Source organism: Pseudoflavonifractor gallinarum (genome assembly GCF_014982855.1).
Classification (GTDB): domain Bacteria; phylum Bacillota; class Clostridia; order Oscillospirales; family Oscillospiraceae; genus Pseudoflavonifractor_A; species Pseudoflavonifractor_A gallinarum.
Genome location: NZ_JADCKF010000001.1, coordinates 340509 through 396296 on the forward strand (window position 1 = coordinate 340509; position 55788 = coordinate 396296).

General features: G+C 61.1%; 60 protein-coding genes and 1 pseudogene (2 of these 61 running past the window's edge). 39 read left to right on the forward strand and 22 right to left on the reverse strand.

All coding sequences use genetic code 11. The annotated features are described in order from the left end of the window. The 3 genes in view from INF37_RS01640 to INF37_RS01650 are tightly spaced (at most 10 nt apart) and all read right to left on the reverse strand, a layout consistent with a single transcriptional unit that may run on beyond the window. A protein-coding gene (locus INF37_RS01640) for a transglutaminase-like domain-containing protein (protein WP_193535976.1) crosses the window boundary here: on the reverse strand, positions 1-492 show its 5' portion. It extends 1803 nt beyond the left edge of the window; 492 of the gene's 2295 nt are visible here — the first part of the coding sequence; the start codon lies at positions 490-492; its stop codon lies off the left edge, out of view. Continuing rightward, complete coding sequence (locus tag INF37_RS01645) at positions 489-1496, reverse strand: DUF58 domain-containing protein (RefSeq protein ID WP_193535978.1); 1008 nt, start codon at positions 1494-1496, stop codon at positions 489-491. Before INF37_RS01645 ends, INF37_RS01640 begins: the two co-directional genes overlap by 4 nt. 10 nt (positions 1497-1506) lie before the next feature. After that, positions 1507-2439, reverse strand: a complete 933-nt coding sequence (locus tag INF37_RS01650) for an AAA family ATPase (protein WP_193535980.1) — start codon at positions 2437-2439, stop codon at positions 1507-1509. A 370-nt stretch (positions 2440-2809) separates the two neighbouring features. Here INF37_RS01650 and INF37_RS01655 point away from each other — a divergent pair, with 370 nt between their 5' ends. The 10 genes from INF37_RS01655 to INF37_RS01700 all read left to right on the forward strand — a co-directional run bounded on the left by INF37_RS01655 (position 2810) and on the right by INF37_RS01700 (position 12416). Further along, positions 2810-3265, forward strand: a complete 456-nt coding sequence (locus INF37_RS01655; protein WP_193535982.1) for a ribosome maturation factor RimP — start codon at positions 2810-2812, stop codon at positions 3263-3265. 14 nt (positions 3266-3279) lie between these two features. Then, entirely contained in the window at positions 3280-4467 is a 1188-nt protein-coding gene (nusA, locus tag INF37_RS01660; RefSeq protein ID WP_186963068.1) for a transcription termination factor NusA, read from the forward strand. Between the two features lie 57 nt (positions 4468-4524). Further along, positions 4525-4800, forward strand: coding sequence for an RNase P modulator RnpM (gene rnpM, locus INF37_RS01665; protein ID WP_101692269.1), 276 nt, complete (start codon positions 4525-4527; stop codon positions 4798-4800). Continuing rightward, positions 4793-5314 carry a L7Ae/L30e/S12e/Gadd45 family ribosomal protein gene (locus INF37_RS01670; protein ID WP_101692268.1) on the forward strand — a complete coding sequence of 174 codons (522 nt, stop codon included), beginning with the start codon at positions 4793-4795 and terminating at the stop codon, positions 5312-5314. Before rnpM ends, INF37_RS01670 begins: the two co-directional genes overlap by 8 nt. A 115-nt stretch (positions 5315-5429) precedes the next feature. Continuing rightward, positions 5430-7814 carry a translation initiation factor IF-2 gene (gene infB / locus INF37_RS01675; RefSeq protein ID WP_346727987.1) on the forward strand — a complete coding sequence of 795 codons (2385 nt, stop codon included), beginning with the start codon at positions 5430-5432 and terminating at the stop codon, positions 7812-7814. Positions 7815-7926: 112 nt separating this feature from the next. Next, positions 7927-8322 carry a 30S ribosome-binding factor RbfA gene (rbfA, locus tag INF37_RS01680; RefSeq protein ID WP_101692266.1) on the forward strand — a complete coding sequence of 132 codons (396 nt, stop codon included), beginning with the start codon at positions 7927-7929 and terminating at the stop codon, positions 8320-8322. 5 nt (positions 8323-8327) lie between these two features. Then, on the forward strand, positions 8328-9278 hold the full coding sequence (locus tag INF37_RS01685; protein ID WP_193535984.1) for a DHH family phosphoesterase: 951 nt from the start codon (positions 8328-8330) through the stop codon (positions 9276-9278). After that, positions 9271-10146, forward strand: a complete 876-nt coding sequence (gene truB / locus INF37_RS01690; RefSeq protein ID WP_193535986.1) for a tRNA pseudouridine(55) synthase TruB — start codon at positions 9271-9273, stop codon at positions 10144-10146. Before INF37_RS01685 ends, truB begins: the two co-directional genes overlap by 8 nt. Before the next feature lie 5 nt (positions 10147-10151). Continuing rightward, positions 10152-11075 (forward strand): riboflavin biosynthesis protein RibF, encoded by a 924-nt coding sequence (gene ribF, locus INF37_RS01695; protein WP_193535988.1) that lies wholly within the window; start codon positions 10152-10154, stop codon positions 11073-11075. Beyond that, positions 11076-12416 (forward strand): DUF1576 domain-containing protein, encoded by a 1341-nt coding sequence (locus INF37_RS01700; protein WP_193535990.1) that lies wholly within the window; start codon positions 11076-11078, stop codon positions 12414-12416. An 83-nt stretch (positions 12417-12499) separates the two neighbouring features. On the opposite strand, the gene INF37_RS01705 is transcribed toward INF37_RS01700, so the two are convergent. The 7 genes from INF37_RS01705 to dusB all read right to left on the reverse strand — a co-directional run bounded on the left by INF37_RS01705 (position 12500) and on the right by dusB (position 20300). Then, positions 12500-13162: a YczE/YyaS/YitT family protein gene (locus INF37_RS01705; RefSeq protein WP_193535992.1), complete on the reverse strand. Its 663-nt coding sequence runs from the start codon at positions 13160-13162 to the stop codon at positions 12500-12502. A 5-nt stretch (positions 13163-13167) separates the two neighbouring features. Beyond that, on the reverse strand, positions 13168-13593 hold the full coding sequence (locus tag INF37_RS01710) for a MarR family winged helix-turn-helix transcriptional regulator (RefSeq protein WP_390451843.1): 426 nt from the start codon (positions 13591-13593) through the stop codon (positions 13168-13170). A 145-nt stretch (positions 13594-13738) separates the two neighbouring features. After that, complete coding sequence (locus tag INF37_RS01715) at positions 13739-15082, reverse strand: butyryl-CoA:acetate CoA-transferase (RefSeq protein WP_193535994.1); 1344 nt, start codon at positions 15080-15082, stop codon at positions 13739-13741. Between the two features lie 170 nt (positions 15083-15252). After that, on the reverse strand, positions 15253-17331 hold the full coding sequence (locus tag INF37_RS01720) for an elongation factor G (RefSeq protein WP_193535996.1): 2079 nt from the start codon (positions 17329-17331) through the stop codon (positions 15253-15255). 201 nt (positions 17332-17532) lie between these two features. Beyond that, positions 17533-18642, reverse strand: a complete 1110-nt coding sequence (locus INF37_RS01725) for an anti-sigma factor (protein ID WP_193535998.1) — start codon at positions 18640-18642, stop codon at positions 17533-17535. Positions 18643-18689: 47 nt separating this feature from the next. Continuing rightward, positions 18690-19286: an RNA polymerase sigma factor gene (locus tag INF37_RS01730; protein ID WP_193536131.1), complete on the reverse strand. Its 597-nt coding sequence runs from the start codon at positions 19284-19286 to the stop codon at positions 18690-18692. A 42-nt stretch (positions 19287-19328) separates the two neighbouring features. Next, positions 19329-20300 carry a tRNA dihydrouridine synthase DusB gene (gene dusB, locus INF37_RS01735; RefSeq protein ID WP_101692257.1) on the reverse strand — a complete coding sequence of 324 codons (972 nt, stop codon included), beginning with the start codon at positions 20298-20300 and terminating at the stop codon, positions 19329-19331. 156 nt (positions 20301-20456) lie between these two features. Between dusB and INF37_RS01740 the strand changes: the two genes are divergently transcribed. From INF37_RS01740 to INF37_RS01765, 6 genes are all read left to right on the forward strand, one after another. Next, positions 20457-20633 (forward strand): rubredoxin, encoded by a 177-nt coding sequence (locus tag INF37_RS01740; protein WP_408004138.1) that lies wholly within the window; start codon positions 20457-20459, stop codon positions 20631-20633. 231 nt (positions 20634-20864) lie between these two features. Beyond that, positions 20865-23222, forward strand: a complete 2358-nt coding sequence (locus INF37_RS01745; RefSeq protein WP_193536000.1) for a SpoIIE family protein phosphatase — start codon at positions 20865-20867, stop codon at positions 23220-23222. 94 nt (positions 23223-23316) lie between these two features. Further along, positions 23317-23520: a 4Fe-4S dicluster domain-containing protein gene (locus INF37_RS01750; RefSeq protein WP_193536003.1), complete on the forward strand. Its 204-nt coding sequence runs from the start codon at positions 23317-23319 to the stop codon at positions 23518-23520. Next, positions 23517-24173, forward strand: a complete 657-nt coding sequence (locus INF37_RS01755; protein WP_193536005.1) for a 4Fe-4S binding protein — start codon at positions 23517-23519, stop codon at positions 24171-24173. Before INF37_RS01750 ends, INF37_RS01755 begins: the two co-directional genes overlap by 4 nt. Then, positions 24173-24466: an ArsR/SmtB family transcription factor gene (locus tag INF37_RS01760; protein WP_235964128.1), complete on the forward strand. Its 294-nt coding sequence runs from the start codon at positions 24173-24175 to the stop codon at positions 24464-24466. The genes INF37_RS01755 and INF37_RS01760 overlap by 1 nt, the downstream gene beginning before the upstream one ends. A 153-nt stretch (positions 24467-24619) precedes the next feature. Beyond that, positions 24620-27271, forward strand: coding sequence for a translation factor GTPase family protein (locus INF37_RS01765; RefSeq protein WP_193536007.1), 2652 nt, complete (start codon positions 24620-24622; stop codon positions 27269-27271). A gap of 234 nt (positions 27272-27505) precedes the next feature. Here INF37_RS01765 and INF37_RS01770 read toward each other — a convergent pair whose 3' ends face one another. Beyond that, positions 27506-28561, reverse strand: a complete 1056-nt coding sequence (locus tag INF37_RS01770) for a nucleoside hydrolase (protein WP_186963060.1) — start codon at positions 28559-28561, stop codon at positions 27506-27508. 14 nt (positions 28562-28575) lie between these two features. Next, positions 28576-29493 carry a ribokinase gene (locus tag INF37_RS01775; protein WP_193536009.1) on the reverse strand — a complete coding sequence of 306 codons (918 nt, stop codon included), beginning with the start codon at positions 29491-29493 and terminating at the stop codon, positions 28576-28578. 108 nt (positions 29494-29601) lie between these two features. Between INF37_RS01775 and INF37_RS01780 the strand changes: the two genes are divergently transcribed. Then, positions 29602-30636 (forward strand): LacI family DNA-binding transcriptional regulator, encoded by a 1035-nt coding sequence (locus INF37_RS01780; protein WP_193536011.1) that lies wholly within the window; start codon positions 29602-29604, stop codon positions 30634-30636. Between the two features lie 42 nt (positions 30637-30678). On the opposite strand, the gene INF37_RS01785 is transcribed toward INF37_RS01780, so the two are convergent. The 5 genes from INF37_RS01785 to INF37_RS01805 form a co-directional block, all read right to left on the reverse strand. Beyond that, on the reverse strand, positions 30679-31638 hold the full coding sequence (locus tag INF37_RS01785; RefSeq protein ID WP_101692249.1) for an ABC transporter permease: 960 nt from the start codon (positions 31636-31638) through the stop codon (positions 30679-30681). After that, a complete protein-coding gene (locus tag INF37_RS01790; protein ID WP_101692248.1) occupies positions 31622-32677 on the reverse strand; it encodes an ABC transporter permease in 1056 nt (351 codons plus the stop codon). The genes INF37_RS01785 and INF37_RS01790 overlap by 17 nt, the downstream gene beginning before the upstream one ends. Continuing rightward, a complete protein-coding gene (locus INF37_RS01795; RefSeq protein ID WP_328821002.1) occupies positions 32674-34230 on the reverse strand; it encodes an ABC transporter ATP-binding protein in 1557 nt (518 codons plus the stop codon). The genes INF37_RS01790 and INF37_RS01795 overlap by 4 nt, the downstream gene beginning before the upstream one ends. A gap of 85 nt (positions 34231-34315) precedes the next feature. Further along, a complete protein-coding gene (locus INF37_RS01800) occupies positions 34316-35476 on the reverse strand; it encodes a BMP family ABC transporter substrate-binding protein (protein WP_186963058.1) in 1161 nt (386 codons plus the stop codon). Between the two features lie 71 nt (positions 35477-35547). Next, positions 35548-36885 (reverse strand): ADP-ribosylglycohydrolase family protein, encoded by a 1338-nt coding sequence (locus tag INF37_RS01805; protein WP_186963057.1) that lies wholly within the window; start codon positions 36883-36885, stop codon positions 35548-35550. Positions 36886-37351: 466 nt separating this feature from the next. On the opposite strand from INF37_RS01805, the pseudogene INF37_RS15965 reads away from it, so the two are divergent. The 7 genes and pseudogenes from INF37_RS15965 to INF37_RS01840 form a co-directional block, all read left to right on the forward strand. Continuing rightward, positions 37352-37465: pseudogene (locus tag INF37_RS15965) on the forward strand (LacI family DNA-binding transcriptional regulator); the annotation flags it as partial. A 3-nt stretch (positions 37466-37468) separates the two neighbouring features. Further along, entirely contained in the window at positions 37469-38317 is an 849-nt protein-coding gene (locus INF37_RS01815) for a LacI family DNA-binding transcriptional regulator (RefSeq protein ID WP_180956799.1), read from the forward strand. A gap of 87 nt (positions 38318-38404) precedes the next feature. Then, positions 38405-40138: an adenine deaminase C-terminal domain-containing protein gene (locus tag INF37_RS01820; protein ID WP_193536013.1), complete on the forward strand. Its 1734-nt coding sequence runs from the start codon at positions 38405-38407 to the stop codon at positions 40136-40138. A 43-nt stretch (positions 40139-40181) separates the two neighbouring features. Beyond that, on the forward strand, positions 40182-41705 hold the full coding sequence (locus INF37_RS01825; RefSeq protein WP_328821003.1) for an ABC transporter ATP-binding protein: 1524 nt from the start codon (positions 40182-40184) through the stop codon (positions 41703-41705). A 68-nt stretch (positions 41706-41773) separates the two neighbouring features. Beyond that, a complete protein-coding gene (locus INF37_RS01830) occupies positions 41774-42787 on the forward strand; it encodes a BMP family protein (RefSeq protein ID WP_193536015.1) in 1014 nt (337 codons plus the stop codon). Between the two features lie 136 nt (positions 42788-42923). Further along, positions 42924-44084 carry an ABC transporter permease gene (locus INF37_RS01835; protein WP_193536018.1) on the forward strand — a complete coding sequence of 387 codons (1161 nt, stop codon included), beginning with the start codon at positions 42924-42926 and terminating at the stop codon, positions 44082-44084. Between the two features lie 12 nt (positions 44085-44096). Continuing rightward, on the forward strand, positions 44097-45026 hold the full coding sequence (locus INF37_RS01840) for an ABC transporter permease (protein ID WP_193536020.1): 930 nt from the start codon (positions 44097-44099) through the stop codon (positions 45024-45026). A 207-nt stretch (positions 45027-45233) separates the two neighbouring features. On the opposite strand, the gene INF37_RS01845 is transcribed toward INF37_RS01840, so the two are convergent. From INF37_RS01845 to INF37_RS01865, 5 genes are all read right to left on the reverse strand, one after another. Further along, complete coding sequence (locus INF37_RS01845) at positions 45234-45449, reverse strand: hypothetical protein (protein ID WP_101692240.1); 216 nt, start codon at positions 45447-45449, stop codon at positions 45234-45236. A 259-nt stretch (positions 45450-45708) separates the two neighbouring features. Then, on the reverse strand, positions 45709-46770 hold the full coding sequence (locus INF37_RS01850; RefSeq protein ID WP_193536022.1) for a tyrosine-type recombinase/integrase: 1062 nt from the start codon (positions 46768-46770) through the stop codon (positions 45709-45711). Between the two features lie 89 nt (positions 46771-46859). Next, positions 46860-47387 carry a hypothetical protein gene (locus INF37_RS01855; protein WP_193536024.1) on the reverse strand — a complete coding sequence of 176 codons (528 nt, stop codon included), beginning with the start codon at positions 47385-47387 and terminating at the stop codon, positions 46860-46862. A 3-nt stretch (positions 47388-47390) separates the two neighbouring features. Then, the gene (locus tag INF37_RS01860; RefSeq protein WP_193536026.1) at positions 47391-48350 is read right to left on the reverse strand and encodes an exonuclease domain-containing protein; all 960 of its coding nucleotides are present in this window, start codon (positions 48348-48350) and stop codon (positions 47391-47393) included. Between the two features lie 192 nt (positions 48351-48542). Then, a complete protein-coding gene (locus INF37_RS01865) occupies positions 48543-48872 on the reverse strand; it encodes a helix-turn-helix domain-containing protein (protein WP_193536028.1) in 330 nt (109 codons plus the stop codon). Between the two features lie 173 nt (positions 48873-49045). Between INF37_RS01865 and INF37_RS01870 the strand changes: the two genes are divergently transcribed. The 15 genes from INF37_RS01870 to INF37_RS01940 form a co-directional block, all read left to right on the forward strand. Next, positions 49046-49237 (forward strand): hypothetical protein, encoded by a 192-nt coding sequence (locus tag INF37_RS01870; protein WP_193536030.1) that lies wholly within the window; start codon positions 49046-49048, stop codon positions 49235-49237. Between the two features lie 85 nt (positions 49238-49322). Next, positions 49323-49529, forward strand: a complete 207-nt coding sequence (locus tag INF37_RS01875) for a helix-turn-helix transcriptional regulator (protein WP_193536032.1) — start codon at positions 49323-49325, stop codon at positions 49527-49529. Positions 49530-49546: 17 nt separating this feature from the next. Further along, positions 49547-49723 carry a hypothetical protein gene (locus tag INF37_RS01880; RefSeq protein ID WP_193536034.1) on the forward strand — a complete coding sequence of 59 codons (177 nt, stop codon included), beginning with the start codon at positions 49547-49549 and terminating at the stop codon, positions 49721-49723. A gap of 271 nt (positions 49724-49994) precedes the next feature. Continuing rightward, positions 49995-50183: a hypothetical protein gene (locus INF37_RS01885; RefSeq protein ID WP_193536036.1), complete on the forward strand. Its 189-nt coding sequence runs from the start codon at positions 49995-49997 to the stop codon at positions 50181-50183. Between the two features lie 37 nt (positions 50184-50220). Then, a complete protein-coding gene (locus INF37_RS01890) occupies positions 50221-50673 on the forward strand; it encodes a helix-turn-helix transcriptional regulator (RefSeq protein WP_193536038.1) in 453 nt (150 codons plus the stop codon). Beyond that, on the forward strand, positions 50673-50936 hold the full coding sequence (locus INF37_RS01895) for a hypothetical protein (RefSeq protein WP_193536040.1): 264 nt from the start codon (positions 50673-50675) through the stop codon (positions 50934-50936). The genes INF37_RS01890 and INF37_RS01895 overlap by 1 nt, the downstream gene beginning before the upstream one ends. Then, the gene (locus INF37_RS01900; RefSeq protein ID WP_193536042.1) at positions 50927-51145 is read left to right on the forward strand and encodes a hypothetical protein; all 219 of its coding nucleotides are present in this window, start codon (positions 50927-50929) and stop codon (positions 51143-51145) included. Before INF37_RS01895 ends, INF37_RS01900 begins: the two co-directional genes overlap by 10 nt. A 6-nt stretch (positions 51146-51151) precedes the next feature. Next, a complete protein-coding gene (locus INF37_RS01905; protein ID WP_193536044.1) occupies positions 51152-51361 on the forward strand; it encodes a hypothetical protein in 210 nt (69 codons plus the stop codon). 40 nt (positions 51362-51401) lie between these two features. Continuing rightward, positions 51402-52196, forward strand: coding sequence for a helix-turn-helix domain-containing protein (locus tag INF37_RS01910; RefSeq protein WP_193536046.1), 795 nt, complete (start codon positions 51402-51404; stop codon positions 52194-52196). Continuing rightward, positions 52186-53523: a replicative DNA helicase gene (locus tag INF37_RS01915; protein WP_193536047.1), complete on the forward strand. Its 1338-nt coding sequence runs from the start codon at positions 52186-52188 to the stop codon at positions 53521-53523. Before INF37_RS01910 ends, INF37_RS01915 begins: the two co-directional genes overlap by 11 nt. Further along, positions 53505-53666 carry a hypothetical protein gene (locus INF37_RS01920; RefSeq protein WP_193536049.1) on the forward strand — a complete coding sequence of 54 codons (162 nt, stop codon included), beginning with the start codon at positions 53505-53507 and terminating at the stop codon, positions 53664-53666. Before INF37_RS01915 ends, INF37_RS01920 begins: the two co-directional genes overlap by 19 nt. Continuing rightward, positions 53653-53856, forward strand: coding sequence for a hypothetical protein (locus INF37_RS01925; protein WP_193536051.1), 204 nt, complete (start codon positions 53653-53655; stop codon positions 53854-53856). Before INF37_RS01920 ends, INF37_RS01925 begins: the two co-directional genes overlap by 14 nt. A 14-nt stretch (positions 53857-53870) precedes the next feature. Next, positions 53871-54656: a ParA family protein gene (locus INF37_RS01930; protein WP_193536053.1), complete on the forward strand. Its 786-nt coding sequence runs from the start codon at positions 53871-53873 to the stop codon at positions 54654-54656. Beyond that, complete coding sequence (locus INF37_RS01935; protein ID WP_193536055.1) at positions 54643-55596, forward strand: DUF3102 domain-containing protein; 954 nt, start codon at positions 54643-54645, stop codon at positions 55594-55596. The genes INF37_RS01930 and INF37_RS01935 overlap by 14 nt, the downstream gene beginning before the upstream one ends. Beyond that, a protein-coding gene (locus INF37_RS01940) for a hypothetical protein (protein ID WP_193536057.1) crosses the window boundary here: on the forward strand, positions 55593-55788 show its 5' portion. 137 nt of this gene lie beyond the right edge of the window; only the first 196 of its 333 coding nucleotides appear in the window; its start codon is at positions 55593-55595; the stop codon falls past the right edge of the window. Before INF37_RS01935 ends, INF37_RS01940 begins: the two co-directional genes overlap by 4 nt.

Genomic DNA, 55788 nt, shown 5'->3' on the forward strand with positions numbered 1-55788 from the left:
CGGGACCAGAACCGCCAGTCCGCTGACCCAACAGGAGCGCAGGCGCACCACCAGAAGGCCCAGCAAGACGGCATAGACCGCGGCAGCGGCCAGTACGGTGAGGGTCACCGCCCAGCTCCACTGCTCGGGGGTGCGCTCCATCACCGGGACCAGGCGGGAGAGACCGGGGAAGTGCTCAGAATAGGTATTGACCACGGCGCACTGGATGGCCGCCTGTCCGGCGAAGAGGTCCTCCCAAATCCGCCAGACCAGCTGCCCCCAGAGCAGGGAGGAGAGAAACAAAAGGGGCATCCCAAAGCGCAGGGGGAGGGAGAATATAGTGAGAGAGAGTAAGGTCAGCAGGGTAAGTCCCCCGTACAGGAGGAGCGGGTCCACCGGCAGGGAAAAGGCGGTGCAGAACCAGCCCACCGGCGCCCACAAAAGCAGACCCAGCAGCAGCCCATCGGCCAGCAGGCGCAGAGCAGAGGGGCGAGGGGAAGAAGAACGGTTCACAGCCATCCCCCTTCCTGCCAGAGCGTCGGGGTCACATGGAGCCGGCGGGGCGGCCCATCCCCGGCGGGCGGCGGGGCCGCCGCGTCCAGAATGGAGTGCCCCTGGAGGGGGGCGGGCTGGATCAGGATGCGCTGGAAGGCGTCCATGAGGGAGGCGGCATCGGTGACCGGGCAGCTCTCCACCGCGCCGCTCACCGGATGGGCCCACTGGATGACGTGCGGGGTATTTTGCTCCAGCAGCAGGCGGGAGATGGCCAGCAGGCGATCCAGAACGGCGTCCAGCTCCTCCGGCGTGCCGAAGTGGTCAAAGGTGAGCAGCAGCGTGGGGCGGCAGGGCTCCAGCATCTCCTTGACCACCAACTCCTCCCGCTTGGAGGAGAGCTTCCAGTGGACCAGGCGCATGGGGTCACCGGGGCGGTACTCCCGCAGATCATAGTCCTCGGTATTCCCGCCGCCGGGGCGGACCTTCCATTGGACGGAGTGTCCGCCCTCCCCGATGAGCTGGGGGACGGGACCGGCCTCCATGGGTGCGGGGAGCACATACCGGGTATCCGGTTTGGGCACGGAGAGGGGCAGGGAGAAGAGCCCCAAAAAGTCACACAGGCGGGGCCGGTACACCGTGCAGGTCCAGGCGCCGCAGTGTTCGGCGGGGATATCCTGCTCCCAGGTTCCGGCGCCTTCCCGGATGTCCACCTGCCGGATGAGGCGCTGGGTGGAAAAGGGATCCTCCAGCACCACCCGGGCCCGAAAGCGGGTGAGCGGGAAGGGGGAGCGGCTGGAACAGGAGAGGATCCATCCGGCCGACTCGCCGCGGGTGAGCAAAGGGGACGCGCAGGTCAGAACCAGGGTACCGCCCAGAGCGGCGGGCAGGCTCAGCGCCAGGGAGAGGAGCGGGAGGATGAGGAGGAACAGCAGGAAGAAGAGAGCGGCATACCCAGTGGAGCACAGCAGGAACAGCAGTGCCAGAAGCAGGGCGGCCCCATAGGCGATTCGTCGGTGCAGCATGGGGGCGGCCTCACTGGATGGCAGGGGGCTGGACCCCTTTGAGGATGGCCTCCACTGGGCTGCCGACCTCGCCGGACTCGCCCCGGGGGGAGAGGAGAAGCCGGTGAGAAATGGTATCGGCAAAGACCAGGCGCACATCGTCGGGTGTCACGTAGTCCCGGCCCCGGACGAAGGCGGCGGCCCGGCTCATGGCGGCCACCGCCAGAGTAGCCCGGGGGCTGGCTCCCTGAACGATGAGCGGGTGCTCCCGGGTCGCGCCGATGAGACGGACGATGTACTCGCACACCGCATCGCTCAGATAGACCCGGTCCACAGCGGCGCGCATGGCCTCCAGCTCTTCCAGAGTGGCCACCCGCTCCACCTGGGAAAGGGGATTTCCGCTCTGCTTGCGCCGCAGGAGCTCGGTCTCATCGGCCGCAGAGGGATAGCCCAGGGAGAGCTTGACCATGAAGCGGTCCAGCTGGGAGTCGGGGAGCAGCTGGGTTCCGGAGGCCCCCGCCGGGTTCTGGGTGGCGATGACCAGAAAGGGCTGGGGGACCGGATGGGTCACGCCGTCCACGGTGACCTGCCCCTCCTCCATGGCCTCCAGCAGGGCCGACTGGGTGCGGCTGGTGGCCCGGTTGAGCTCGTCGGCCAGAAAGAGATTGCACAGCACCGCCCCTGGCTGGTACTCCATCTGCCCGGTGGCCTTGTTGAACATGGTAAAGCCCGTCAGGTCCGAGGGCATGACGTCCGGGGTAAACTGGACCCGGTGATACCGGAGGGAAAGAGCCCGGGAAAACGCCAGGGCCATGGTGGTCTTGCCCACGCCGGGGATGTCCTCCAGCAGAATATGGCCCCGGGCCAGGATGGCCAGCAGGGCTTTGGAAAGCACCGCGTCCTTTCCAACCACGGCCTTGCGGACCTCCAGGATCACGTCCGCGGCCAGCTTGCGTTCGGTCATAGGTGCGCCTCCTCCAATCAAAAATTCAGATCAAATCCCAAGGGGATAAACTTCCCATTCTACCCCATTCTATCAAACATCCTCATTATGTCAACAAAAAAAGGTTACAAAGAGGCAAGAGGATGTCCGAAGGCGAAAAAAGTTTGTTTTCCACCCCGCCAGAGCCTAAAAACGGCGGTTCTGCGCCAAAAGAAGCGGCAAAAGATGAGGCAAAGCACTTGCACCGCCGCCCCCGCTGTGGTATAATCGCTATGATAGTAAGAGTAGGTTATGGTTAGAGTGGGGTCCGCCCCGCTCTTCTTTTTGAGAAAAATTCGGTATGTAAAATTTTGGAACCTACTGTTGAGGGCATTGAACTGGAGGTGCGCGCATGGCAAAGGTAACGGATCTGGTGGCCGAACTGGCCGCCCCCATCGCCCAGGCGCAGGGGTGTACCCTGTGGGATGTGGAATATGTGAAGGAGGCCGGTTCCTGGTACCTCCGGGTGTATATTGATAAGGAGGGTGGCGTCTCCATTGACGACTGTGAGGCCGTGTCCCGGCCCCTCTCCGACGCGCTGGACGAGGCCGACCCCATCGAGGGGAGCTATACCCTGGAGGTGGGCTCGGCCGGCATCGACCGGGTGCTGCGCAAGAGCGAGCACTTTGCGGCCTATCTGGGCAGCGAGGTAGAGGTCAAGCTCTACCGGGCCCGGGAGGGGAAAAAGGAATATGTGGGCCTGCTCCGGGGGTATGCCGACGGCAATGTCACCCTGGAGGAGGGCGACGGCACCGTCACATTTGAAAAGAAAGACATCGCACAGGTCCGCCTGTATGTGCGTTTTTAAAGGAGTAAAGAACAATGGCGACGAGAAAGAACGCAAAAGCACAGAAGAGCAACGAGCTGGACGCGACGGAATTTTTCGCCGCGATCCGTATGATCGAAGAGGAGAAGGGCATCCCCAAGGCCTATATGATCGAGAAGATCACCCAGGCTCTGGTCTCGGCCTATAAGCGGGACCACGAGGGCGTGGGCGATAACGTGACCGTGGATGCCAACGAAGAGCTGGGCACCGTGCGCATGTTCGTCAAGAAGGACGTGGTGGAAGAGGTGGATAACCCCTGCACCGAGATGAGCCTGGAGGAGGCCCGGGCCGCGCTGCCCCGGGCGCAGCTGGGCGACGTGCTGCGCATCGAGATCAAGCCCCGCAACTTTGGCCGGATCGCCGCCCAGACCGCCCGTCAGGTCATCATCCAGGGCATGCGTGAGGCCGAGCGCGGCATGATCTATGACGAGTTCAACTCCAAGGAGCATGAGATCCTCACCGGTCTCGTCACCCGCATCGATCCCCGCTCCGGCGCGGCCAGCCTGCGCATCGGCTCCGGCAACGAGAGCACCGAGGCCTATCTGGCGGTCAGCGAGCAGGTCAAGGGCGAGCCCCTCACCGAGGGCATGCGCCTGCGCGTCTATGTGGTGGAAGTGCGCCGCTCCACCAAGGGGCCCCAGGTCCTCCTCTCCCGGACCCATCCCGGTCTGGTCAAGCGCCTCTTTGAGATGGAAGTGCCCGAGATCTATGACGGCACGGTGGAGGTCAAGTCCATCGCCCGCGAGGCTGGCTCCCGCACGAAGCTGGCGGTCTGGTCTGCCGACCCCAACGTGGACGCCATCGGCGCCTGCGTGGGTCCCCGCGGTCAGCGCGTAAACAACATCGTGGAAGAGCTGGGCGGCGAAAAGGTGGACATCATCAAGTACAGCGAGGATCCCGCCGAGTACATCGCCGCGGCCCTCTCCCCCGCCGACGTCATCAGCGTCACCACGCTGGAGGAGGGGAAGAGCTGCCGGGTGGTTGTACCCGACGATCAGCTCTCCCTGGCCATCGGCAAGGAGGGTCAGAACGCCCGTCTGGCCGCCAAGCTGACTGGCTATAAGATCGACATCAAGCCCCAGAGCGCCCCCGTGGAGGAGGAACTGCCTCAGGATGAGGAGGACTTCCTGGCCGACGAGGAAGTGCTGGAGAACGAGAGCGCCGAGAGCGACAGCGAGGAATAAGCGCGGCGGGCGGGGAGAGCTCTCCCCGCCCACGCCCAGAGAAAGGGGGCAATCCCTATGCCGAAGAAGATCCCCATGCGCCAGTGTCTGGGCTGCCGGGAGATGAAACCCAAGCGGGAGCTGATCCGGGTGGTCAAATCCCCGGAGAATGAGATCTCCCTGGATTTTAAGGGGAAGAAACCCGGACGGGGGGCCTATCTCTGTCCGGACAGCGCCTGTCTGGCCCGGGCCCGTAAGTCCAGAGCGCTGGAGCGGGCCTTTTCCACCCAGATCCCGGATGAGGTCTATGCCGGCCTGGAGGAGCAGATGCAGGAAGGGGCAAAGGATGAATAGCGTACTGCACCTGATCGGTCTGGCCCGGAAGGCGGGCCGCCTGGCCGTGGGGGAGGACCCGGTAGGCGAGGCGGTCAAGAGCCGGGAGGGCAAGCTCCTGCTGGTGGCCTGCGATGCGGCGGAGAATACCATACGCCGGGCCGGACACATGGCCGAGAGCGGCACCGCGCCCTGCCTCACCGTCCCCTTCACCAAGGCGGAGCTGGGGCATACCGTGGGGCGCTCCAGCTGTGCGCTGCTGGCCTTCACGGATGTGGGGCTGGCCTGTGCCGCGGCGGAGAAGCTGGCCGCAGAGGACCCGGAGCAATACGGCGCTGCGGCCGAGCTGCTGCGTACCCGGGCCCGCCGGGCGCTGGAGCGGCAGAAGGAGCGGCGTACCCGGGAAAAGGAACGCCAGGCGGCCCGCAGCAAGCCCTGGGCCGCGCCGCCCAGAAAGAAAGAAGGATCGGCCGCCGGGAAGAAGTCCCGCAAGAGATCCGGCCCCAAGGGGGCCCCGCGCCGCCATGAGACATAAGCGCGGCATGAGAACGTATCAAACAACAACCGGACTTGTTCCAATCAGAAAGCATAGCGGTGTGCGCTGTGTTTTCTCGTTGGTACAAGTCCCACAGTGGAGGTGGCTTTATTTGCTGAACAACAAGTATCGTGTCCATGAGGTGGCCAAGGATTTTGGCAAGAATTCCAAAGAGATCGCTGATATCCTCACCGATTACGCCACCGCCCCCAAGAACCATATGCAGGTTCTGGAGGACGGTGAGCTGTCCGTTATTTTCGACTATCTGACCCAGCACAACCAGGTGGAGAGCGTGGAGTCCATCTACGCCGACGTCTACCATGAGCCCAAGGCGGCCGCCAAGCCGGCCCAGGCGGCTCCCCAGGGTGGTCAGAAGAGCGCGCAGAGCGCTCCCCGGCCCCAGAATAACCAGAAGCCCCAGAATACCGGCAGCCAGCAGCAGGCCCGTCCTGCCCAGCAGCAGCCTGCCCAGAAGAGCGGCCAGACCCAGCAGCCCGCCGCCCGTCCCGCCAGCCGCGTCCCCGAGAAGAAGATCGTGGACACCCGCAAGGGCGGCGATGTGAACCTGGATAAGTACGACGAGCGCCTGGAGGACCTGGCCGCCGGTAAGACCAAGCAGATGCAGGCCGGCAAGCAGAAGTTCCAGGGCCGCAACCAGCGCAAGGGCGGCTTCCAGGGCGGCAACAAGCGCCGCCAGGAGGAGCAGGAGAAGATGCGCCGGCTCCAGCTGGAGATTGCCAAGAAGACCCCGCTCACCGTCAAGATCCCCGATGAGATCGGCGTGGGCGAGCTGGCTTCCCGCATGAAGAAGACCGGCGCCGAGGTGGTCAAGACCCTGATGAAGAACGGCGTCATGGCCTCCCTGAGCGACGTCATCGACTTCGACACCGCCGCCATCATCGCCGAGGAGATGGGCTGCAAGGTGGAGAAGGAGGTCATCGTCACCATTGAGGAGCGCCTCATCGATACCGCTGAGGACAAGGAAGAGGATCTGCTCCCCCGCGCCCCCGTGGTGGTGGTCATGGGTCACGTCGACCACGGCAAGACCTCCCTGCTGGACTATATCCGCAACGCCAATGTGGCCTCCGGCGAGGCCGGCGGCATCACCCAGCACATCGGCGCTTACCAGGTCCAGGTGAACGGCCAGACCATCACCTTCCTGGATACCCCCGGCCACGAGGCCTTTACCGCCATGCGTGCCCGCGGCGCCATGGTCACGGACATCGCCATCCTGGTGGTGGCCGCCGACGACGGTATCATGCCCCAGACCGTGGAGTCCATCAACCACGCCAAGGCCGCCAAGATTCCCATCATCGTGGCCATCAACAAGATGGATAAGCCCGAGGCCAACCCCGACCGCATCAAGCAGCAGCTCACCGAGTATGAGCTGGTGCCCGAGGAGTGGGGCGGCGACACCATCATCTGCCCCATCTCCGCCAAGACCGGCGAGGGCATCGACAACCTGCTGGAGATGGTCAACCTGACCGCCGAGATGCAGGAGCTCAAGGCCAACCCCAACCGTTCCGCCCACGGCGCCGTCATCGAGGCCCGTCTGGACAAGGGCCGCGGCCCTGTGGCCACGCTGCTGGTCCAGAACGGTACCCTGAAGCAGGGTGACGTCATCATCGCCGGCACCGCGGTGGGCCGTGTCCGCGCCATGACCAACGCCCGCGGCCAGAAGCTGACCGAGGCCGGCCCCTCCGTGCCTGTGGAGATCATCGGTATGGGCGAAGTGCCCGGCGCCGGCGACGACTTCCACGCCGTGGCCGACGAGCGCATGGCCCGCGAGCTGGTGGAGCAGCGCAAGCATGAGCAGAAGATGGCCGCCTCCGGCCCGGTGGGCCACAAGGTCTCCCTGGAGGATCTGTTCAGCCAGATCAAGCAGGGCGAGATGAAGGAGCTGCCCATCATCGTCAAGGCCGACGTGCAGGGCTCTGCCGAGGCCGTCAAGGCCAGCCTGGAGAAGATCTCCAACGACGAGGTCCGCGTCCGGGTCATCCACTGCGCGGTGGGCGCCATCAACGAGAGCGACGTCATGCTGGCCACCACTTCCGGGGCCATCATCGTGGGCTTCAACGTCCGCCCCGACGCCAACGCCAAGGATACCGCCGGCCGCAACGGCGTGGATATGCGGATGTACCGCGTGATCTACGACGCCATCGACGAGATCGAGGCCGCCATGAAGGGCATGCTGGCGCCCAAGTTCAAGGAAGTGGCGCTGGGCCAGGCCGAGGTCCGCGAGGTCTACAAGATCACCGGCGCGGGCATCGTGGCCGGCTGCTATGTCACCGAGGGCAAGGTGGAGCGCAAGGCCCAGATCCGTCTGGTCCGCGACGGCATCGTGGTCCACGAGGGCGCCATTGCCTCCCTCAAGCGCTTCAAGGACGACGCCAAGGAAGTGGCCCAGGGCTACGAGTGTGGTATTACCATCGAGAAGTACCAGGACATCAAGCAGGGCGACATCATCGAGTGCTTCCTGATGGAGCAGATCGAGGTATAAGATCCAGATAGAGCTAAGGCGCTGTCCCATTCGGAACCAAATCAAACAGACCCGTTCCATCCCCAAGTCATTTGAGGAGGGGCGGGTCTGTATTACGTGATAGGAGAATCATATGGCAAGTAATCGCATCGGACGCATCAACGAGGAGATCCAGCGGGAGCTGGCGACCCTCATCCGCACGGTCAAGGACCCCCGGGTCCACGGGCTGGTGTCCATCACTGCGGTGGAGACCACCCCCGACCTGCGCTTTTCCAAGATCTACGTGAGCGTGCTGGACAAGAGCGACGTGAAGGAGGTCGTCAAGGGCCTCAAGTCGGCGGCCGGGTACCTGCGGCGGGAGCTGGGCTCCGCCCTCAAGCTGCGCTATACCCCGGAGCTCCAGTTCGTGGAGGACGACTCCATCGGACAGGGCGCCCATATCCTGAGCATGCTGCGCAATCCGGAGGTGGTCAAGCCGGCCAATCCGGCCAATGCCCACATTGACCTGGATGCCGAGGATGAGGAGTGAGCGCCATGACCTATCAGGAAGCGGCTGCCTGGCTGCGGCAGCATGACCGCTATCTCATCCTCACCCACAAGCGGCCGGACGGGGATACCATCGGCTGTGCCGCCGCCCTGTGCGCGGGGCTGCGCCGCCTGGGAAAGACCGCACACATCTGCCCCGGTACCGGGGAGACGCACCTCTTCACCCCCTATCTGGAGGGATACCTGGCCCCGGAGGACTATGAGGCGGAGACCGTAGTCTCCACCGACATTGCCGCCCGCAGCCTCTTCACCAGGGAAGGGGAGCGGTGGCTGGAGCGGGGGATCGACCTAGCCATCGACCACCACCCCTCTCAGGAGTTCTTCGCCCGGGAGACCTGCCTGGACGCCGGGCGGGCCGCCTGCGGCGAGCTCATCTACGACATCCTGCGGGAACTGGGCGAGATCACGCCGGAGATGGCGGTCCCCCTCTATGTGGCGGTTTCCACCGACACCGGCTGCTTCCAGTATGGAAACACCACCGCCGACACCCACCGGGTGGCGGCCGCCCTGATGGAGACCGGGATCGACGTCTTTGCCCTCAACAAGCGCCATTTCCGCACCAAGAGCTGGGCTCGGCTCCAGGTGGAGCGGCTCATCGTGGAGCGGATGCACCGGTACAAGGAGGGGCGCATCGCCGTGGCGCTCATCTCCCGCTCCCTGCTGGACGAGGCGGGGGCCACCGAGGAGGATCTGGAGGACATCGCCGCCTTCCTGGGCCAGATCGAGGGTGTGGAGACCTCGGTCACCATCCGGGAGCAGGAGGGCGGTACCTGCAAGCTCTCCGTGCGCACCAGCGGCGGGCTGAACGCCACCAAGGTGTGCGCGCTCCTGGGGGGCGGCGGACATGCTGCCGCCGCGGGCTGCACCGTCTCCGGTACGCTGGAGGAAGCAGAGAAGGCCATCCTGGATGCCATTGGGCAGGTGGCAAGCCATGGCTAACGGGATCATTGTTATCGATAAGCCTCAGGACTGGACCAGCCACGATGTGGTGGGGCGGTGCCGCCGCCTCTTCCACGAGCGGCGGGTGGGCCACGCGGGCACCCTGGACCCCATGGCCACCGGCGTGCTCCCTGTCTTTGTGGGGCGTGCCACCCGGGCGGTGGAGTTTGCCTCTGAATCCGGAAAGGAATATATCGCTGGATTAAAACTGGGTATTATCACCGATACCCAGGATACCACCGGGACTGTGCTGGAGCAGCGGCCCGTCCAGACTGGCCGGGAGCAGCTGGAGGAGGCCCTGGAGGCGTTCCGGGGCGAGATCCTCCAGATCCCTCCCATGTACTCCGCCCTCAAAGTGAAGGGGCAGAAGCTCTATGAGCTGGCCCGGAAGGGAGTGGAGGTGGAGCGCAAGCCCCGTCCGGTGACCATCCACGCCCTGGAGGTGCTGGAGCAGACCGGGGTGGACACCTATCTTCTGCGGGTGGCCTGCTCCAAGGGCACCTATGTCCGCACCCTCTGCCATGACCTGGGACAGAAACTGGGCTGCGGCGGGGCCATGTGTTCCCTGCGCCGCACCTGGGCCGCCGGGTTTGGCCTGGAGAGCGCGGTCTCGCTGGAGGAGCTGGCTCAGGCTGCCGAGCGGGGAGAGGCCGAGTCCCTTCTGCGCCCGGTGGACTCCTACTTTTCCACCTATCCGGCCCTCACGGTGGATACCTGGCGGGAAAAGGCCGCCCGGAACGGCGCGGCCTTTCCGCAGCAGGGAGCGGACGGAACCTACCGGGTCTATGGGCCGGAGGGAGACTTTCTGCTGCTGGGCCGGCTGCAGGATGGCTGTATGACCACGATCAAGAGCTTTTTTGAGGTGTGAGAGGAATGGAAGAGACAAGACGTGTGATCGCACTGGGCTTTTTTGACGGGGTCCACCGTGGACATGGCGCACTGCTGTGCCGGGTGGGGGAGAAGGCGGCTGAGCTGGACGCAGTGCCGGCGGCCGTCACCTTTGACACCCATCCGGAGAACCTGATCCTCCGCAGTCCCCTGCCCCTGCTCAGCTCCCCCCATGACCGGGCCGACCTGATGCAGCGGTACTATGGAATACGGGACGTTATCATTGCCCGCTTTGATGAGCGGATGATGCATATGCCCTGGCGGGAATTCATTACCGACTACCTGGTAAAGGAGCACGGAGCCATCCACCTGGTGGCGGGGCATGACTTCCACTTCGGTTATAAAGGGGAGGGAAATCCTCAGCGCCTGCGGGAGACCTGTGAGGAGTTGGGGATCGGCTGCGACATTATCCCCAAAGTGGAGCAGGATGGCATTACGATCTCCTCCACCTACATCCGTACCCTGGTGGCCCAGGGCGAGATGGAACGGGCCAATGAATTTTTGGGCCATCCCCACACCCTGAGCAATACGGTAGCCCACGGAAAGCGGCTGGGAAGCACGCTGGGCTTTCCCACCGTGAACCTGTCCATACCCAAAGGGGTGCTGATTCCCGCCCACGGGGTATATGCCTGCCGGGCCTGCTTTTCCGACGGGAGCAGCCGTCTGGCGGTGACCAATGTGGGGACCCGTCCAACGGTAGATGACGGGGACCGGGTCAACGTGGAGGGATTCCTGCTGGATTTCAGCGGAGACCTGTACGGAAAGACCATTCGCATGGAGTTTTATAAGCGCCTGCGGGGGGAGCGAAAATTCCCCTCTCTGGAGGCGCTGCGGGAGGAAGTCATGCGCAACGCGGAGGAGACCCGTGCCTATTTTGCAAGTCTGGAACGCGGGAGCGGGGGATCGTAAATGCGCTATGGAAAGATCTACTACGGAGCGCTGGGCCTGGCGGCGGTACTGCTGCTGATCGGCCTGGTCATGGACGGTCCGCTGGCCATCTGGACCGGACTTGGAAAGATCGTGACGACGGAAAACGCCCTCATCACAGACTATATCCAGCTGGCCGGACCGGGCGCGGCCTTTGCCAACGCAGCGATTGTGGTACTCATCACTGCGGCGCTCTACCGGCTGTCGGGAGACCCTCTCAATGGCTCTTCCCTGGTGGGACTGGGCCTGATGGCGGGCTTTTCCCTCTTTGGAAAGAACTTTCTGAATATCTGGCCCATCCTTCTGGGAACCTGGCTCTATGCCAGGAGCCGGAAGGAGCCCTTTGCAAAATATATCTCGGTCTCACTGCTGGCCACCGCTCTGGCCCCCATGGTCAGCTATATTGCACTGGATAACGGTTTTGGCAATCTCTTCAGCGGGATTGTGGTGGGAATCGTGATTGGGTTCATTATGCCGCCCCTGTGCGCCTATACTTTCCGGATCCAGAACGGGATGAACCTCTACAACGTGGGGTTTGCCTGTGGCCTGCTGGCCATGCTCTTTGTGCCGGTGATGACGGCACTGGGCGCCGATCCCACCCTGAACTACCACTGGGCCGAGGGATATAATGTTCTCTTCGGCGGCCTGCTGGGAGCGGCATGTGTGGGCTTTGTTCTGGCGGGACTCTTCCTGTGCCACCGTCCCCCCTGGGCGGCCTGGGCCGGATACCGCCGGCTCCTCAAGACCAGCGGGCGGGCGCCCAGCGACTACCTGCGCATGTTCGGCATGGGCCCTGTCCTCATCAATATGGGCATCAACGGACTCATTGGACTGGCCTTTCTGCTCTTGCTGGGCGGCGATCTCAATGGGCCCACGCTGGGCGGCCTCTTTACCATCATGGGCTTCTCTGCCTTTGGTAAGCATGCGGGCAATATCATTCCGGTTATGGCCGGTGTGACGGCCGGGGGATTTTTCTTCCAGGGCGGGATGGAGAGCGGTTCCCTCCAACTGGCGGTGCTCTTCTGCACGGCTATGGCCCCCATTGCCGGGTATTTCGGCTGGCAGTACGGCGTCCTGGCCGGATTCCTCCACTCGGTGGTGGTACTGAGCACGGGCAGTCCGGTGGCTGGTATGAACCTCTATAACAATGGGTTCTCCGCCGGGCTGATTGCCATTGTCCTCTACCCCACCATCATTGCCATTGCCCGCCACCGCAAGGCGGTCATTCAGGAGGAGGACTACTTCGATACCTTTGAGCACGATGAACCGCAGCTGCCTGCGCCCAAGCACGGGGAGCTGAGCGAGGAGCGGGAGGGCTCCTGACCCAGTTCACCTCACATAGACGTAGAGACAGAGACCGGCCGGCCCTATTTCAGGGCCGGCCGGTCATTTTTTATTTCGGGGACTCAGACAGAAGCCTGCTCCGGAGCGGTGCAGGGGAAGAGCCGTTCGGGCAAAAAGGAGAGAAGGCGTCCAAAGAAGCGGGCGATCAGGCCGACCAGAAGAGCGGCCAGAATGGTGCCCTCCCGCACGCCGTCCAGCCGGCGGCTGAGCAGCAGGGAGAGAAGCGCCGCAATAACAGTCATAGAGACGTCAAAGGCTACCTTTGTATTGCCAAAATTGGTGTTCCAGGTGGTGCTTACCGCCCGGACAAAGGACTCGCCGGGCAGCATGGCCACGTTGGCCAGAACCTCCAGATAGACGCCGAAGCCGAGCACCACGCACCCGATTAGGAGAAGAGCCGCGTGAATGGGATACCAGGCCGGAAGGGAGAGGTCCAGCAGGGCCATGGTCAGGTCAATAAAGGCGCCGAATGCTATGGAAATGGGGATTTGGAGCAGGTGTTCCAGCTGGAAGTTCCGGCGCAGGATGAGCAGCTGGAGCAGAATGAGCAGGAGGCTGAATACCACCGTAAAGGTGCCCAGTGTCCAAGGGAGAGACAGACTGAGGACATAGGGAATGGAGGAGATGGGAGAGGTGCCCAGATCAGCTCTGGTAATCAGGCTCACGCCCAGGGAGCTGAGAAACAGCCCCAGAAGAAAAATCAGATAGCGCTTTAGTTTTTCCATGTGAATCATTCCTTCTCTTCGCTCAGATTTTGATAAATGGCGTAAAAAACGCGGAGAAACGCACTGCGGTCCTCCGACGAAATGCCGTGAAAGGTGTCCTCTTCCAGGGAGTCAAACATCTCCTGTACGCTGCCCTGGAGCGCACGCCCCCGGTCGGTGAGAAAAATATAGAAGCTCCTCCGGTTTCCATGGAGCATTCTCCGCTCCACCATTCCACGTTCTTCCATGCGATTCAGAATCGAGGTCAGAGAGGCGGGTTCAATGTGGCAGGCAGTGGCGATCTCTTTTTGACTGGCACCGTCATGGTCCCCCAGGTAGTCCAACACCTTGGGCTGACCCAGGGTGAGCCCGGTGTCCCGCAGGCCTGCCAGCAGTTTTTTGTGAAAGATAGCCTGGTTGGCCATGAGAAGATAGTGAAAGGAAGGCTGCAAGGAAAAATCTCCTCCTCTAATATTAGAATTATAATAGTTAGAATTCTAATATTAGAGTATAGAATACAGATATGCCGTTTGTCAAGGGGAACGTAAAAACAGACGCCGCAGCCTACTGGCTGCGGCGTCTGTTCCAATGGTTGAATCAGCGCTTGTTGGAGCGTCTCCAAATGCCCATCTTGGCGGCATCGGAGATGAGCTGATCCCGGAAATCCGGGTGAGCGATGGAGATGATCTTCTCGGCGCGCTCCCACGTGGAGGTGCCCTTCAGATTCACCTTGCCGTACTCGGTGACCAGGAAGTGGGTGTTGGCGCGGGTATCGGTGACGATGGAGCCGTTATCCAGCGTGGGCTTGATGCGGCTCTCCAGCTGACCGGTCTTTTTGTTCATGAAGGTGGAGGAGCAGCAGATGAAGCTCTTACCGCCCTTGGAGAGGTAGGCACCCATCACAAAGTCCAGCTGACCGCCGGCGCCGCTGATGTGCTTGGTCCCGGCGCTCTCGGCATTGACCTGGCCGAAGAGGTCCACATCCACCGCGTTGTTGATGGACATGAAGTTGTCCAGCTGGGCTACCACCCGCACGTCGTTGGTGTAGCTGACCGGAGCGGCCATGCAGGCGGGGTTGTCGTTGAGGTAGTCGTACAGCTTCTGGCTGCCGGCAGCAAAGGCATAGGCCTGACGGAAGCGGTCAATGGGCTTTTTGGCACCGGTCAGCTTGCCGGCCATGGCCATGTCTACAAAGCCGTCCACGTACATCTCGGTGTGGACGCCCAGGTCCTTCAGATCGGACTGAGCGATGAGGGAGCCCACCGCATTGGGCATGCCGCCGATGCCCAGCTGGAGGCAGGCGCCATTGGGGATCTCCTCCACGATGAGACGGGCGACCACCTCATCCACCGGGGTGGCCGGGCCGCCGGCGGGCAGCTGGCCAATGGGGGATTCCTGCTCCACGATCATGGAGACCTGGTCTACGTGGATGCTGTTTTCCATACCGCCCAGGCAGCGGGGGATGTTGGGGTTGACCTCCACAATGATGATCTCCGAGCGCTCACAGACGGCCTGGAGATGGGAGGCGCTGGGGCCAAAGGTAAAGTAGCCCTGGCTGTCCATGGGAGAGACCTGGAACATGGCCACATGGATGGGAGCCACATTTTCCCGGTAGAAGCGGGGCAGCTCGGAATAGCGCATGGGAGCATAGAAGGTGGCGCCCTCGGCGATCATCTTGCGTTCCACACCGGACATATGCCAGGAATTCCAGGTAAAATGCTCCGCCACGTCGGGAACCGACATGATAGCGGGCTTGTGGAACAGGACGCCGCCGCGCACCTTGACATCATAGAGCTCCTGATAGCGGGCTGCCAGCGCCTGATCCAGAGCCTCGGGGGTAATGGCACACCAGCCGTAATCGATCCAGTCGCCCGACTGCACGACCTTGACCGCCTCTTCCGGCGTGGTCAGCTTGCTCTGATACTGCTCCCGATAATTCATCGTCTGACACCTCGTATTGTAAAATTTATATTGTTAGAATTTTAACAATCTAGTGGTACTATTATAGCACCTTTCCGACAAAGATACAAGTAGAAGAAGGGGAGAAAGTCAGAAGTTTTATCCAAAGAAAGACCCCCCGGCTTTCGCCGGGGGGTCAGTGCTTTTATGGATCAGCTGTCCAGCTCCTGGATAGCCTTAGCCGCCTCAATGGCCTTCTGCTGGGCCACAGGGGGCGCCTCCTCGTAGCGGACAAAGTGGAAGGTGAAGGAGCCGCGGCTCTGGGTGAGAGAGCGCAGGTCGATGGCATAAGTCATCATCTCGGCCATGGGGACCTCGGCCTCCACCACCTGATTGCCCTTGCCGTCGGGATTCATGCCCATGACACGTCCGCGGCGCTTGTTCAGGTCGCCAATGATGTCACCCATGTAGCTGTCGGGAATGGTGACCTTCAGCTCGCCGATGGGCTCCAGAATGGTGGGATTGGCATCGGGGAGACCGGCCTTGTAGGCCAGCTGGGCCGCCGTCTTAAAGGCCATTTCGGAGGAGTCCACCGGGTGGTAGGATCCATCGTACAGGGTGGCCTTCAGGTTGACTACGGGATAGCCAGCCAGAACACCGTGCTGGACGGCCTCGCGCAGGCCCTTCTCCACGGCGGGGAAGTAGTTCTTGGGCACCGCGCCGCCGAAGACCTCCTCGCAGAACTCCAGCTCTTCCTGCTCGCCAGGCTCGAAGCGGATCTTGACGTCGCCGAACTGGCCGTGACCGCCGGACTGCTTCTTGTGGCGGCCCTGGACCTCCACCTTCTTGCGGATCTTCTCCCGGTAGGCCACACGGGGAATGGAGAGCTCAGCCTCGACGCTGAAGCGGTTCTTCAGCTTGGAGAGGAGTACGTCCATCTGCATATCGCCGGTGCCGGAGACCACCATCTGGCGGGTCTCGGCGTTGTTGGACCAGTTGAAGGTCAGGTCCTCATCGTTCAGACGGGTGAGGCCGGCGGCAATCTTGTCCTCCTGGCCGCGGGTCTTGGGGGCGATGGCCACCGAGTAGCAGGGCTCGGGGAAGGGCAGGGCGGGGAATTTGACCACCTTGCGGGCATCACAGATGGTATCGCCGGTCTTGAGTGCCTCCATCTTGGAGATGGCGCCGATGTCGCCGCAGACCAGCTCCTTGACCTCTTCGGCCTTCTTGCCCTTCATGATATACAGGCGGCCCAGCTTGACGTTTTCGCCGGTGCGGGCGTTCACCAGGGTCATATCGGGGGTCAGGTTGCCGGACATCACCTTGACATAGGAGTACTTGCCGTACTGGTCAGAGGTGGTCTTGAAGACAAAGGCACAGGGATAGGCGCGGTCGGAGAGGACATACTCCTCCAGCTCGCCGTCGGCGTTCTCCACCAGCTCAGCGGAGCCCTCCAGGGGATTGGGGATCAGATCCACCACGGTGTCCAGCAGCATCAGAGTGCCCAGGCCCTGCACGGCAGAACCGCAGACCACCGGGAAGAGGGACAGGTCCCGCACGCCTTGGCGCAGGCCCTGGAGCATCTCGGCATAGGTGAAGTCCTCGCCGGAGAAATACTTGTCCATGAACTCCTCGCTGGTCTCAGCCACCGACTCCTTCAGAGCGTCATAGAGCTCATCCAGCACGGGGAGCTTATCCTCGGGGACCTCGATCTCCACGCGCTTGTCGCCCTGCATCTCATAGGCGCGCTTGTGGAGGACGTCGATGATGCCGATGACCTTCTTGTTCTCGTCCCAGATGGGGGCGACGACGGGGGCCACGTTCTTGCCGAACCGTTCCCGCAGGGCGGCGAAGGCGGCGTTGTAGTCCGCGTTTTCCTCGTCGGTCTTGGAGATGTAGAGGATGCGGGGCATATGGCGCTCCTCGCAGTAGTTCCAGGCCTTCTCAGTGCCCACGCTCAGGGGGCCGGCCTTGGAGGGGGTGACGATCACGGCGGCGCCGGAGACGCTCAGGGCCTCCATGACCTCGCCGGAGAAATCAAAATAACCGGGGGTGTCCAGTACGTTGATCTTACAGCCCTTATAGTCGACGGGGGCCACCGCCGTGGAGATGGAAACCTGACGGCGGATCTCTTCGGGATCAAAATCACAAACGGTGTTGCCATCGGCGGGGGAGCCCATCCGGATGGTGCCACCGGTCAAAAACAGCATGTTCTCGGCGAGGGTGGTCTTGCCGCTGGCGCCATGGCCCAGCAGGCAGATGTTGCGGATGTTTTGCGCGGAATAGCTCATATGGTTTCCTCTCCTTGCGTTCAAAATCGGAGCAGCCGTGCGTCCGATGGAGCGTCACAACTGACATTAGTCATTATAACTCAAAAACAGCATACTGGCAACTGGAATTTTATCAAAATAATGCAAAACGCCGCAAAGCCATGGGAGACAAGCAAAAGCAGGTCTGTGCGATACGTGCACAGACCTGCTTTTGAGAGAAATTCAATTGTCGATTTTGTCACAGAGGGTGTGGACCGCAGAATCTTCCTGCTGGGCCTGGGCCTCCGATATCGTCTCAACGCGCACGGTCTCGGTTGCCGGGAGGACATAGTAGCACAGATAGGAAGTATCCCGGGCGGAGAGAAGGGGTTCTGCGCTCGCATAGCTGTGAAGATGAAATTTCAGCTCCTTCTCTGCGGTCATGCCTACGTAGATCAGTACGGCGCACCGCGGAGCGGGTTCCTCGGTCACAGGAATGGGCTGGAGCAGAAGAGCGGTTGCCTCCGACTCAGGCAGAGCGCTTCGGGTAAAGGCGGCCTGCCCCCCCAATTCCTCTTCATAGAGGAGCACAAGGGCCTCCTGAATGGTCTCCTGCAGCCCGTCCGAGGTACCCGAGTTGGTCTGGGCGCCATAGGAGGCGGGAGCGTCCTGGACCGGCCCATCTGCCTGAGGCTGTGACTTGGGAGCAGCCGGCAAAGAATCAAGTTCTTCGCTCCCGTAAAGGGCAGGCGCGGGGGCAGGAGTAGAGGCGGGAACGGATGTGGGGGAGGGCTCTGCCGAAGGGGGAGCGGAAGAAGCGCTTCCGTCCGGGATCGCCGCGTATACCGAGGGCAGATCTTCCGACGTATCCTCCGTTGCCGGAGGGGTGGAAACAGGAGCAGAAACAGAGGGGAAGCCGGACCCATCGGGCAAAGAGGTGCCGATTGTGGAACGCTCCGTCTGGGGCGTGGGCGAAGGGGAGGAGAGGGTGCTCTCTCCGGGCAGCGCGGTGATCTGGGCCAGGCCAATTCCGCCGGCCCCCAGGAGTACCAGAGCAAAGACCGCCGCCGAGGCGGCCCACTGCCGCCAGTGCCGGGGCAGACCGTGCCGCCGGGGCAGCGGGACCACCTTGGGCTCGGCGTGGATTTGATCCAGGATGCGCTGGGAGAGTCCCTCGGGTACCGGGGCATTCAGCAGCGGGAGCTGATCGTGGAGGGACTCCAGATCCGCACGGAGGGCCCGACAGGGGGCGCAGATCTTCAGGTGCTCCTCCAGACGCACCGCCTCATCGGGCGCAAGGGGGCCATCCAGAGAGGCGCTGATGAGCTCCAGAGCCTCGTCACAGGTGAGCATAGGGGTCCCTCCTTTCGGAATAGAGTAGGGTGATGGGGATTGTGTTCTTAAGGAGTAGACGAAGAAGCAGAGGAAAAGTTCCCGGTGACAATGAGATATTTTCGCAGGGCCAGACGGGCCCGGGCGATGCGGGATTTGACAGTTCCCTCCTCCAACCCAAGAAGCTGGGCGATCTCGGCATAGGAGAGCCCGTCCAGCTCCCGCAGGACCAACACCCGGCGGTGCTCCTCGGAGAGGGAACGCAGCCCCGCGCGGATGAGCTCCTGGACCTCCCGGCGCTCGGCGCTCTGCTCCGGAGAGAAGCGCTCGTCGGGCACATCGGCCTGGCGGCCCTCCTCTTCGTCATCCAGAGAGACCGTCATGGAGAGGCCGCTGCGCCGCTTCTCCCGGCGGAGAAAGTCGATGCACAGATTGGAGGTCAGACGGTAGAGCCAGGTGGAAAAGGAGCTCTCACCCTGGAATTTACTGAGGCCCCGCCAGGCGTTGAGGAAGGCCTCCTGGGTGAACTCGGCCGCGTCGTCCGGGTTGCGAGTCATGCGCAGGGCCAGGTTATAGATGCGGCTCTGATTCTGTTCCACCAGAAGGGCGAAGGCAGACTCGTCGCCCTGCCGGGCCAGTCTGACCAGTTCCGCTTCCGATTGCATGGACACACGCTCCCCTCCTTTCCCGGACGGAAGGAACACGCGTCAGCGCAGGTCCCGCTTGATGCCTTCCGTGACCTTGTAGATATCCTCCATGGTGGAGATTTTGGAGATCTGTTCCTTATAATAGCCCGCATAGGGCACGCCCTTGAGATACCAGGCATAGTGCCGCCGGGCCTCCAGACAGGCCACCTTCTCCCCCTTGTGGGCGGCATTGATCTCAAACTGACGGACCGCGGTATCGCACCGCTGGGCCAGCGGGGGGAGCGGGGGGATCTCCTCCCCGGCGAGCGCGGCGGCGCACTGCTGGAGGAGCCAGGGGTTACCAAACACACCCCGGCCCACCATGGCCATGTCCGCGCCGGTGTAGCGCAGGATGCGCACGGCGGCCTCCGGCGTAAAGACGTCTCCGTTGGCGATGACGGGGACGCTGACCGCCTCCTTGACCGCCCGGATATAGTCCCAGTTGGCCTCCCCGGCGTACATCTGCTTGCGGGTGCGCCCGTGGACAGCCACCGCCGCCGCGCCGGCCTGTTCCATCATGCGGGCAAACTCCACACAGTTGATGGAGCCCTTGTCCCAGCCCAGACGGAATTTGACGGTGACGGGCCGTCCGCCCGCGCCGCGGACCACGGCCTCCAGCACCCGGGCGGCCAGCTCCGGGGTACGCATGAGCCCTGAGCCGTCCCCGCTCTGAGCCACCTTGGGGACCGGACAGCCCATGTTGATGTCGATGATCTGGGCGCCCGAGATCTCGGCGGCCAGTCCGGCGGCCTGTTCCATGCAGGCCGGGTCGCTGCCGAAGATCTGGGCGGCGGCGGGATGCTCGATCTCCCCCAGCTTGAGCAGGGGGATGGATTTTTTGTCCTGGTAGCAGAGTGCCTTGGAGCTGACCATCTCGGTGACGGTGTAGCAGCCGCTCAGCTCCCGGCAAACCGTGCGGAAGCCCAGATCGGTGACGCCGGCCATGGGGGCCAGGACCAGTTTGGAAGGTATGGTGACGCTGCCAATGTTCAAAAGGATCCCTCTCTCAATCAAAACGATAGGTCTTTGGTGTCAGCCGCGTCACAGGGGCGGCCGACTCAATCCTTACTATCATAACATAAGGAGAAAAGGGGGGCAAGGGATGAATCCCGGGCGCGGGGGGCATACTCCTCCCAGGAGGTGATGCGGATGGACAGCGATATGCGGCCCTATCTCTGCTCGGTATGCGGATATGTCTACCAGGCCATGGCGGGAGACGCCGCCCGGGGTGTACCCCCGGGGACCGGGTTTCGCGATTTGCCGGAGGAGTGGGCCTGCCCCCGGTGCCACCAGGGGAAAGAATTGTTCGCACCGATGGAGACATAAGAGATTCAGCCCTTTGGACGGCGTTCCGATCAGGAGGAATGCCGTCCTTTTTGTGCGGATTTTTACCGATAAGCGAAAAAGAGACTGGGAAATGACCTGAAATAGCACAGGAAAAGTGGAGCGGGCAAACTTCTCTTCCCCATTCCGACGGCGTTTTTCCAAAAGCTGGGATATAATGACGGACACACGAAAGATGGCGGCAGGACCGCTGTGGACAGGGAGGAAACCGAAATGGCAGCAAAGGAGACGATCCGAACCCGGGCAGCCCGGGTCAGTGAGGAGATGCGGGAGACCGGACGCCTGGTGCTCCGTGCGCCCATTCTGGTGCGGGGCGCAGAGTGCGCTATGCGCTTCCTCCTGGGAAGCATTTTGGCGGGGGCGGGGATCTTTGGAAACTATGCGCCCTTTGGCCTGGGCATGGTGGCCGCGTCGGGCTCGGGACTGGATGGATTCTGCGCCTTGCTGGGCGCCTGCATGGGGTATCTGCTCTTCCAGGGCTTTGTGGAGGGGCTGCGCTATGCGGCGGCGGCCATACTGATCTTCTCGGTGGCCTTTGCCTTCTATGACATCGGTGCGTACCGCAAGGTGTGGTTTATGCCGGCCGCCGCCGCGCTGATGAATGGGATCACCGGGTTTATCTACCTCTCAGACCGGGGCTGGACGGCCGAGCACTTTATCTTTTTTGGGACTGAGGTACTGCTGGCGGGCGCGTCAGCCTACTTCTACCGCATCGCCTTCTCCCCCTGGACGGAGAACCGGGAGGAGGACGCCCTCACCATCCGGCAGACGGTGAGCCTGCTCATTCTGGCGGGAACGGTGCTGCTCACCTTGTCCAAGATCACACTGGGGGGAGACCTCTCCATTGGACGGCTGGCGGCCGCTCTGGCTGTGATGGTGTGCGCCTATGAGGGCGGCATCGGCGCCGGGGCCACCGTGGGGGTCAGTACCGGGATCGGGATGGATCTGGCGGCAGGAGGGGCGCCCTTTTACTCCATGGCCTATGCGCTCTCCGGGGTCATGGCGGGGGTCTTTCACCGCCAGGGGCGGCTGTGTACCGCCCTGGCCTATGTCCTCTCCAACGCCGTGGCCGTGCTCTGGACCTGGGGGAATGGAGCGCGCCTGTCGGTACTCTACGAGGTCTTTGCTGCGTCGGTGCTCTTTCTCCTCCTGCCGGAGCGGAGCCTGCGCCAGGTCCGGGCTCTGCTGGTCCGGGAGCCCCGCCGGGATACGGTGGACAAGGCCCGGGAGTATGCCAGAAAGCGCCTGGAGGGGACAGCCCGGGCCTTTCGGGAGCTCCACGATTCTCTGCGCAGCCGCTTTGACCACTCCGGCGGAAACGACGGAGATACGGCCATTATCTTTGACCGGGCCGCTAACCGGGTGTGCAAGACCTGTCCCCAGCAGATCATGTGCTGGCAGCGCTCCTATGTGGACACCTATAACGCCCTCAACGACGCCCTGCCCGCCATGCTGGAGCGGGGAAGGGGGGAGGGAAGCGACTTTCCCCTGCACTTTTCCAGCCGGTGCCAGCGGTTTGCACAGTTTCTCTCCGCGGCCAATGAGGAGCTTTCCGCTCTCTTTTACCGCCGGCAGTACCAAAACCGCCTGCGGGAGAGCCGGGGGGAGGTGTGCCGCCAGTATGCCGAGCTCTCGGCCGCCCTGGGCGCGGCGGCCAGCGAGCTCTCGGCGGAGCTCTCCCCCGATCCCCTCCGGGAGAGACGGCTGCGCCAGCATTTTACGGCAATGGGACTGGAGGCCGAGCCTGCGGTCTACTATGACGAGTCCGGACGGCTCCGGATCGAGATCGAGGGGGTAGGGCTTCAATCCCTCCGGCGGGGGGAGGCAGTCAAGCGCCTGGCTCAGCTGATGGATAAGCCCCTGCGTCTGGTGGAGGAGTGTCCGCCCCGCCATGACCGGGTGGTGCTGGCCGAGCGGGAGCCCTTTATGGCCATGGCGGGCGTGGCTGCCCGGAAAAAAGACGGGGAGACCGTGTCGGGAGACACCGGGGCTTGGTTCAAGCAGGAGGACGGGAGCCTCTTTGTGCTCCTGTGCGACGGCATGGGCTCGGGACCCTCCGCCCACCGGGAGAGCAGTGAGGCCGTGCGCCTGCTGGAGCAGTTCCTGCGGGCTGGTGTGCCGCCGGAGGAGGCCCTGCGCACCCTATCGGGGGCACTGGCCCTCCAGGGAGAGGAGACGGGGGGCTTTACCACCATTGACCTGATGCGGGTGGACCTCTTTACCGGTGCGGCGGCAGTCTACAAATACGGTGCGGCCCCCACCTATGTGAAAAAGGGGAACACCGTGCAGCGCATTACAGGCAGTACGCTGCCCGCCGGGCTCTCCCCGGTCCAGGGAGCGGCCCCCGATGTGAGCCGCTTCTCCCTAGAGCCAGGGGACTGCGTGCTGATGGTCTCCGACGGCGTGGCCGGCGGGGAGGGGGATGTGTGGCTCCGGGAGCGGCTGCGCTCCTTCCAGGGGGAGAGCCCAAAGGAGCTGGCCCGCATCCTGATCGAGGAGGGACAGCGGCGGGTGGGGAGCGGAGATGACCGCACCGCCATCCTCCTGCGTCTGGAGCGGCGGACGGAGTAGTGTGCCCACAGAAAATCCCACTTGACAGGGAAGGGACGGGTGTGGTAATTTTATTAAGTAATTAAGAAAATACTTAATAAAAGGAGATGGGGAAATGCCGTCGAAGCGAGTGGCCCGGGTGGGCCGTGGCTGTGTGGCCTGCGGAAGCTGTGTGAAGGTCTGCCCAGTGGGGGCCATCCAGGTATGGAAAGGTGTGGAGGCCCGGGTGGACGGGAACCGCTGCGTGGGCTGCGCCCGCTGTGCCGGGGAGTGTCCCGCGGGGGTCATCGATGTAAAGGCACGGGAGGAACTGGCATGAGACAGAAGCGGCACTGGTACGACTACCTCTGGATCGTGACCCCCATTTATCTGGGGCTGGGCATGTTCAACATCCTCTTTGCCTGGCTGGGCATGATCTCTTTCAGCCTCCCCCTGCTCATCTCCATCTTTGGCGGGGGAAAGCTGTACTGCAACCGCTTCTGTGACCGGGGGCAGTTCCTCAGCCTGCTGGGCAGCCGGCTCAAGCTCTCCCGCAACCGGCCTCTGCCCCGGTGGATGAAGCATCCGGCCTTCCGCTATGGATTTTTGGTGTTTTTCCTGGCCATGTTCGCCAACATGCTCTATGTGACCTGGCTGGTATGGGCGGGAAACCGGGCGCTGGGAACCAGCATCAAGCTGCTGTGGACCTTCCGGGTGCCCTGGGCCTGGGCTTATCCGGTGGAGGTGCCCCCCTGGGTGGCCCAATTTGCCTTCGGATTTTACAGCCTCATGCTCACCTCCACGCTGATCGGCCTGGTGGTGATGGCCCTCTATAAGCCCAGAGGGTGGTGCGTCTTCTGCCCCATGGGGACCATGACCCAGCTCATCTCCCGCCTGCGGGCGGGCCGTCCGGCAGAGGCTGGCTGCGGCGGAAGCTGTGCCTCCTGCACGGCCTGCACCCTCTCCCGGGGAACGGAACAGGAGGGAGAATGATGGGACTGGAGGAACATGCCCGCCAGGTAGCCGATCTGCTGCGGCTGCTGGCCAATGAAAACCGTCTTCTCCTGGTCTGTGCCCTGCTGGAGGGACCCAAGGGGGTGGGGGAACTGGCTGCGGTGGTGCCGGGGATCACCCGGCCGGCCCTCTCCCAGCACCTTCACGCCCTGCGGGGAGCGGGACTGCTGCGGGATGAGAAGCGGGGACAGTTTGTGACCTATTCCCTGGCCGACCCCCGCCTGCGGGAGGTATTGGCCGTACTGAAGCGGGAATACTGTCCCGATCCCTGAGGACCCTTTGCGTGGGGCCTATTTTGTGATAGACTATGAGGTACAGAGCGTGCCGGCCGGACTTGAGCCTTGTCGTTCAAGTCCGGCCGGTATTTTTGTCTATGATTTTTATGTTTTGTATTCATATACAGGCGAGCGCAGAGGATGACAGATATGAAGAAACTTGTGGTTGGCATATTGGCCCACGTGGACGCGGGCAAGACCACCCTCTCAGAGGGGATGCTCTACGTCAGTGGAGCGGTACGCAAACTGGGCCGGGTAGACCATCAGAACGCTTTTCTGGACACCGACGCCCTGGAGCGGCAGCGGGGCATTACCATCTTCTCCAAGCAGGCGGTCTTCACCCTGCCTACCGTGGAGGTGACCCTGCTGGACACCCCGGGCCATGTGGATTTTTCCAGCGAGATGGAGCGCACCCTCCAGGTGCTGGACTGTGCCATTCTGGTCATCAGCGGAACCGACGGGGTACAGGGCCATACCCAGACCCTGTGGAAGCTGCTGGAGCGCTACCATATCCCCACCCTGCTCTTTGTCAACAAGATGGACCTGGACGGAGCCGACCGGGCGGGCTGCCTGGCCCAGCTCCGGGAGCGGCTGCACGACGGCTGTGTGGACTTTACCCAGGAGCGGGAGGGGGAGACCCTCCAGGAGCAGGTCGCCATGTGCGAGGAGGCCACCTTGGAGCGCTATCTGGAGACCGGAACCGTGGAGGACGGGGACATCCGTCGCCTGATCCGGGAGCGCAGGCTCTTTCCCTGCTGGTTTGGCTCGGCCCTCCGGCTGGAAGGGGTGGAGGCCTTCCTGGAGGGCCTGGAGCGCTATGCGCCTATCCCCGACTATCCGGCGGACTTTGGGGCCCAGGTCTATAAGATCGGCCGGGACGCCCAGGGGGGGCGTCTCACCTATCTGAAGGTCACGGGAGGCAGCCTGAAGGTCAAGGATCTGCTCTCGGGCGGAACGGGCGACGCCGGAGGGGAGGCCCCGTGGGAGGAGAAGGTGGACCAGATCCGCATCTACTCTGGTGAGCGCTTTCAGACGACCGACCGGGCCGAGGCGGGGACGGTGTGCGCCGTCACCGGGCTCACCCATACCCGGGCGGGGGAGAGTCTGGGGAGCGCCCGGCCCATGCAGCTTCCCATGCTGGAGCCGGTACTCACCTACCGGCTCAACCTGCCCGAGGGTGCCGATCCCCACACCGCCCTGCGGCGGCTGCGGGAGCTGGAGGAGGAGGACCCCCAGCTCCACATCCTCTGGAACGAGTCCCTGCGGGAGATCCACCTTCAGCTCATGGGAGAGGTCCAGCTGGAGATCCTGCGCGCCATCATCGAGGAGCGGTTTGGGCTCTCGGTGACCTTTGACACGGGGAGCATCCTCTACAAAGAGACCATTGCCGCCCCGGTGGAGGGAGTGGGGCACTTTGAGCCCCTGCGCCATTACGCCGAAGTCCATCTGCTGTTGGAGCCCGGCCCCCGGGGGAGCGGCATGTGTTTTGCCACTGCGTGCAGCGAGGACATGCTGGACCGCAACTGGCAGCGTCTGGTGCTCACCCATCTGGCCGAGCGGGTCCATCTGGGGGTTTTGACCGGCTCTCCGATCACCGATATGAAGATCACCCTGGTGGCGGGCCGGTCCCATGCCAAGCACACCGAGGGAGGCGACTTCCGCCAGGCCACCTACCGGGCGGTGCGCCAGGGCCTCATGGAGGCCGAGAGCATTCTGCTGGAGCCCTGGTACGACGTGCGCCTGGAAGTGCCGGCGGCCCAGGTGGGACGGGCCATGTCAGACCTCCAGCGGAGAGGGGGAACCATGGAGCCCCCGGAGACCGTGGGAGAGTATGCCGTCCTGACCGGGCGGGCGCCGGTGGCCGGAATGCGGGACTATGCCGCCGAGGTGGCCGCCTATACCAGGGGCCAGGGCCGTCTCTTCTGCACCCTAAGCGGCTATGAGCCCTGCCACAACGCCCAGCAGGTAGTGGAGGAGATAGGCTATGACCCGGAGCGGGATGTGGAACACACCCCGGACTCTGTTTTCTGTACGCATGGTGCGGGATATGTGGTAAAATGGGATCAAGTAAAGGCCCAGATGCATGTGGAGAGCGGACTCATGCGGAGAGAGGAGGAGCCGGAGATATCCGAGAGCCAACCCCGGCGGGAGGCGCGGTATACCGGCTCTCTTGCGGAGGATGCGGAGCTCCAGGCCATCTATGAGCGGACCTACGGAAAGGTGGAGCGGGATGCCTTCCGTCCCCAGCCCAAGGCCCCAGCCCGCACCAGCCTGGATGAGAGCCGGTATAATGTCCGCACTCAGAACCGGGGACCGGAGTATCTGCTGGTGGACGGGTACAACATCATCCACGCCTGGGACGAGCTCAAGGAGCTGGCCCGGTCGGACCTGTCTGCCGCCCGGAAAGCGCTGATGGATATTCTGAGCAACTACCAGGGCTTCCGAAAGTGTGAGGTCATCGTGGTCTTTGACGCCTACAAGGTCAAAGGAAATCCCGGCAGTGTGTCTAAGTATCACAACATCCATGTGGTGTACACGAAAGAGGCGGAGACGGCGGACAACTATATCGAAAAGGTCACCTATGAGCTGGGGCGGAAATACCAGGTCCGGGTGGCCACCTCCGACGGTGTGGAACAGCTCATCATCCTGGGACACGGAGCCCTGCGTGTCTCGGCCCGGATGTTCCGCATGGAGATCGAACAGGCGGAGGGGCAGATCGCCGATCTCATCGCACAAAACAACCGAAAGAACCGGAAGCTGGACCAGCTCCAGTACCGTCTTGGTGGAGAACAGAAGGCATAGAGAGGACGAACAGAAGGCCATCCTATGGATTAAGCCGCAAAACATCGGTATTGACTCATACCGATGTTTTGCGGCTCTTTGTTTGGAACGAAACCGAAACGCAATGAAACAATACGATACAAAATAGTTCAATGCGTTGGAAAGAGAAACGGTTTGAAACAGTGGCTGTAAAAGGGCGCTTTGTATAAGCCCCCGTACCGCAGAGGAGAGTCTCTGTGATACGGAGGCAATTTTTTATCCCAATGCGTGGAAGAGATCCCCGAAGATCATGTCCCGGTGACAGTAAGTGGCGGTGCGCATCCGATGGCGTCCCCGGGGCGTGTGGTCCCAGGTCAGGTCGTTGTTCAGCGTGGGGGCCTCGGTCTCCAGCGTGAGGACCCAGTTGGGATTTTTCAGGAAGGCGATGGTGGAGATATCCCAGATGACCCGGCTCCAGGCCACATACTGGGTGGGGAACTGGGAGAGATATGCGTCGCTCTGATCGGACTGTCCCTTGAGATAGCCCTGACGGTTGAGGTCCATGAGCGCAATGGAGGCCTCCGGCTTCTGGAAGGCGTCCAGACAGTTCTGAGCCAGATAGCGGCCGATCTCGCTGCGCTCCCAGAGGCGGCAGCGCAGCTCGTCCTCTGTAGTGGTGAGGAGAGAGGCCACGCCCATGCAGGGAATGTGGACCAGGGGGACGCCGCTGTCTAGGACCACCTGAACGGCCCGGACATCCTGATAGAGGTTATACTCAAAGCCGTGTCCAAAGGAGAGCGGCTGTCCTCCCAGCCAGACCACCACCAGCTTGCGGGCGATCTCGGGGGCCATCAGGAGGGCGGAGGCCACGTTGGTCAGGGCGGCAATGGCGGCCACATAGAGCGGCTCCTCGCTTTCCGTAGCACGGCGGATCAAATCCCGGGCGGCGTCGCTCTCGATGGCGCCCTCCGCAGGGAGATAGCCGGGGGAGCCCCGGAAGACTCGCCCGGAGGAGTCTTCCTTCAGCAGCGAAAAGAGCTTGAGGATCTCCTGATAGCTCTGCTCCATACCGTGGGCCGGGCCGTCCGCGGCGCCGTGCAGGGCGCTGGCCAGCTTGCTCTCCTCACTTTCGCCCAGGGGAGAGGGACCGTGGGAGAAGGGCGCGGCATAGACTGCCTCCACCGAAAAGCGCTCCTTGGAGCGCAGCGCCCAGGCAATGGCGAACTGGTCATCTACCTCATTTTTGGCGTCAGTGTCAATGACCAGACGCAGCTTCCCAGTGGGAATGGTCAGTCTGGATCGGATTTCTTCTTGTGTCAGCGGCTGATACATACCATATGCTCCTTTCAGATGGCGGAGGATTTCGAGGGGACCAGTGCCGTGAGTGCGTCGTCTACCTGCTGTGCATGGGGGATGGAGGGGGCGGCGCCCGGCCGGGCGACGGCCAGAGCGGCTGCCATGCTGGCCCGGGTCAGGGCCTGAGCATGACTGAGTCCCATGCAGACCGACGCAAAGAAATAGCCGGTGAAGGTATCGCCGGCCGCCGTGCTGTCCACGGCTTCCACGGGGAAGATGGCCTGACGGAGGAGACCCTGCTCACTGGCACAGAGAGAGCCATTGTCACCCAGGGTAAGAACGACCTGCATACCCGGCCAGCGGCGGCGCAGAACCTGGCAAATGTCCTGAGGCTCCTGCTCACCGGTGAGTCCGGCGCCCTCGATCTCATTGAGAATGAGCCAGGAGACACCGCTGAGATCGGTATGCAAGAGGGCATCATCCAGCGGGGAGGGATTGAGGACCACCTGCATACCACGCTCCCGGCCCTGGGCGATCAGGTAGGGGAGGCAGGAGATCTCATTTTGCAGAAAGAGCCAGTCTCCGGGGGCAAAATGCGCCAGAACTGCGTCCACTTCCTCCCGGGAGATGGACTGGTTGGCGCCGCCGTAGAGCAGGATGCAGTTCTGTCCCAGCGGGTCCACCTGTATGATGGCGTGCCCGGTGGGCAGGATGGAGTCCTGGTGGACGAGAGAGACATCTACCCCGCTCTCAGAGAGCTCCCGCAGGAGAAAGGCGCCGTCGCTGCCGATCTTTCCCGCGTGCCACACGGGCAGACCGGCCCGGGCCAGGGCAATGCTCTGGTTGAGTCCCTTTCCGCCTCCGGCGGTCTTCATCTCCAGGGACGCCAGCGTCTCGCCCGCACGGACAAAATGGGGCACGATGTAGGAGCGGTCGATGTTGAGAGAACCGAAATTAAGTACCTTCATGCAGATGAACCTCCATGCGTTGCGGATCAAGGGAGTTGTCTTGTCCTTTCAACAGGGCTGTGGTAAAATATGTACTACTAAACAAAGATGCGGGAGGAAGTGAGAGAAATGGCGGTGACGCTGCGGGATGTGGCGCGGCTTGCGGGGGTTTCCCCCGGGGCGGTGTCTCAGGTGCTCAACGGAAAACCCCACCGGATCTCTCCCGAGACCTGCGAGCAGATCCGGCAGGCCGCGGCACAGCTGCGCTATGTCCCCAACCAGAATGCAGTGACGCTGGTGACCGGGCAGAGCCAGGCGATGGGCGTGGTGATTCCGGACATCCGGAACCTCTTTTTTGCCGAGCTGGTCAGCGGCGTGGAAGCAGTGGCGCTGGAGGCGGGGTGGAATATCGTCATCACCTCGTCCAGCGACAAAAGTGCGCTGGCTCTGGCCAATTTCCGGACGCTGGCGGCCCGGGATGTAGGGGCGATTCTTCTGGTCCCGGCCAGCGATGCGGATGAGACGCTGGCCATGGAGTACCGTCAGGCCATCCGGGATTATGGCCGCCCTGTGGTCCAGGTGGACCGGATCATTCCGGATCTTGGCGTGAGTCTGACCGCCATCCACCAGAGGCGGGGAGCCAAACTGGCCATGGAGCACCTGCTGGATCTGGGACACCGCCGGGTGGCCTGCGTATTGGGCCCCACCAATACCTGTGCGCCCCGGCTGAGCGGGGTGCAGGAGGCCTGCGCCCAGCGGGGGATCGCTCTGCGGGAGCGAGATCTCTACCCGGGGGCCTATACGATGGAGAGCGGGTATGCCGTGGCCGACGCCATTTTGGAGGGGGGCTACACGGCGGTATTCTGCTTCAATGATATGATGGCCTATGGATTTTACAAGCGGTGTCGGGAGCGGGGAATCTCCATCCCTCACGATCTGTCTGTCATGGGCTTCGACGGAGTGCTCTTCTCCGACTATCTGGAGAAACCCCTCAGCACGGTGTGGCAGCCTGCCCGTCAGCTGGGTGTGGAGGCCGCCCGGCAGGCCTTCCGGGAACTGGAGTGTCCGGAAGAGGCGGGGAAGTGTACTCTGCTGGAGCCGCAGCTCCAGATCCGGGAGAGCACTGCGCCGCCGGCGGCCGGAGCCGTCTGTCAGGAAACATAAACGGGCATCCGTCTCAGGGACGGATGCCCGTTTTTTCTGTGGTCATCCGACCGGCTTGGCCGCAGGCTGGTTCTGTGCTTTCCGACGTTTATGATTGCTTCTGCGGTACTGCCGTACCGAGAAGAGGATCAGACCCACCAGGGTGACACAGTAGGGGATGGTGCGTACCAGATCGGCCGGCCAGCCCAGCACGCCGGCGGCGTTGGAGAAGGCATCGGCCGCGCCGAAGAGGAGCGAGGTAAGGGCGGTACCGATGGGGTGGGAGCAGCCCATGGCCTCGGCGGCGATGGCAATCCATCCACGGCCGGCCACCATGTCCCGGGAGAACCAGGAGACATAGCCCATGGACATGAAGGCGCCGCCCAAGCTGGCCAGGAAACCAGAGATGAGCAGGGCAACGGCCTGCACCCGCATGACATGGATACCCACCGACTCGGCGGCATGGGCATCCTCACCCACCGCGCGGAGATGGAAGCCCAGAGGGGTGCGCTTGAGCAGGATGTACACGGCGATGACCGAGAGAAAGGCCAGATAGGTCAGGATATTGTGTCCGGAGAGGATCTCACCCACCACCGGGATCTGGTCCAGGAGCGGGATCTTTACCTGGGGCAGAACGCCGCTGGGTACCGAGGCGGAGGTGCCCTTGTCGTGGCAGAAGAGATACAGGGCGAACACGGTGCCGCCGGAGGCAAGGGAGTTGATGGCGATGCCGCCCAGAATCACATTGGTGCGGTAGTACAGGGTGAAAAAGGCCAGAATACCGGCGCACAGCAGACCGGAGAGAATGGCACACAGCAGGCCGATCCACGCGCTGGAGGAGAGCGCGGAGGTCATCATACCCACAAAGGCGGCGATGAGCATAATGCCTTCCAGGGCGATGTTGGGAATGCCTGCGGTGTTGGCCACCACCATGCCCATGGCCGCAAAGACGATGGGCGTGGTCACACGCAGGATGGAATAGAAGAAACTGGGTGTGAGAATCACATTAAGCAGCGCGTCCATGCTTGACCCCCTTTTCAATCCACTTCTGACGATAGGTATGAAGGAACCGCTCGGCGGAGACCAGGAGAATGATCAGCGCCTGAAGGATGGAGACCATCTCAGTGGGCACGTCGGAGAGTCGGGCCACCATGTCGGCGCCCACCCGGAGATAGGCCACGAACAGGGCCGAGAGCACCACGCCCAGGGGGTGGTTTCCGCCCATCATGGCGATCATGGCTCCGTCAAATCCGTAGCCGGGCAGAGCGGTCCACTCAAAGCGCTGGTGCAGGCCGATGGTCTCCACTGCGCCGCCCATGCCGGCCAGCACGCCTGAGACCAGGTGGGCCATGATGATCACTTTGGCGGTGTTGATGCCCGAATAGCGGGCAAAGTCCCGGTTGATACCGGTCATACGGATCTCATAGCCCCACTTGGTGCGGTAGAGGAAGAGATAGGTGAGGAGCACGCAGGCCAGGGCGATGATCAGGCCGAAATGGATCCGGGTGCCGGGGACGATCTTGGGAAGAAGGGCGGTCTCGGCAAATTTATAGGAGATCTGGTTGCCGGTCTCCGGGTCCCGCATGAAGTTGGTGAGGATCCACAGGCCGACGCCCAACAGAATGTTGTTGAGCATGAGGGAGGTCACCAGCTCGCTGGCATTGAATTTGGCCCGGAGTACGCCGGGAATGGCCATCACGGCCGCGCCGATCACGCCGCCCAGGATGACGATGACCAGAGGATGGATCCCGGCGGGCATGGAGTAGAAAATGGCCACCAGGGAGACCACGGCGCCCGAGATGTAGTAGATGCCCTCGGCGCCCAGGTTGAAGAGGCTGGCCTGGAACACCACCGCCATGGCTAGGCCCGAGAAGATGAGGGGGATGGCGGCCTCTACGATGTTGCCCAGGTGACGCTTGGAGTCAAAGGGTCCCACGGTGAAGATCCGGATGGCCTCCAGAGGGGTATCGCTGATGAGGAAAATGATCACATAGGCCGCCGCCAGCGCGATGAGCAGGGAGACGGCGGTGCGGAGCAGTTGGAAGCTTCGTTCCCGGTTCATTTTGTCACCTCCTGGATGCGTTCCGGGGAGTGCCGCTGGAGCCCCAGCATGCACAGGCCCAATTCTTCTTCGGTCACGGCGGAGACATCGGGGAAATAGGCCACGATCCGTCCGTCATACAGGACCACCACCGCGTCAGAGAGCTTCATGACTTCAGCCAGGTCCGCCGAGATGAGCAGGACGGCGCTTCCGCTGTCCCGGAGGGAGAGGATCTTCTGGTGGATGATACGGGCCGCGCCGATGTCCACGCCGCGGGTGGGCTGTTCGGCGATGAGCACGCTGGGCTGACCGCTGCACTCCCGGGCCACGACCACCTTCTGCATATTGCCGCCGGAGAGCATGGAGATCTTGGAGGCACCGCTGCCGCACTTGATCTCGTAGTCGGCAATGCTCTGACGGGTAAAGGCGTCGATCTGCTCATTGGAGAGCAGGCCCGCAGGGCCGGAGACCGGGGCGCGGTAATAGGAGCAGGAGATCAGATTCTCCCGGATGGAGGCTCCGGCCGCCGCACCCTGGCGCAGCCGGTCCTCGGGAATGTAGCCGAGGCCGCCCTCCCGCAGGGCGCGCACCTTCTGGCGGGAGATGTCCATGCCGTTGATCTCCACACGGCCCTGCTCCAGCTCCCGGGCGCGGGTGAGCAGCTCCACCAGCTCCACCTGGCCGTTGCCCTGGACGCCGGCCACACCCAGTACGGTGCCTGCGTGGACGGCAAAGCTGACGTCGTCCAGAACGGGGACCTGGGCGCCGCCGTAGTAGGAGAGGTGCTCGGCCCGGATCAGGACCTCGCCAGGGGTACAGGGAGCTTTTTCCAGCTCCCCGCCGCCCTCCCAGCCTACGATCTTGGCGGAGAGCTCTTCCTCGGTCAGCTCATCGGTGTCGTAGACGCCCACGCTGCGGCCGTTGCGCATGACTGTGACCCGGTTGGAGATGGCCTTGACCTCCCGCAGCTTGTGGGAGATGAAGATGATGGTGTGTCCCAGGTCCTTGAGCACGTTGAGCTCGGCAAAGAGCTGGTCGGTCTCCTGGGGGGTAAGCACGGCGGTAGGCTCGTCCAGAATCAGGATACGGGCGCCGCGGGCCAGCGCCTTGAGAATCTCCACCTTCTGCTTGATGCCCACCGGGAGAGTGCCCACCACGGCGGTGGGGTCGATATCAAAGTGATATTTTTCACCCAGCTCCCGGGCAAAGTCGTTGACCTTGGCCGAGTCCACGAAGAGCCCCTTTTTGGGCTCGATGCCCAGGGCGATGTTCTGGGCCACGGTGAAGGAGTTGACCAGCATGAAATGCTGATGGACCATGCCGATGCCATGAGAAATGGCATCCTCCGAGGAGTTCATCTCCAGAGGAGCTCCCTCCAGGGTGATGGTGCCGGAGGAGGGCTTCTCCATCCCGAAGAGGATCTTCATCAGCGTGGTCTTACCAGCGCCGTTTTCGCCCACCAGCGCATGGATCTCACCGCGCTTGAGGTTAAAGTTTACATCCTCGTTGGCGACAATGCCGTTGCCGTAGATCTTGGATATATGCTCCATGTTCAATACATACTCTTCCTGCACGGGAACACCTCCTGTTTGGTAAGGCCGCCGCCTGCTCCGACGGGAACAGGCGGCGGGAAAAGGATCCGGTCTGGAATGGGGAGGATCAGGGCTTGGCAGCCTGACGGATCTGCTCCACTTCCTCGGTGGACATGCCCACGGTATCCAGCGGGGTCACCTCGCCGGAGATGACCTTCTGCCACTCGGCGTCCACATAGTCGCGGCTCTCCTGGGAGAGGAGCTTCTCATAGAATTCGTTCTTGGCGATGGTCACGCCGTTTTCCTTCAGGCCCAGCATCTCGTTGGTGCCCCAGGGAATCTCGCCGTTGAGGAAGCGCTCCACCGCGTCACAGGTGTACTGGGGGATGTTCTTGATGGAGGAGGTGATGATGAGGCTGGCGGCCTCGGGATCGCTGTCCTTGAGGCTCATAGCCTGGTCGGTATCCACGCCGATGGCAAAGCGGGGCTCGCCCTTGGCAGTGAACTCCTTGGCGGCGTCAAACACGCCCAGGCCGGAGGCACCGGCGGCGGTGTAGATGATCTGGGTATCCTGGTACATGATCAGGGCGTTTTCCTTGGCCTTGCTGGGATCAGTAAAGCTGCCGACGTAGGAATAGGCCACCTTGATGTCGGGGTTGACGTGCTGGGCACCATCGATGTAGCCGATGAGGAACTCGTTGATGCCGGGGATGTCCAGACCGCCCACAAAGCCGATCTGGTTGACGCCCAGCTCCTCGGCCTTCTTGGCGGCGACCATGCCGGAGAGGAAGCTCATCTCGCCCATCTTGGCCAGCATGGCATACACGTTGTCGGGCACATCGGTCATCGTGGCGTCCACGTTGATGAACAGCTGCTCGGGGAACTCCTCGGCCACCTGGATCAGAGTGTCGTTGACCGAGTCGGACACGGTGAGGATCAGGTCATAGGAGCCATCTTCACAGTAGTCCACAAAGGTGGGGTACCACTTGGTCTGGTCGGTGCCCATCTCCACGGTCTTGACCTGGGCGCCCAGCTCGCTCTGGATCAGGTCCATGGCGGAGTTGGTGGCGTCAAAGAAGGACTTGTCGCCCAGCAGGCCGGGGACCAGCAGAACGAGGTTCAGAGACTCACCGTTCTTGGGGGTGTAGGAGCCGGTCTGAGCGGTGGGAGCGGGGGTAGCGGAGCTGGTGCCGCCGGTCTGAGCGGGATCGCGGGTGCTGCACGCAGCCAGGCCCAGACCCATGGTGACAGCCAGAGTGAGGGCGATGAGAGACTTCCATACTTTCATGATGTACCTCCAGATTCTTCCTTTGTTTTTATGAACAGCGGCGGTGAGCCGCTGCGGCATATGAGAGAAGCTCAGCGCTTCATCAGCGCGACAGTACGCCGGGCCAGGTCCGAGATGGACGCCTCAGGATACCCATGCACACCGGTCTGGAGCCGGTCCGCCAGCGGCTCGATCCACTGGGCGGGGAGCGCCTTGGCGCCCAGCAGAACGCCCAGGACGGAACCGGCCGTAGCGGCGTTGCAGTCGGTGTCAAAACCGCACTCCACCGCCAGGCCAATGGTGCGGGTGAAGTCACACTCGCCCCAGAGCAGGGCCATGGCGACCAGCATGGCGTTGGGGATCACGTGGCACCAGTCAAAGGAATCGGTCTCATCCCAGGCCTGATGGACCCGCTCCACGGCCTCTTCGGCGGACAGGCCGTCGGCGTGCCACTGGAGAACCTCCTCCACGGCGGCGGTTAGGCGGGAGTGCGCGGGGATCTGGCCCAGGCCCTGCCGGAGGATAGCGGCGGGGGTGCCGCCTCCAAAGGCAGCGGCCGACATGGCGGCGGCAAACATGGCGCCATAGATACCGTTTTTGGTGTGGGAAATACGGGCATCCCGCCAGGCCATATCTGCGGCGGTCTCGGGATCACAGGGATTGACCCAGCCATACAGATCGGTGCGGATCTGTGCGCCGATCCACTCCCGGTAGGGGTTGCGGAGGGAAGCAGAGGCGGGCGGGGGGACCAGATTGGCCAGATTGCGGTAGGCCACCCGCTCGGCAGAGCAGGTAAGCAGGAAGGGAAGGCTGGTCAGCCAGCCCACCGCCACATCCTCTGAGGTGAAGTCCCGGCCTACCCGCTCCAGGATTTTCAGGGAAAAGACGGTGTAGTTGGTGTCGTCGTCCTCCCGCATACAGTCGATCAGATTGATCCAGTTTTTGTGGAGGGCGTCATAGGGACCGGGGCCGTCGGTCACATCCCAGCGCTTGCGCACCTCCTCCGGCAGATCGGAGGAGAGATAGCGGGCAATGGGATAATTGTTTGTCTCCTTCAGCAGACCCTGGATCCGGGCGCGGGTCCAGCTCTCCACCGGCTGGCCCAGCAGACAGCCGGCACAGCGGCCCAGCCATCCGCCCAGCACCCGGTCCTCCACATCCCCGGAGAGGGTCAGAGGGGGGCTCTGGGGACGCAGCGCCCGGATGGCATCCAGATCATCCGGCTCCCGGGCGGCCTGGGCGGGATCGACCGGCAGCTGAGCAATTGCATCATACAGTTTCCAGGCAGCTTGTTCCCGGCTGCCCCCGGAGGGAAGGTTCTGGATCTGCTGTTGCAGTTCCTGCGGAATGGTCCGTCCTTCCTGCTGAGCCTGGCGCAGCTCCCAGGCGATATCATCTGCGGCACGCAGCCACAGGTCCTGCTCGAGCATGTTCATCCTCCTTGTCGGCTGTACAGATAGGGGAGAAAATCAGAGAAATCACAATTTAGAGTTGTGAAATTTAACTGATAAAGCGTTTTATCAATCAGATTATATAGAGAAAAAAGCGCTGTGTCAATTATTGTTGTAAAAAAAGACATACTTTTTTCAAATGGAAAGAAGGGCCGCAGTGGGGGGCGGTGTGTGCACAGATGGAAAGATTGGGGACAAATCGGCGGAAGAAGAGCGGGAAAATAGTGAAATGGGGCAGCAAGAAAACGGAAACTCTATATTACAAAAATTAGACACTGTTTTTGTGCAATTACAACTAAAATTGAAATTGAAAAAAAGAGCACTTGCGCAATTTAACAAAAAGAGATATACTGTGTTCATCAGGTGAAACGTATAACTAAACAAGACCACCGAAATGATACCGTTATGAAGGCGGGAGGGGAGCCAAATAGCAACCATCAAAGATATTGCGCTCCATGCGGGGGTAAGCGTCTGTACCGTATCCCGCTATCTGAACAACAAGATCAATGTCCGGCCGGAGACCCGGGAGCGGCTGGAGCGGGCCATTCAGGAACTTGGCTATGTGCCCAATGTGGTGGCGCAGTCCCTCAAACGGAGCAGTACCGACAATATTGCGGTGATTTTGCCGCGGATCAATACCTCCTACTATTCCGACATGACCAGCGGTATCAGCTGGGAGCTTGCCAAGCACGGCTACCATCTCTTCATCTATGAGATGGAGAACCTGCACAAGCCGGAGCTGGAAGTCCTCCAGATGATGCGGGAGAACATGGTGGCAGGGGTCATCTCCATTGGGATGTCCGATGACATGATGTTCCGGGATTCCCTAGTGTATTTGGTGGAGTGGGGAATCCCTGTGGTGTATGTAAACCGCCTGATCCCGTACCAGGGGTACCCGCTGCTCTATCCCGATTTCATGCGGGTGGGGGAGCTGGCCGCCAACCATCTCATCAAGCGGGGTAAGCGCCGCCTGGCCCTTTTGCAAAAGCCATCCGGGGAAGACCTGGTGGTACACCATGCCGAGACCTTCCGGGCGGCTGTGCAGGCCCATGGCCTGGAGCCTCCTGCCATTCTGGAGACGGCCCCCGGCCTGGTCACCTCGCCGGAGTGTCTGGCCCGCCTGACCGGGGGAGAGATCGACGGGGTCTTTGTCCTCAACGAGCTGATGGCGGCCGGCCTCATCAAATGTCTCACCCAGCAGGGGATACGGATTCCGGAGGACATTGCAGTCCTGGGATTTGGTAATTCTCTCGTTGGAGAGATCACAGCGCCGGAGCTCTCCTGTGTGGACCTGCAAAACTATGAATTGGGCGTCCATGGCGCCCGGCTGATCCTCCGGCAGATCCAGGGGCTTCCCATCGAGCCGGTCACCATGCTGGAACCTTCTATCGTACAGCGCAAATCAACGTAGCAGCACAAAAGACGGACTAAAGTTCGTCTTTTGTTATAAGGGTTAAACGTATAACTAAATGTGAATAAAAGAGAAGAGGTAGATTTTATGTATGGAAACGGAGTACCGCAGCTTCAGCAGGTCCACGACATCTTTGATGTGGTCCACGGGAAAAAAGAGGCCGATCTGCTGATCAAGAATATACAGATCCTGGACGTCCACGGGGAGACGGTGTATGGCGGATCCCTCCTGATCTACCGCGGACGGATCGTGGCCCTCTCCCCCGATGAGGATCAGATCCAGGTCAAGGAGGTCTTTGACGGACAGGGGCTGTACGCCATCCCCGGTTTGATCGACGCCCACCTCCACTTTGAGTCCCAGCTGGCCCATCCCACCGCCCTGGGCGAGGCCATGGTGCCCAACGGGACCACGACCATTTTTGCCGAGTGCCTGGACCTCATCGGTTCGGCCGGGGAGGAAGGGCTGGAGGCCTTCCGGATGCTCTTCAAGGACTATGAAAAGCTGCCCTATCGGGTCTTTGCCTTTGCCCCCGGCAAAAAGGTCCCGGCTCACATTACAGAGGAAATTCTGAAAGAGAAGCCCGTCATCGGTCTGGGCGAGTTTGAACACTTCTCATACTCTAGCGGAAATGAGGAGGACTTCCAGAAGGCAGCCTGGCTGCGGGAGCGGGGCGGCTTCCAGAATTCCCACTGGGGCATCACCACGCTGAGCGATCTGGAGCTCAACTATCTGCCCGCCATCGGCTCCACCAACAACCACGACGTCTGGAATGGGGATGACATCGCCAAGAGCATCCGCTACGGCTACTCCACTCAGATCAAATTCGGCGTGGGCAGCAGCGAGGTCATCAAGACCCTCCTGCGCGCCATTGTGGACCGGAAGTTCCCCACCGACAACTTCTGTCTGTGCTCCGACAATATCTCCATCGACCGCCTGACCAAGATGGGACATATGGACTGGATCATCTCCCTGTGTGTGGAAATGGGCATCCCGCCCATCAAGGCCATCAAGATGGCCTCCTACAATACCGCAAAGTACTTCCGCATGGACGATCAGATCGGCTCTCTCACCCCCGGCCGCTGGGCGGACATCGTCCTGACCGACAGCCTCTCGGTCATCGAACCCAAGTACGTCTTTAAATCCGGCGAACTCATCGCCAAGGACCGCACCCTCCTCAAGCATACCGAGATCGGCTATGACGGCATGGTGACCAAGGGCGTGCCCGGCCTGGATGACCTTCGGCCCGAGCAGCTGGACCTGCGGCCCATCGAGGTTTCGGCAGATGGAACACAGGCCAAAGTGCTCCTCTTTGACGTCTATGGACGGGGACACGCCAAGTTCTATCAGGAGGTATGGGTACCCTACGTGGATGGGAAGGTGGTCCCCGAGCTGGACGGTCAGAAGCTGGCCCGGATCTCGGTGGTCAAGCGCTACCCCGCCGCCGGAGAGGAGCGGCACATCGTCAACGGCCTCTTCAAAGGGGTCTATGTGGAGCGGGGCGCAGTTTCTACATCCTTCCCGGCTCCCACGCCCTATATGGTGGTGGTGGGCCAGGAGAGCAGTGAGATGTATGCCTGCCTCAAGGCGGTGGACCAGTACTCCGGCGCCTGCATCGTGACGGAGGATCAGACAGCAAAGGCGGTATTCCCCATCGAAATCTATGGTATGATGGCCAATATGTCGGTGGAAGAGCTGCGTGCCGCCTCGGCCAAAATCGACGCCGCCCTGGAGGAGCTTGGCAACCACAATGAGGGAGAGCCGGTGACCAACAAGCTGCTGAGCCTGTTCATCTCCCTGCACCGCTTCCGCTTTATGGAGTAACGGGGCACGCGCGCCGGAACAACGCAGAAGAGGAGGAGAGTGCGTGAGCGACTATATCCGAATGGAGCATATTACCAAGCGCTTCCCGGGCGTCACCGCCAGCGCCGACGTGTCCATCGGCTTTGCACGGGGGGAGATCCATGCACTGCTGGGGGAAAACGGCGCCGGAAAATCCACCCTTATGAATATGCTCTACGGCCTTTTAAAGCCCGATGAGGGACAGATCACCATAGACGGCCAGCCGGTCCGAATCAACGGGCCTCAGGATGCCATTGCCCACGGCATCGGCATGGTCCACCAGCATTTTATGCTGATCCCCAAGTTTACCGTGCTGGAGAATGTGATCCTGGGCGGGAAGCTGGACCGGGAACCGCTGCTGGATACCCGCGCGGCCCGGAAGCGGATCCTGGATCTCTCCGCCAAGACCGGACTGAAGGTGGACCCGGATGCCCGCATCCACGATCTGAGCGTGGGAGACCAGCAGCGGGTGGAGATCATCAAGGTGCTCTACAAAGGGGTGGACGTCCTCATTATGGATGAGCCCACCGCCGTGCTGACGCCCCAGGAGACCGACGAGCTCTTCCAGGTGCTGCGCAACTGGATCAAGGAGGGGAACACCGTCATCTTCATCACCCACAAGATGCGGGAGGTGCTGGAGTTCTGCGACCGGGTCAGCGTCCTGCGGGACGGGCATTTCATCGAGACCGTTCCGGTGAGCCAGATCGACGAGGAGCGCCTGGCCCACATGATGGTGGGACGGGAGGTGGAACTGCGGCTCCAGAAGGCGCCTCCCAAAACCGGGGAGACCGTCCTGGAGGTCAAAGATCTGACCGTGCAGGCGGAGAGCGGCGTGCCCGCGGTATCTAACGTGAGCTTTACGGTGCGGGCGGGAGAGACCGTCGGGATCGCCGGCGTGGACGGAAACGGCCAGTTGGAGCTCATCGAGGCCATCATGGGGCTGACCCCCTCTGCCTCCGGGGAGATCTGTCTCAATGGAAAAGAGATCACCCACTGTACGCCCAAAGAGATTCTGGAGCGGGGAGTATCCAACATCCCCTTCTCTCGGCAGACCGAGGGACTGGTCCTGAATTTCTCAGTGCGGGACAACTTTATCTTGAAGGAGCGGTGGCACGCTCCCTACGCCAAGCACGGTCTGCTGCAAAATAAGGTCATTGACCAGACCGTCCGGCGCATGATTCAGGAGTATTCCATCAAGGCCAATGGGCCGGAGACCCGGGCGGGCAATATGTCGGGCGGAAACCAGCAGAAGATCGTCGCCAGCCGGGAGATGGAGCGTCCCCACGACCTGTTGGTAGCCTGCCATCCCACCCACGGACTGGACATCGGCGCCATTGAATTCATCCACCGGCGGATCCTGCGCGAGCGGGAGGAGGGGAAGGCAGTCCTGCTAGTCTCCACGGAGATGGATGAGCTGCTGGCCCTCTCAGACCGGATCCTGGTCCTCTTCAAGGGGCAGATCATGGGCGAGGCGCCCGCTACGCCGGAGGCGGTACAGCAGATCGGCCTGATGATGCTGGGAAAGAAAGTGCAGGCGGGCGCCTGCTGAGGAAGCGAGGATGGACGCAGGAGACTGTGATCCAAAACCATATTATGTTACGGAGAAAGGTGATTGTTATGAAAAAGAGACTGACAGCCATGACTCTTGCAGCTGCGATGACCCTTGCCCTGACCGCCTGCGGCGGCGGAAGCACTCCGTCCTCACAGACGCCGGAGACCGGGAACCCGGACGGCGTATCGGTGGCCATCCTGCTGCCGGGCACCATCAACGACGCCGGCTGGTCCGCAGCGGGCTACAACGGCCTGATGCAGGCCAAGGAGGATTTTGGACTGGCGGCCGCCGACTATTCTGAGTCGGTCCCCCTGGCCGAGCAGGAGAGCACCATCCGGGATTATGCCAGCCGTGGCTATAACCTGATCATTGGACACGGAAACGACTTCCAGGACGCCATCGAGAGCGTCTCGGGCGAGTTCCCCGACACCGCCTTTGCCATCACCAACTCCACTGTGGAGGGATTTGACAACGTGGTCGGCATCGACGTGAAAAATGAGGAGCAGGGCTATGTGGCAGGCTACACCCTGGGCCTGCTCACTCAGAGCGGTAAGGTGGGATTTGTGGGCTCCATCGAGGGCCTGGCCCAGACCCGCGTGGAAAACGGCTTTGTAGAGGGCCTCAAGGCGTCCAATCCCCAGGCGGAGGCCGTGGTCACCTATGTGGGCTCCATGGACGACTCCACCAAGGCCAAGGAGCAGGCCAACGCCCTCTTTGACGAGGGAGTGGACTGCATCTTCCAGTACGCCCAGGGCGCCGGCATCGGCGTGGTCCAGGCGGCCGAGGAGGCCGGGAAGCTGATCGTGGTCACCAGCCCCAGCCAGCAGGAGATGGCCGCCAATACGGCCGTCATGTACGTGCAGACCGATACCAAGGAGCAGATCGTCAGCGCGGTAAAGGCCTATACTGAGGGGAATTTCAACAGCGATCTGAAGATCGAGGGCACCTTTGCCTCCGGCCTCTTCAAAGTGGGCGGCTTCAACAGCGAGCTGATGAGCGAAGAGATCCAGCAGCAGGTCCAGTCGGTGGTGGACGATCTGACGTCCGGCGCCCTGAATCTGGAGATTTCCGCCAGCTAAACGGTACATTACTTGCCGGGGGCGGGATACCGTCCCCGGCACAGAACACCCGACACCGTACCGCAGGAGCCCTGCCGGAAAATACCTGCAAAGAGGGCGGGGCTCGGAGAGATAAATGGCCAGGAGGAACGCGACTATGAGTGAAAAAACAGCGGCGCCGCCCAAAGCGGATGCGTCTGCCAGCTACGACCGGCTGGACCAACTGGTCCGGCAGTTTGAAAAGGTATTCAACATCCTGATCCCAGTGGTGGCCATTGTGGTTTCCCTGCTGATCGGCAGCATCATTATCCTTGCGCAGGGGGCGTCGCCTCTGGAGGCCTACGCCGCGCTGGTGCAGGGCGCGTTCGGAGGGGCCTATAACCTGTCCAACAGCCTGGTCATGGCCACTCCGCTGATCCTGACCGGCCTGGGAATCGCCCTGGCGGCACGGTGCGGCATCATCAACCTGGGCGGAGAGGGACAGATCGTGATGGGCGGCATCTTCGCCACCTTTGTGGGGACGCTGCCCCAATTGCAGGGCCTGCCTGCCCCGGTGTATGTGCCCCTGTGTCTGCTGGCCGCCTTTCTGGGCGGAGCCCTCTGGGCTGCCGTCCCCGGGTACTTTTTCGCGCGGCATGGGGTCAATTTCATGATCACCACCATGCTGCTCAATGACATTGCAAACGGCATCATCACCGCGCTGGTACAGGGCCCCATGAAGGAGGCCGATAAATTTGCCCCTCAGTCGGCCCAGGTGGCGGTATCCGCTCGGCTTCCCATTCTCTTTTCCGGGACACGCCTTCACGCGGGCTTTTTGCTGGCGGTGATTTTGGCGGCATTGGCCTTCTTCGTGCTCTTCAAGACCCCCTTTGGGCATGATCTGCGGACGCTGGGTGAAAATCCCACGGCGGCCCGGCACGCGGGCATCCATGTCTTTGGCATGCAGATGGTCATTGTGATCCTGGCGGGAGGATTGGCCGGTATGGCCGGCTCGGCGGAGATCCTTGGGTCGCAGTACCGTCTGCGCTCGGGCTTTCTGTCTAACTACGGCTATGAGGCGCTGGCCGTGGCCATGCTGGGACAGAAGCATCCCTTCGGCGTGGTCATTGCTGGGATCCTCTTCGGCGCGCTGAAATCCGGACGGGGCAGCATGGCCCGGGCGGCCGATCTGCCCACCAGCTTCAGCATGGTGCTCAGCGGCGTCATTATCTTCTTTGTGGCGATCAGTCCCATTTTGATGAAACTGCCCCGCTATCTGGCGCTGCGGGAAATGAACCGCAAGAACCGCCAGAGCGGCAGCCTGTCCGGCACGGTCTAAGGAGGAGAGCGTATGGAATTTCTGGGTATTTTCAATCAGGATTTTTTCTATACGGCGATCCGGATGGCGGCTCCCATCATTCTGGCTGCTGCGGGCGAGGTCATGCTGGAGCGGGCCGGCATCTTCAATCTGGGTATTGAGGGCGGCATGCTCCTGGGAGCCTTCCTGGCGGTTTTGGGCTCCTATCTGTTCCAGAGTCCGTGGATGGGACTGCTTCTGGCCATCTTCGGCGGTGTGGTGCTGGGCGTGATCTTTGGATGGGCCACCATCAGCCTGCGCGCCAACCAGGCGGTGACCGGGACCGGAATCAATATTCTCTTTGCGGGTCTCACCTCTCTGCTGGCCCGGATGATCTGGGGTGTCCGGGATGTTCCCCTGACCGTGCCGGCCTTTCAGGAGGTGCCTATTCCGCTCTTGAGCGACATCCCCTTAATTGGTCCGGTCCTGTTCCGGCACAGCTTTCTGGTGTATGTCTCCTACCTGATGGTGTTTGTTTTGGCCTTTGTGCTCTATAAGACCACCTGGGGACTGAAGATCCGGGCCATCGGCGAGTATCCCAAGGCGGCCGACACCATGGGTATCCATGTCATCGGCTGGAAATATGGCATGTCGGTGCTGGGAAATGTCTGCGCGGCTGTGGCGGGTGTGATTCTGTCCATCTGCTTTACCAACTGCTTTGTGGATAACATTGCCTCCGGCCGGGGCTATATGGCGGTGGCCTGTGTGATCCTGGGCCAGTGGAATCCCTTTGGTGCGCTGGCCGGCGGACTTATCTTCGGCGCGGGCAACGCACTCCAGATGCGCCTTCAGATTTACAATGTCCCCATCCCCACCAGCCTGCTGCTGGTGATCCCGATGGTGCTGGCGCTCATCATGGTGCTGTTGGTCCGGGGCAAGGCCTCCGCCCGTCCGGCGGCTTTGTCCAAGCCCTATGAGAAATAAGAGCAGAACATATGAGACCCCCGGAAGATTTCTTCCGGGGGTCATATATGTTCAAAGAAGGAACTGCACGCCTTATGTGGTTTATTTTTTGTATCAGGGGGCATTGTTATGGAAAAACAAAATTCCCCGAAAAGTCTGTTATATAGGCTTTCCGGGGAAAACAAATATGGAAGAGAGGGATTCATACACAAAAACCGGTTGCAATGGTTATTCCGGCTTTTCCAGGATTACAAAAGACACGAGCGTCTCTTTGTGAAGATAGCGATCCAAGTTCGGGTCCACATCTACCGTCTGTGTGTTCATCTGTGAGATGACCCAACCGTCTTCTAACAATTTGTTGAGACGGACCAGATATTTATTGTCGTTGATATCATTTTGTTCCGTATAATCACGGCTATTGCTGATATAAACTACCTTTTGCATGTTTCCTCCCCTATACTGGTTCTGGTTCTAATTTGGAATATAGAAACAGTATAAATGCTGATATGTTCGAAGATGCACCAATGCCAAATCGAAGCCCAGCGAAGCGGGTTCGATTTGGGAAGGAGCCGCGACAAAATGAGTGAGAGGTGACTTTTATGGAAAAGTCGCCGCGAACGATATGACGTCCGCGGCGACGTGGTGGAGGCGGGGGGAGTCGAACCCCCTTATCAATAACGATATAACCATTGCTATATCTTGCTTATTTTTGGTCCGTGTGCAAAACTGTGTGTAAAAGTGTAGAATAGGCATCGTCGATTTTGTCGGCGTATTCGTCCTCTTTTGACTTCATCGTGTGGAGATACACGGTCTTTAGCATATGATCTGTGGCGTGCCCCATGCGCTTCTGGGTATAGGTGTTGGGCACGCCCAGAGACATAGCTACAGATGCTGCTGTATGACGCAGATCGTGGAAACGGCGGTGCGGCAACCCTAATTTATCCGACAACCTGGACAGACGGTTGTACATGGCGTGACCAGACAGGGGCACGATATACTCACCAGTTCTGGGTTGCTGCTCGATCACCTGCTTGATATGCTCCGGGAGCCGGATCAGCCGGTCACCAGAGTAAGTTTTTGTCCCTTTTCGCACCGGACCATCCGGACCGTCCACGACGGCCTGCTTGACGTGGAGATAATCTCCCTCGACGCAGTCCCAAGTCAGGCCCCGGATCTCCGATTCACGCAGACCAAGCCAGACGGCCAGCAGGAGCGGCAGCTCCATCTTTGTCCCAGCCGACGCCTGGAGCAAAGCCGCGATCTCCTCCATGTCCGGAATCTCGATCTCATGGCGTGTCTTTTGAGGCATAGTCGTACGCAGCACAAGGTCTGGGTAATACAGACCAAGCGCGGCACTGAGCAGGCCGTGAGCGTTGCGCACGCTTTTGGGAGACTTGTCCCTGGCCATCCGATTGACCGCCCGCTGGACGTGCTCCTGACGCAGCTGTGGGAGTCGTATCCCCATCAGCTCTTGTAAATCATTGCTGCGGATCTTTTTATAGCCGCGGATGGTAGCTGGAGACAGGACGCTATCCTTGCTCTCAATATAGCGGTCGATCGCCTCTCCCACAGTCATACTGTCGGGAGATTTTTGATGCTCCAGCAGGCCGGCCTTGATAGCCAGGGCTTTGGCATGGGCTACCTCAGGGTCTTCATCCACCACACTGATCCGCTCTCCCTTAACCATCACCTGGCATCGCCATGATCCGGACGGCAGCATCACCGGCGTGGGATTCGTCAGCGGTGCCGCCTTCTTTCTCCCCATGTGATCTCCTTTCTCCGGTGTCCAACTTGGATATATTTTAAAAAAGAGCCGGGGCTGTGGCCCCGGTCTCTTTTTTTAACAAGCAGCAATTACACGTTTCGATTTTCGCCGAAGAACACACGTCCGCTGCTTAAAATCTTACGATATCCGCATTGCATAGCGAAAGCCTTATCGGGGTGAACGCACGTTCTGGCGTTGCTGCACTCTAAATATCTGGAACAGCAATCCCATTCTTTCGGATAACGGTCCACCGTAGCACCTGAGATCTGGCAGAGAAACGACGTATAGAAATCGAGCGGGTGTTGATCGTCAATCATGAGACGGATGTACTTCGGCTCGGAGCTTACCTGCTTTTGGATGACACCCTCCGGAATCAGGTCAGAGAATAGAGTTGGAACGGAGATGCTGTGCTGCTTCCCGCGCAGTCGGAGCCGAAACACTGTGAAGTTGCAAAACAACACGGCGGTATATGATTTTGTGGCGCTCTGGATAAGCATGTCTGACGGGCCTCCATGGTCCTCGACAGCAGTACGCATGGCCGGCATAGTGCGCTCCAGCCAAGATGACTCCCGTGTTTTTGTCTCTGGTGTATCGGTCAGAGAAATCTGTCCTTCCAAAATTTAAACCTCCACAGCGTGAACCAGGCTGATAAAATCCTGCTCACAAATAATTTGGATATGAGCTTTTCCGGCTTGATTCAGCGCATAGGCCTTTTCCTCTTTAGAGCTCATTCCGTCTTCACCTACTAGAGTAAGGTCTTGAGTTCCTACAACGAGGTAGTCCGTTTTTCTAGATACTGATGATTTAACAATCCCGCCTACATCGACGGCCATTTGCATGGCAGCAGCCCGGTCGATAGATAGCTCTCCGGTAAACACTATGCTTTTTTGATAAAGGGGATGATCGCAGCAAAATGATTCAGAGCGTGGTGTGATATCTGATGCTTTTACTACGGGTATGCGGGTCCATGCTGGTGCTGATGCTTTTCTGCGGGAATAGGATTCTGATTTTGAGTCAGACAGCTCTGAAAACTGATGGATCTTAACATTCGACTGAGAAAAGCATAGCTGGCCAATGTTTTCAGCGCTGGATTCCTTCAAACAATTTTGGAGAATTTTTGCGCAAACAATAGCATCATCCAAAGCATTATGATGGCAACCCATATCAATTTGAAAATGATGAGCACAATTCTCCAACGACTTGCTTCCAGGTACAAACTGCTTGGCAATAGACATAGAGTCAACATAGTGAAAGTCATCTGCACGGAACCATTCCAGAGAATTTTTTAGGACCATCATATCAAAGCGAGCGTTATGGGCGACCACAAGATGTGGGCCAAAAAATTTTGAAATATCCAACCAAATTTGGTCTAAGGTAGGAGCATCTTTTACCATATCTGGGGTAATTCCATGGATTGGGATCGTATCCTTTTCAAATTCCATACCTGGAGGCTGAAGCAGACTATAAAAAGTGTCGATAATTTCCCCGCCTTTTACTGCGGCGATTCCAATTGAACAAGCACTATTGTATCGATGTGTGGCAGTCTCAAAATCGAGTGCCACAAAATCGTACAGATTCATAAAAACACTCCTGATATTTCTGTGTCCAACTTGGACACAGAATTTTTTGAAACGTGTATCTCAATGTGCAACAAATAGGGGAAGTCATACCAAGTATGACAAAATTATGGAAAGGGGCCCTATTTATGACCCAATTAGAGATCCTATTGCGTGCGCTGGCTGCTTTTCGCAAGCTGACGCCAGAACAGCAGACTACTTATCTTGAGATGCTACAATCCCTTGCAGCTGGGCAAGGACAAGATCCTGCTGCTCGGCCGTAAGCTTTTCGAACAATCTCACAAATTCCCTCTCACGCTCACCGGCCTCCGGGTCGGTGGGCGATTTTTCATCTCCGGTCGTAAGGTACTCTACGGAAGTGCCTAGTACTTCGGCAATTTTCGGCAACCTTCGTTCATAAGACTTGGTGATCTTATTTTTCCACTGGCTGACAATGGATGGTTTCACGCCAAGCGCGGAGGCGAAAGCCTGCTGCTCCGGGAATTTTTTGTCTGCAAGTTCAAAGATCCTTTCCAGAGTGTCCATAGCAGCCTCCAGTTTAAGCAATTTAAACAAATCGCAGTTTCTTAAATTGGTCACATCTCTATAATTTATGAAATTGCGATTATGTGGGGTTGACAGTTTAAGAAACTGCGATTATGATTTAACCGTAAGTTAACAAGCGGGCAGGCCACAAGTTGAAAGGAGGCGAGAGACCAATGACCATTTTCTTCGCGGTGACCACAGCGGTGTGCGCGTTTGGCTGGCTGAAAAATCGGCTGGCCCTGCTGAGCGTCCTCTACTACATTGCGTGGAAGGAACTCCCGATGCCGAATGACGAGCAAATGAAATATTGCGCCGGGAAAGCAGTGCGGAAGTTCTTCAGGGTGAAAGACCGAACTGGGCTTTGATCAGCTCTGTATTGAAAGCATTGTTAACCTAGTGTGAATGATACCACAAACACCGGGAAAGGGCAACCGGGAAGGAGGGAAACAAGTGAAGCTCAAAGAACTGCGGGAGGCGCGCGGCCTGACACTATCGCAGGTGGCCCAGGCTGCACACGTTACCAGAGCCGCCGTCTGCATGTGGGAAAGCGGGGCCCGTCAGCCCGGGCTTGATTCCCTGCTGGCCCTGGCTGACCTGTACGGCGTCTCCCTTGACGCCCTCTGCGGGCGCACCCCGCCTGGGCAGGACGCAAGCTGAAAGGAGGTGAGAGTGTAATGCTCACAGACAAAGATTATAAGCAGCAGACGGAGCTGACTAATAAAATCATACAGTTGCTGGAAAAGGAGAACTGCACGGTAAGGGAAGCCAAAGCCGTTCTGAATCGTGTTGCCAGAACGATTGATGGCACCTCGACCGTGCAGTTCGTAGAGGGACTGGACTACGAGTTCTGAGTCTCCGCTTCGTCGATCTTCAATGACGTATAGTAGTCAAGCTGATCTGCAACGATTGCGAGGATACACTGGCAGACGGAGCTGCTCATACCTCCGTTCGTGGCCCGTGGAACATGATGAAACGCACAATCGTTTCGACATTCGCCGTTAATGAACGGACAAAACATATCATTCACCCCCTTTCTCCGCCTAAATACTACCACGAAGGCGGATGGGGAGACAAGGGCGCACCCTGCCAGGACAGGACGCAAGTTGAGAGGAGGCGAGAAAATTGAAGCAGTACTGGAAATTGGATGAGGAGTACGGCGTCCCGTCGTCAATGGAGGAATGCGCCGAGCTCATCACCCGCAACGCCATGCGGCTGCGCCTGCGGAGCGGAGAGGACTACGTGCTGATCTGCCGTCAGTCCGGCCGGATCGACCAGCTTTCCACAGAGGAGCTGTGGCCGGCGGCTGTCTGATCTGCCTTAATCCTACACCAAAGAAGGAGTGAAAACCATGCCGGAGATCTGCCGGAACATTTACAAAAATGCACGGAAAGCGAAGGGATACACTCAGGAATCGGCTGCCGAGCGGCTGGGCATCAGCGTGGAGAGTATGCGGGCCTATGAGACGGGCCTGCGCATCCCAAACACTGACATCGTAAAGCTCATGGCTACGATCTATGACGCCCCCTATCTGCTCATGCTCCATCTGGAGGAGACCAACGATCTCTACCGTGCGGTCATCCCTTCGGTTCCACAGTATTCTTTACTGCGGGCGAGCTCCATGCTGGCGAGCCGGGTGTTTGCATTTGCTGACTCGCACGCGGACCGGAGGCTGATGCTCATCGCTGAGGACAACGTGGTATCCCCGGAGGAACGCCCGGAATTTGAGGAGATCCAGAATGATCTGGATGAGATTGTCCAGGCCGCACTCGCGGTCAAGATAGCAAAAGGCGGTGAAGCGTAATGCCACGGGTATATCTGACTAATGAGCAGAGAGAGAAGGCGGCCGATCAGCGCTATCTGGACCAGCTGGCCGACGGCCTGCGGATCTATCAGGCTGTCCACCGTCTCACCGCCGGAAAGCTGGCGGAATATCTGGAACTCAACCCCAGGACGCTGCGGAAGCTGCTCAATGGGGAGCCGGTCAACCTGGACACGGTGAAGCTCCGGCGGATCATGATGGCCTCCGGTCTTTCAAAGCAAGGGGAGGTGAGATCATGCGTCTGACACTGAACAAAGAGGCTGTGGCGGCCATCGTCACGGCGCTCCATGCCGCCGTCTGTGACGCGGAGGGAAACGTGGAGTTCTGGAGCCGTGATGACCTGGAGGTGGACCCGGAGGTCCAGAGGGCCTGCCTGGGCCACGCCGAGGAGCGACTGCGGGAGCGGATGGGTGCCCTGAGCGCCTTCCGTGAGGCTGTATCAAAAGGGAGGTGATACAGAATGCATGACGGAATCGTGTTTTTTGGCCTCTTGGCCGTGGCAATGGCCGCGGACAGTATTGGCCCGGCGCGCTGTGTGATTGTTTTTTTCGTAGTCCTTCTGCTGCGTATGTCCGGATCTGCGCTCAACTGGCTGGCCGCCACACGCAAAAAAAGAAAGACCCCGCTGCTGCCGAAGCAACAAGCGGAGTCTAACGTGAAAGCATTTTGATTATAGCATGTTCAATCCAAAAAGACAAGGGGGTGTTTTTGTGCCTGAGATAAAACCGGCCTACTGGGCTTTGATCCCGGCCAGCGTACGCTATGACCGGGATCTTCCAGCCAATGCAAAGCTGCTCTACGGGGAGATCACAGCCCTCTCCAACCGCAAGGGGTACTGCCACGCCCAGAACGCCTATTTCTGCGAGCTCTTCGGCTTGTCCGAGCGGAGCATTACCCGCCTGCTGTCCGATCTGGCCAAGGGCGGATATGTCCGGATCGACGTGATCCGGAGCGCAGAAAACGAGGTCATAGAGCGGCGGATCTACCCAGTCTACGATACGGCGGCTTTGCCTGACCCTCCCGACAAAAATGTCAGGACCCCTCCTGACAAAAATAACGGGACCCCTCCCGACAAAAATGTCGGGGAGAATAATACAAGAATAGAATATATACCCCCTATAGTCCCCCAAGAGGGGGACGGCGCGCCGGGGAAGCGAAAAGGGCGGACCTACAAACCGGAGCCGGACTGGAAACCAGAGCGATTCGCTAAGTTCTGGGAGTTCTACCCGAGAGGGGAGAACAAACAGGCGGCCATCCGGGCCTGGGACAAGCTACGGGCAGAGGACAGCCTGATCGACACCATGGCCGCCGCGCTGGTCCGCCAAAAGAAACGGGAGGACTGGCAGCAGGGGGTGGGCATCCCCTACGCATCCACCTGGCTCAACGGCCGCCGGTGGGAGGACGAGGAGCGCGGGCCGGACAACGCCCAGCCGGAGGCTCCGCAGCCGCGAAAGTACCACATGGCCGTGATCGACGGGGAGGAGGTGGTGGTCTATGATGACTAACGGCGTGGAGGCCGAGCAGGCCGTGATCGGCTCCATCCTGCTGGATGGCCGGTGCCTGCCGGTGGTGGAGGAGCTGCTCCGGGCGGAGGACTTCGCTCTGGAGTCGGACCGGCAGATCTACCGGGCGGCGGTCAAGCTGGCCCGGGAGGACAAGCCGGTGGATCTGGTGACCATCCTGGAGGAGGTCCGCAGCCAGCACGCGGACGTGAGCAGCGAGTACCTGATGCAGCTCCTGGAGATCACGCCCACCGCTGCCAACGTGGAGGTCTACGCCCGGCAGGTGCGGGAGCAGTCGGTGCGCCGGGCCATCCGGAGCCTGGGGGAGGAGCTCCAACGGCGGGCAGATGAGCACGACGAGACGGCTGCCCTTCTGGCCGACGCCGGGCGGCGCATCGAGGGCCTCCAGACCGAGGGGGTGACCGGGGACCTGCTGGCCCCCAACGACGCCCTCCTGGCCTTCTTTGCCCACCGGCAGCGGGTGGAGGAGGGCACGGCTAGCGGCTTCGTGCCCACCGGCTTCCGGGACATCGACATCCTGCTGGGGGGCGGGATGTTATCCAGCGGTATGTACATTCTGGCGGCCCGTCCCGGCATGGGCAAGACCACCGTGGCCCTCAACATCGCCGACCGGGTGGCCGAGCGGACCGGCCCGGTCCTCTTTGTCTCCCTGGAGATGGACGAGGAGCAGCTCATGGCCAAGCGCCTGAGCCGCCTCTCCGGCATCCCGGGCCACCGTCTCCTGATGGACAAGCTCACCGAGCCGGAGGGGCGGAGACTGGCCGAGGCCAGCTCCAAGCTCAGCCGACTGCCGGTGCATATCAGCCAGCGCCCCGCGGTGACGGTGGACGACATCGCCCTCCTGGCCCGGAAGGTCAAGGGGGTCAAGCTCCTGGTGGTGGACTACATCGGCAAGATCACCCCCGGACAGGGGGCCCAGCGCAAGAACCGCATCGAGTACATGACCGAGATCTCCGGCGCCCTCAAGACCCTGGCCCGGACCCTGCGCATCCCGGTGCTGGTCCTCTGCCAGCTCAACCGCCAGACCGAGGGGCAGAGCGACAAGGTCCCCCAGCTCGCCCACCTGCGGGACACGGGGGCCATCGAGCAGGACGCGGACGGGGTGATCTTCCTCTACCGGGAGGACTACTACGCCGAGAAGAAGCCCAGCGGCTTCGATCCCTCTCCCCTGGAGGTCATCGTGGCCAAGAACCGCCACGGCAGCACCGGGAAGTGCGAGATGGCGGCCTGTCTGGCCCTGAGCAAGATCAACCCGGTGAGCAACGACCCGAGACGGGCATGGAGGGCGGAATGTGCAGCAGGGAACTGACGCTTCTGGAGGCGGAGATCCTCCGCCACGAAGCCATGGCACTGGCCGACCCGGACCGCCGGGGCGAACACGAGGAGGTGGCGGCCGCCCTGCGCCAGGCGCTGGCCGCCCTGAGAGAGGAGAGAGATCATGCACCTCGGTGAGAAATACCGCTTCACCCCCCACGCCTTCACGGGCGAGGTGGGGAAGACCAAGGGCCCAATGCCCTGCATCCCCCGGATGGTGACCGGGCGGATCGTGTACATCAACGAGGCCCACCGGTACTTCACGGTGGAGGCCAGCGTGGACTGGGCCACTATCCGGGAGAGCTTCAAGTTCGACGAATATCGATGAAAGGACGATGCAGCGTGAAAGCATTTGCCATTGTGAACCGAAAGGGAGGGGTGGGCAAGACCACCACCGCCGTCAATCTGGCCTACGTGCTGGCCACTAGCTGCCGCCTGAGGGTGCTGCTTGTGGACTGCGACGGTCAGGCCAACGCCACCCAGATCCTGCTCCCCCGGGGGGAATATGCCGGGCTGGGGGCCCTGCTGCGGGGCTGGGCCTGCTGCTACGCCGATCTGGTGGAGCACACCGATGTAGATGGCCTGGACGTGCTTCCCGCATCTGAGGACTTATGGGCCCTGGACATCGAGGCCGCCGGCGGGGACCGGGGCCGCTGTTACCGGGCCATCCGGGATATGAGGGAGGCTCTGGAGGAGGACGACGCCTACGACGTGATGGTGATGGACTGCCCGCCCAACCTGGGGGCATCCTGCGTGTCCGCCATCCTGGCCAGCGACGGCATCATCGTCCCGGTGCTCAGTGATGCCTGCTCCGCCACCGGCGTGGGGGATCTGGTGGACCAGATCGCGAGCCTCCGATCACTCCGGCCAGACCTGCGCGTTTCCGGTGTGCTAGTCAACCAATGGCACCGGAGCCCTGTGGTGGAGGGATCTGTAGAGTACCTCCGCAAGGAGGGGCACATCCCCGTCTATGATACCGTCATCCGGCGCACAGACAAAGTGCCGGAGAGCTCCTGGGCCAGGATGGCTGTCCAGGCCTGGAGCCCCTTCTGCTCGGCAGCCAGGGACTACCGGGCGTTGGCGTCGGAGCTGGCGGAAAAGGAGGACATCCGGCATGGGGAAGCCTGATTTGGGGCGCCTGATCGCCCAGACCATGGCCCAACCCGCAGAGGAGCGGACCATCGAGGCCGTCACCGGGGACATCTTGGAGGCGCAGCGTAAGGGTGGGGAAGCGGTCCTCACCATTGGCCGGTGTCTCATCGAGGCAAAGGATATGCTGCGCCATGGTGAGTGGCTTCCGTGGCTAGCTGAGAAGGTAGGATATTCTGAGAAAACCGCACAGAATTTCATGCGTCTGGCCCGGGAGTTCTCAAATCCGCAAGCGATTGCGGATTTGGGTGCCACCAAGGCGTTGAAGCTGTTGGCCTTGCCTGCGGATGAGCGGGAGCAGTTCGTGGCCGACCACAACGTTATCGACATGACCACTCGCCAGCTGGAGGCTGCTATCAAGGAGCGGGACGAAGCCAGGGCCCACGCCCAACAGGCTGAGCAGGAGCGGAGCGAGGCCCAGCAGTCCGCCCAAAAACTCCAGGAGACGCTGCACGACGTACTGGAGGACCGGTCGGACGCCTATCAGCGCCTGGAGAAGCTCACCGAAGAGTTGGACGAGCTGAAAGCCCGGCCGGTGGAGGTGGCCGTGGAGACGGTGGTGGACCAGGAGGCCATCAACAAGGCCAAAGACGAGGTGCGCGGCGAGATGCAGGCCAAACTGGATAAGGCCAAGGAGGCCGCCGCAAGAGCCAAGTACCGGCAGCAGGAGGCCGAGGCCAAGTTGGACAAGGTCCAGACCCAGCTCCAGGACGCGGAGCGAGCCCGGAAAAACGCCGCGATGGCCGCCGATGAGGACATGGCTGCCTTCAAGGTCCTCTTCCAGCAGGCCCAGGAGAATGCCAACAAAATGCGGGGCATCCTGCTGAAGCTGCGGGCCCGGGAGGACCATGCCTCCGCTCAGGGTGCGGAAAAGGCCCTGAAAGCCCTGGCGGAAGCCATTGGGAGGTGTGTGGAATGAGTGCCATTGAGAAGCTGAAGGCCCAGCAGGCAAAAGTGAAAGAGGGCTCGCCCCAGTGGATGGTTGCGGAGCAGCTGATGGACCTGTGCCGGGCGGAGCCAGCGTGCGCCGAGCTCCTGGACCAGGACCTGGAGGTAGAGGCCATGTCCATCGTGGAGGCGGAGAAGAAGATCAAGGCCTTCGCGGACCAAC

Excerpts from the sequence above, each read along its gene's own strand:
- INF37_RS01645 (WP_193535978.1), bottom strand. The coding sequence starts at position 1,496 with ATGCTGCACCGACGAATCGCCTATGGGGCCGCCCTGCTTCTGGCACTG.
- INF37_RS01650 (WP_193535980.1), bottom strand. The coding sequence starts at position 2,439 with ATGACCGAACGCAAGCTGGCCGCGGACGTGATCCTGGAGGTCCGCAAG.
- INF37_RS01655 (WP_193535982.1), top strand. The coding sequence starts at position 2,810 with ATGGCAAAGGTAACGGATCTGGTGGCCGAACTGGCCGCCCCCATCGCC.
- nusA (WP_186963068.1), top strand. The coding sequence starts at position 3,280 with ATGGCGACGAGAAAGAACGCAAAAGCACAGAAGAGCAACGAGCTGGAC.
- rnpM (WP_101692269.1), top strand. The coding sequence starts at position 4,525 with ATGCCGAAGAAGATCCCCATGCGCCAGTGTCTGGGCTGCCGGGAGATG.
- INF37_RS01670 (WP_101692268.1), top strand. The coding sequence starts at position 4,793 with ATGAATAGCGTACTGCACCTGATCGGTCTGGCCCGGAAGGCGGGCCGC.
- rbfA (WP_101692266.1), top strand. The coding sequence starts at position 7,927 with ATGGCAAGTAATCGCATCGGACGCATCAACGAGGAGATCCAGCGGGAG.
- INF37_RS01685 (WP_193535984.1), top strand. The coding sequence starts at position 8,328 with ATGACCTATCAGGAAGCGGCTGCCTGGCTGCGGCAGCATGACCGCTAT.
- truB (WP_193535986.1), top strand. The coding sequence starts at position 9,271 with ATGGCTAACGGGATCATTGTTATCGATAAGCCTCAGGACTGGACCAGC.
- ribF (WP_193535988.1), top strand. The coding sequence starts at position 10,152 with ATGGAAGAGACAAGACGTGTGATCGCACTGGGCTTTTTTGACGGGGTC.
- INF37_RS01700 (WP_193535990.1), top strand. The coding sequence starts at position 11,076 with ATGCGCTATGGAAAGATCTACTACGGAGCGCTGGGCCTGGCGGCGGTA.
- INF37_RS01705 (WP_193535992.1), bottom strand. The coding sequence starts at position 13,162 with ATGGAAAAACTAAAGCGCTATCTGATTTTTCTTCTGGGGCTGTTTCTC.
- INF37_RS01715 (WP_193535994.1), bottom strand. The coding sequence starts at position 15,082 with ATGAATTATCGGGAGCAGTATCAGAGCAAGCTGACCACGCCGGAAGAG.
- INF37_RS01720 (WP_193535996.1), bottom strand. The coding sequence starts at position 17,331 with ATGAGCTATTCCGCGCAAAACATCCGCAACATCTGCCTGCTGGGCCAT.
- INF37_RS01725 (WP_193535998.1), bottom strand. The coding sequence starts at position 18,642 with ATGCTCACCTGTGACGAGGCTCTGGAGCTCATCAGCGCCTCTCTGGAT.
- INF37_RS01730 (WP_193536131.1), bottom strand. The coding sequence starts at position 19,286 with ATGCAATCGGAAGCGGAACTGGTCAGACTGGCCCGGCAGGGCGACGAG.
- INF37_RS01740 (WP_408004138.1), top strand. The coding sequence starts at position 20,457 with ATGGACAGCGATATGCGGCCCTATCTCTGCTCGGTATGCGGATATGTC.
- INF37_RS01745 (WP_193536000.1), top strand. The coding sequence starts at position 20,865 with ATGGCAGCAAAGGAGACGATCCGAACCCGGGCAGCCCGGGTCAGTGAG.
- INF37_RS01750 (WP_193536003.1), top strand. The coding sequence starts at position 23,317 with ATGCCGTCGAAGCGAGTGGCCCGGGTGGGCCGTGGCTGTGTGGCCTGC.
- INF37_RS01755 (WP_193536005.1), top strand. The coding sequence starts at position 23,517 with ATGAGACAGAAGCGGCACTGGTACGACTACCTCTGGATCGTGACCCCC.
- INF37_RS01760 (WP_235964128.1), top strand. The coding sequence starts at position 24,173 with ATGGGACTGGAGGAACATGCCCGCCAGGTAGCCGATCTGCTGCGGCTG.
- INF37_RS01765 (WP_193536007.1), top strand. The coding sequence starts at position 24,620 with ATGAAGAAACTTGTGGTTGGCATATTGGCCCACGTGGACGCGGGCAAG.
- INF37_RS01770 (WP_186963060.1), bottom strand. The coding sequence starts at position 28,561 with ATGTATCAGCCGCTGACACAAGAAGAAATCCGATCCAGACTGACCATT.
- INF37_RS01775 (WP_193536009.1), bottom strand. The coding sequence starts at position 29,493 with ATGAAGGTACTTAATTTCGGTTCTCTCAACATCGACCGCTCCTACATC.
- INF37_RS01780 (WP_193536011.1), top strand. The coding sequence starts at position 29,602 with ATGGCGGTGACGCTGCGGGATGTGGCGCGGCTTGCGGGGGTTTCCCCC.
- INF37_RS01785 (WP_101692249.1), bottom strand. The coding sequence starts at position 31,638 with ATGGACGCGCTGCTTAATGTGATTCTCACACCCAGTTTCTTCTATTCC.
- INF37_RS01790 (WP_101692248.1), bottom strand. The coding sequence starts at position 32,677 with ATGAACCGGGAACGAAGCTTCCAACTGCTCCGCACCGCCGTCTCCCTG.
- INF37_RS01800 (WP_186963058.1), bottom strand. The coding sequence starts at position 35,476 with ATGAAAGTATGGAAGTCTCTCATCGCCCTCACTCTGGCTGTCACCATG.
- INF37_RS01805 (WP_186963057.1), bottom strand. The coding sequence starts at position 36,885 with ATGCTCGAGCAGGACCTGTGGCTGCGTGCCGCAGATGATATCGCCTGG.
- INF37_RS01820 (WP_193536013.1), top strand. The coding sequence starts at position 38,405 with ATGTATGGAAACGGAGTACCGCAGCTTCAGCAGGTCCACGACATCTTT.
- INF37_RS01830 (WP_193536015.1), top strand. The coding sequence starts at position 41,774 with ATGAAAAAGAGACTGACAGCCATGACTCTTGCAGCTGCGATGACCCTT.
- INF37_RS01835 (WP_193536018.1), top strand. The coding sequence starts at position 42,924 with ATGAGTGAAAAAACAGCGGCGCCGCCCAAAGCGGATGCGTCTGCCAGC.
- INF37_RS01840 (WP_193536020.1), top strand. The coding sequence starts at position 44,097 with ATGGAATTTCTGGGTATTTTCAATCAGGATTTTTTCTATACGGCGATC.
- INF37_RS01845 (WP_101692240.1), bottom strand. The coding sequence starts at position 45,449 with ATGCAAAAGGTAGTTTATATCAGCAATAGCCGTGATTATACGGAACAA.
- INF37_RS01850 (WP_193536022.1), bottom strand. The coding sequence starts at position 46,770 with ATGGGGAGAAAGAAGGCGGCACCGCTGACGAATCCCACGCCGGTGATG.
- INF37_RS01860 (WP_193536026.1), bottom strand. The coding sequence starts at position 48,350 with ATGAATCTGTACGATTTTGTGGCACTCGATTTTGAGACTGCCACACAT.
- INF37_RS01865 (WP_193536028.1), bottom strand. The coding sequence starts at position 48,872 with ATGGACACTCTGGAAAGGATCTTTGAACTTGCAGACAAAAAATTCCCG.
- INF37_RS01870 (WP_193536030.1), top strand. The coding sequence starts at position 49,046 with ATGACCATTTTCTTCGCGGTGACCACAGCGGTGTGCGCGTTTGGCTGG.
- INF37_RS01880 (WP_193536034.1), top strand. The coding sequence starts at position 49,547 with ATGCTCACAGACAAAGATTATAAGCAGCAGACGGAGCTGACTAATAAA.
- INF37_RS01890 (WP_193536038.1), top strand. The coding sequence starts at position 50,221 with ATGCCGGAGATCTGCCGGAACATTTACAAAAATGCACGGAAAGCGAAG.
- INF37_RS01895 (WP_193536040.1), top strand. The coding sequence starts at position 50,673 with ATGCCACGGGTATATCTGACTAATGAGCAGAGAGAGAAGGCGGCCGAT.
- INF37_RS01900 (WP_193536042.1), top strand. The coding sequence starts at position 50,927 with ATGCGTCTGACACTGAACAAAGAGGCTGTGGCGGCCATCGTCACGGCG.
- INF37_RS01905 (WP_193536044.1), top strand. The coding sequence starts at position 51,152 with ATGCATGACGGAATCGTGTTTTTTGGCCTCTTGGCCGTGGCAATGGCC.
- INF37_RS01915 (WP_193536047.1), top strand. The coding sequence starts at position 52,186 with ATGATGACTAACGGCGTGGAGGCCGAGCAGGCCGTGATCGGCTCCATC.
- INF37_RS01920 (WP_193536049.1), top strand. The coding sequence starts at position 53,505 with ATGTGCAGCAGGGAACTGACGCTTCTGGAGGCGGAGATCCTCCGCCAC.
- INF37_RS01925 (WP_193536051.1), top strand. The coding sequence starts at position 53,653 with ATGCACCTCGGTGAGAAATACCGCTTCACCCCCCACGCCTTCACGGGC.
- INF37_RS01935 (WP_193536055.1), top strand. The coding sequence starts at position 54,643 with ATGGGGAAGCCTGATTTGGGGCGCCTGATCGCCCAGACCATGGCCCAA.